Origin of the sequence: Phyllobacterium sophorae (assembly GCF_003010965.1) — a bacterium.
Taxonomy (GTDB): Bacteria; Pseudomonadota; Alphaproteobacteria; order Rhizobiales; family Rhizobiaceae; genus Phyllobacterium; species Phyllobacterium sophorae.
On record NZ_PGGM01000018.1, the window covers coordinates 57,672 to 112,217 of the forward strand.

60 protein-coding genes (2 of these 60 running past the window's edge) are annotated in these 54,546 nt (G+C 58.3%); 18 read left to right on the top strand and 42 right to left on the bottom strand.

What is annotated here, in order from left to right:
* Window positions 1–284, bottom strand: the beginning of a protein-coding gene (locus CU103_RS27635; protein WP_106667245.1) for a uracil-DNA glycosylase. 544 nt of this gene lie to the left of the window's left edge; the window shows 284 of its 828 coding nt (coding positions 1–284); its start codon is at window positions 282–284; the stop codon falls past the left edge of the window.
* A gap of 56 nt (window positions 285–340) precedes the next feature.
* Window positions 341–952, bottom strand: coding sequence for a hypothetical protein (locus CU103_RS27640; RefSeq protein ID WP_245449039.1), 612 nt, complete (start codon window positions 950–952; stop codon window positions 341–343).
* 281 nt (window positions 953–1,233) lie between these two features.
* Here CU103_RS27640 and CU103_RS27645 point away from each other — a divergent pair, with 281 nt between their 5' ends.
* Window positions 1,234–2,901 (top strand): electron transfer flavoprotein-ubiquinone oxidoreductase, encoded by a 1,668-nt coding sequence (locus CU103_RS27645; RefSeq protein WP_106667246.1) that lies wholly within the window; start codon window positions 1,234–1,236, stop codon window positions 2,899–2,901.
* A gap of 60 nt (window positions 2,902–2,961) precedes the next feature.
* A complete protein-coding gene (locus CU103_RS27650) occupies window positions 2,962–3,267 on the top strand; it encodes an NIPSNAP family protein (protein WP_106667247.1) in 306 nt (101 codons plus the stop codon).
* Here CU103_RS27650 and CU103_RS27655 read toward each other — a convergent pair.
* On the bottom strand, window positions 3,227–4,294 hold the full coding sequence (locus tag CU103_RS27655) for an endonuclease/exonuclease/phosphatase family protein (RefSeq protein WP_106667248.1): 1,068 nt from the start codon (window positions 4,292–4,294) through the stop codon (window positions 3,227–3,229). The genes CU103_RS27650 and CU103_RS27655 overlap by 41 nt on opposite strands.
* 37 nt (window positions 4,295–4,331) lie before the next feature.
* Between CU103_RS27655 and CU103_RS27660 the strand changes: the two genes are divergently transcribed.
* The gene (locus tag CU103_RS27660) at window positions 4,332–4,568 is read left to right on the top strand and encodes a hypothetical protein (RefSeq protein WP_106667249.1); all 237 of its coding nucleotides are present in this window, start codon (window positions 4,332–4,334) and stop codon (window positions 4,566–4,568) included.
* A gap of 186 nt (window positions 4,569–4,754) precedes the next feature.
* On the opposite strand, the gene CU103_RS27665 is transcribed toward CU103_RS27660, so the two are convergent.
* Entirely contained in the window at window positions 4,755–5,201 is a 447-nt protein-coding gene (locus CU103_RS27665; RefSeq protein ID WP_106667250.1) for a MarR family winged helix-turn-helix transcriptional regulator, read from the bottom strand.
* A 90-nt stretch (window positions 5,202–5,291) separates the two neighbouring features.
* On the opposite strand from CU103_RS27665, the gene CU103_RS27670 reads away from it, so the two are divergent.
* Window positions 5,292–6,059 (top strand): VOC family protein, encoded by a 768-nt coding sequence (locus CU103_RS27670; RefSeq protein ID WP_106667251.1) that lies wholly within the window; start codon window positions 5,292–5,294, stop codon window positions 6,057–6,059.
* 48 nt (window positions 6,060–6,107) lie between these two features.
* Here CU103_RS27670 and CU103_RS27675 read toward each other — a convergent pair whose 3' ends face one another.
* Complete coding sequence (locus CU103_RS27675; protein WP_106667252.1) at window positions 6,108–7,616, bottom strand: AMP nucleosidase; 1,509 nt, start codon at window positions 7,614–7,616, stop codon at window positions 6,108–6,110.
* A gap of 47 nt (window positions 7,617–7,663) precedes the next feature.
* The gene (locus CU103_RS31625) at window positions 7,664–7,828 is read right to left on the bottom strand and encodes a hypothetical protein (RefSeq protein WP_162707201.1); all 165 of its coding nucleotides are present in this window, start codon (window positions 7,826–7,828) and stop codon (window positions 7,664–7,666) included.
* 197 nt (window positions 7,829–8,025) lie between these two features.
* Here CU103_RS31625 and CU103_RS27680 point away from each other — a divergent pair, with 197 nt between their 5' ends.
* The gene (locus CU103_RS27680; protein WP_106667316.1) at window positions 8,026–8,727 is read left to right on the top strand and encodes a glutathione S-transferase N-terminal domain-containing protein; all 702 of its coding nucleotides are present in this window, start codon (window positions 8,026–8,028) and stop codon (window positions 8,725–8,727) included.
* A 49-nt stretch (window positions 8,728–8,776) separates the two neighbouring features.
* Here CU103_RS27680 and chrA read toward each other — a convergent pair whose 3' ends face one another.
* From chrA to CU103_RS27700, 4 genes are all read right to left on the bottom strand, one after another.
* A complete protein-coding gene (gene chrA, locus CU103_RS27685) occupies window positions 8,777–10,237 on the bottom strand; it encodes a chromate efflux transporter (protein WP_106667253.1) in 1,461 nt (486 codons plus the stop codon).
* Window positions 10,188–11,006, bottom strand: a complete 819-nt coding sequence (locus tag CU103_RS27690) for a chromate resistance protein ChrB domain-containing protein (protein WP_106667254.1) — start codon at window positions 11,004–11,006, stop codon at window positions 10,188–10,190. Before CU103_RS27690 ends, chrA begins: the two co-directional genes overlap by 50 nt.
* 386 nt (window positions 11,007–11,392) lie before the next feature.
* Complete coding sequence (locus CU103_RS27695; protein WP_146147879.1) at window positions 11,393–11,776, bottom strand: hypothetical protein; 384 nt, start codon at window positions 11,774–11,776, stop codon at window positions 11,393–11,395.
* Between the two features lie 253 nt (window positions 11,777–12,029).
* Window positions 12,030–12,431 (bottom strand): GFA family protein, encoded by a 402-nt coding sequence (locus tag CU103_RS27700; protein WP_106667256.1) that lies wholly within the window; start codon window positions 12,429–12,431, stop codon window positions 12,030–12,032.
* Between the two features lie 189 nt (window positions 12,432–12,620).
* Here CU103_RS27700 and bla point away from each other — a divergent pair, with 189 nt between their 5' ends.
* Window positions 12,621–13,511 carry a class A beta-lactamase gene (gene bla, locus CU103_RS27705; protein WP_106667257.1) on the top strand — a complete coding sequence of 297 codons (891 nt, stop codon included), beginning with the start codon at window positions 12,621–12,623 and terminating at the stop codon, window positions 13,509–13,511.
* Between the two features lie 258 nt (window positions 13,512–13,769).
* Here the strand turns inward: bla and CU103_RS27710 are convergent, their stop codons facing one another.
* Both CU103_RS27710 and CU103_RS31630 read right to left on the bottom strand, forming a co-directional pair.
* Window positions 13,770–14,117, bottom strand: a complete 348-nt coding sequence (locus CU103_RS27710) for a DUF2147 domain-containing protein (RefSeq protein ID WP_106667258.1) — start codon at window positions 14,115–14,117, stop codon at window positions 13,770–13,772.
* Window positions 14,050–14,370 carry a hypothetical protein gene (locus CU103_RS31630; RefSeq protein WP_162707202.1) on the bottom strand — a complete coding sequence of 107 codons (321 nt, stop codon included), beginning with the start codon at window positions 14,368–14,370 and terminating at the stop codon, window positions 14,050–14,052. Before CU103_RS31630 ends, CU103_RS27710 begins: the two co-directional genes overlap by 68 nt.
* Before the next feature lie 206 nt (window positions 14,371–14,576).
* Here CU103_RS31630 and CU103_RS27715 point away from each other — a divergent pair, with 206 nt between their 5' ends.
* Window positions 14,577–14,843 (top strand): SEL1-like repeat protein, encoded by a 267-nt coding sequence (locus CU103_RS27715; RefSeq protein WP_106667259.1) that lies wholly within the window; start codon window positions 14,577–14,579, stop codon window positions 14,841–14,843.
* 2 nt (window positions 14,844–14,845) lie between these two features.
* Here CU103_RS27715 and CU103_RS27720 read toward each other — a convergent pair whose 3' ends face one another.
* Window positions 14,846–15,718, bottom strand: a complete 873-nt coding sequence (locus CU103_RS27720; RefSeq protein ID WP_106667260.1) for a LysR family transcriptional regulator — start codon at window positions 15,716–15,718, stop codon at window positions 14,846–14,848.
* Window positions 15,719–15,825: 107 nt separating this feature from the next.
* On the opposite strand from CU103_RS27720, the gene CU103_RS27725 reads away from it, so the two are divergent.
* Complete coding sequence (locus CU103_RS27725; protein WP_106667261.1) at window positions 15,826–16,104, top strand: DUF1127 domain-containing protein; 279 nt, start codon at window positions 15,826–15,828, stop codon at window positions 16,102–16,104.
* Window positions 16,105–16,358: 254 nt separating this feature from the next.
* Window positions 16,359–16,595 carry a hypothetical protein gene (locus tag CU103_RS27730; RefSeq protein ID WP_106667262.1) on the top strand — a complete coding sequence of 79 codons (237 nt, stop codon included), beginning with the start codon at window positions 16,359–16,361 and terminating at the stop codon, window positions 16,593–16,595.
* 49 nt (window positions 16,596–16,644) lie between these two features.
* On the opposite strand, the gene CU103_RS27735 is transcribed toward CU103_RS27730, so the two are convergent.
* The 7 genes from CU103_RS27735 to CU103_RS27765 all read right to left on the bottom strand — a co-directional run bounded on the left by CU103_RS27735 (window position 16,645) and on the right by CU103_RS27765 (window position 23,596).
* Window positions 16,645–17,172 carry a Dps family protein gene (locus CU103_RS27735; RefSeq protein ID WP_106667263.1) on the bottom strand — a complete coding sequence of 176 codons (528 nt, stop codon included), beginning with the start codon at window positions 17,170–17,172 and terminating at the stop codon, window positions 16,645–16,647.
* A gap of 98 nt (window positions 17,173–17,270) precedes the next feature.
* Window positions 17,271–19,280: an acetyl/propionyl/methylcrotonyl-CoA carboxylase subunit alpha gene (locus CU103_RS27740; RefSeq protein WP_106667317.1), complete on the bottom strand. Its 2,010-nt coding sequence runs from the start codon at window positions 19,278–19,280 to the stop codon at window positions 17,271–17,273.
* A 21-nt stretch (window positions 19,281–19,301) separates the two neighbouring features.
* Window positions 19,302–20,909 carry a carboxyl transferase domain-containing protein gene (locus CU103_RS27745; protein WP_106667264.1) on the bottom strand — a complete coding sequence of 536 codons (1,608 nt, stop codon included), beginning with the start codon at window positions 20,907–20,909 and terminating at the stop codon, window positions 19,302–19,304.
* Window positions 20,910–20,917: 8 nt separating this feature from the next.
* Window positions 20,918–21,322 carry a type II toxin-antitoxin system VapC family toxin gene (locus CU103_RS27750; protein WP_245449041.1) on the bottom strand — a complete coding sequence of 135 codons (405 nt, stop codon included), beginning with the start codon at window positions 21,320–21,322 and terminating at the stop codon, window positions 20,918–20,920.
* A complete protein-coding gene (locus CU103_RS27755; protein ID WP_106667266.1) occupies window positions 21,300–21,713 on the bottom strand; it encodes an AbrB/MazE/SpoVT family DNA-binding domain-containing protein in 414 nt (137 codons plus the stop codon). The genes CU103_RS27750 and CU103_RS27755 overlap by 23 nt, the downstream gene beginning before the upstream one ends.
* A gap of 97 nt (window positions 21,714–21,810) precedes the next feature.
* Complete coding sequence (locus tag CU103_RS27760; protein ID WP_106667267.1) at window positions 21,811–22,974, bottom strand: isovaleryl-CoA dehydrogenase; 1,164 nt, start codon at window positions 22,972–22,974, stop codon at window positions 21,811–21,813.
* Window positions 22,940–23,596, bottom strand: coding sequence for a TetR/AcrR family transcriptional regulator (locus CU103_RS27765; RefSeq protein WP_106667268.1), 657 nt, complete (start codon window positions 23,594–23,596; stop codon window positions 22,940–22,942). The genes CU103_RS27760 and CU103_RS27765 overlap by 35 nt, the downstream gene beginning before the upstream one ends.
* Window positions 23,597–23,737: 141 nt before the next feature.
* On the opposite strand from CU103_RS27765, the gene CU103_RS27770 reads away from it, so the two are divergent.
* On the top strand, window positions 23,738–24,244 hold the full coding sequence (locus CU103_RS27770; protein WP_245449042.1) for a hypothetical protein: 507 nt from the start codon (window positions 23,738–23,740) through the stop codon (window positions 24,242–24,244).
* 14 nt (window positions 24,245–24,258) lie between these two features.
* Window positions 24,259–24,924 (top strand): coiled-coil domain-containing protein, encoded by a 666-nt coding sequence (locus tag CU103_RS27775; RefSeq protein ID WP_106667269.1) that lies wholly within the window; start codon window positions 24,259–24,261, stop codon window positions 24,922–24,924.
* A 6-nt stretch (window positions 24,925–24,930) separates the two neighbouring features.
* Here the strand turns inward: CU103_RS27775 and CU103_RS27780 are convergent, their stop codons facing one another.
* From CU103_RS27780 to CU103_RS27790, 3 genes are read right to left on the bottom strand one after another with little or no spacing between them, the layout of a single operon-like run.
* Entirely contained in the window at window positions 24,931–25,308 is a 378-nt protein-coding gene (locus CU103_RS27780; protein WP_106667270.1) for a DUF423 domain-containing protein, read from the bottom strand.
* A 9-nt stretch (window positions 25,309–25,317) separates the two neighbouring features.
* Window positions 25,318–26,418: a pyridoxal phosphate-dependent aminotransferase gene (locus tag CU103_RS27785; RefSeq protein ID WP_106667319.1), complete on the bottom strand. Its 1,101-nt coding sequence runs from the start codon at window positions 26,416–26,418 to the stop codon at window positions 25,318–25,320.
* 50 nt (window positions 26,419–26,468) lie between these two features.
* Complete coding sequence (locus CU103_RS27790; RefSeq protein WP_106667271.1) at window positions 26,469–27,323, bottom strand: protein-methionine-sulfoxide reductase heme-binding subunit MsrQ; 855 nt, start codon at window positions 27,321–27,323, stop codon at window positions 26,469–26,471.
* A 205-nt stretch (window positions 27,324–27,528) separates the two neighbouring features.
* Here CU103_RS27790 and CU103_RS27795 point away from each other — a divergent pair, with 205 nt between their 5' ends.
* Window positions 27,529–28,038, top strand: a complete 510-nt coding sequence (locus CU103_RS27795; RefSeq protein WP_245449043.1) for a DUF1236 domain-containing protein — start codon at window positions 27,529–27,531, stop codon at window positions 28,036–28,038.
* 50 nt (window positions 28,039–28,088) lie between these two features.
* Here the strand turns inward: CU103_RS27795 and CU103_RS27800 are convergent, their stop codons facing one another.
* The 7 genes from CU103_RS27800 to CU103_RS27830 are packed head-to-tail and all read right to left on the bottom strand — an operon-like array spanning window position 28,089 to window position 35,670.
* The gene (locus tag CU103_RS27800; protein WP_106667273.1) at window positions 28,089–28,484 is read right to left on the bottom strand and encodes a RidA family protein; all 396 of its coding nucleotides are present in this window, start codon (window positions 28,482–28,484) and stop codon (window positions 28,089–28,091) included.
* Window positions 28,485–28,509: 25 nt separating this feature from the next.
* Window positions 28,510–30,138, bottom strand: a complete 1,629-nt coding sequence (locus CU103_RS27805; RefSeq protein WP_106667274.1) for an AMP-binding protein — start codon at window positions 30,136–30,138, stop codon at window positions 28,510–28,512.
* Between the two features lie 2 nt (window positions 30,139–30,140).
* A complete protein-coding gene (locus CU103_RS27810) occupies window positions 30,141–31,298 on the bottom strand; it encodes an acyl-CoA dehydrogenase family protein (protein WP_106667275.1) in 1,158 nt (385 codons plus the stop codon).
* Window position 31,299: 1 nt separating this feature from the next.
* Complete coding sequence (locus tag CU103_RS27815; protein ID WP_106667276.1) at window positions 31,300–32,112, bottom strand: enoyl-CoA hydratase family protein; 813 nt, start codon at window positions 32,110–32,112, stop codon at window positions 31,300–31,302.
* Window positions 32,105–32,611: a MarR family winged helix-turn-helix transcriptional regulator gene (locus CU103_RS27820; RefSeq protein ID WP_106667277.1), complete on the bottom strand. Its 507-nt coding sequence runs from the start codon at window positions 32,609–32,611 to the stop codon at window positions 32,105–32,107. The genes CU103_RS27815 and CU103_RS27820 overlap by 8 nt, the downstream gene beginning before the upstream one ends.
* A complete protein-coding gene (locus CU103_RS27825) occupies window positions 32,608–33,372 on the bottom strand; it encodes an SDR family NAD(P)-dependent oxidoreductase (protein WP_106667278.1) in 765 nt (254 codons plus the stop codon). The genes CU103_RS27820 and CU103_RS27825 overlap by 4 nt, the downstream gene beginning before the upstream one ends.
* Complete coding sequence (locus CU103_RS27830; protein ID WP_106667279.1) at window positions 33,373–35,670, bottom strand: bifunctional salicylyl-CoA 5-hydroxylase/oxidoreductase; 2,298 nt, start codon at window positions 35,668–35,670, stop codon at window positions 33,373–33,375.
* A gap of 134 nt (window positions 35,671–35,804) precedes the next feature.
* On the opposite strand from CU103_RS27830, the gene CU103_RS27835 reads away from it, so the two are divergent.
* The 3 genes from CU103_RS27835 (at window position 35,805) to CU103_RS27845 (ending at window position 38,920) form a co-directional block, all read left to right on the top strand.
* Window positions 35,805–36,569, top strand: a complete 765-nt coding sequence (locus tag CU103_RS27835) for an enoyl-CoA hydratase/isomerase family protein (RefSeq protein WP_106667280.1) — start codon at window positions 35,805–35,807, stop codon at window positions 36,567–36,569.
* 1 nt (window position 36,570) lies between these two features.
* On the top strand, window positions 36,571–37,719 hold the full coding sequence (locus tag CU103_RS27840; protein ID WP_106667281.1) for a 3-hydroxyacyl-CoA dehydrogenase NAD-binding domain-containing protein: 1,149 nt from the start codon (window positions 36,571–36,573) through the stop codon (window positions 37,717–37,719).
* 145 nt (window positions 37,720–37,864) lie between these two features.
* Window positions 37,865–38,920, top strand: a complete 1,056-nt coding sequence (locus tag CU103_RS27845) for an aldo/keto reductase (RefSeq protein WP_106667282.1) — start codon at window positions 37,865–37,867, stop codon at window positions 38,918–38,920.
* Window positions 38,921–38,977: 57 nt separating this feature from the next.
* Here the strand turns inward: CU103_RS27845 and CU103_RS27850 are convergent, their stop codons facing one another.
* Together CU103_RS27850 and CU103_RS27855 are read right to left on the bottom strand one after the other, a co-directional pair.
* Window positions 38,978–40,267, bottom strand: coding sequence for an Hsp70 family protein (locus CU103_RS27850; protein ID WP_106667283.1), 1,290 nt, complete (start codon window positions 40,265–40,267; stop codon window positions 38,978–38,980).
* Between the two features lie 146 nt (window positions 40,268–40,413).
* A complete protein-coding gene (locus CU103_RS27855; protein WP_106667284.1) occupies window positions 40,414–41,325 on the bottom strand; it encodes a LysR substrate-binding domain-containing protein in 912 nt (303 codons plus the stop codon).
* 115 nt (window positions 41,326–41,440) lie between these two features.
* Between CU103_RS27855 and CU103_RS27860 the strand changes: the two genes are divergently transcribed.
* Entirely contained in the window at window positions 41,441–42,445 is a 1,005-nt protein-coding gene (locus CU103_RS27860) for an aldo/keto reductase (RefSeq protein WP_106667285.1), read from the top strand.
* Window positions 42,446–42,503: 58 nt separating this feature from the next.
* Here CU103_RS27860 and gnd read toward each other — a convergent pair whose 3' ends face one another.
* From gnd to CU103_RS27880, 7 genes are all read right to left on the bottom strand, one after another.
* Window positions 42,504–43,526 carry a phosphogluconate dehydrogenase (NAD(+)-dependent, decarboxylating) gene (gene gnd, locus CU103_RS27865; protein ID WP_106667286.1) on the bottom strand — a complete coding sequence of 341 codons (1,023 nt, stop codon included), beginning with the start codon at window positions 43,524–43,526 and terminating at the stop codon, window positions 42,504–42,506.
* Between the two features lie 181 nt (window positions 43,527–43,707).
* The gene (locus CU103_RS27870; protein WP_106667287.1) at window positions 43,708–43,962 is read right to left on the bottom strand and encodes a hypothetical protein; all 255 of its coding nucleotides are present in this window, start codon (window positions 43,960–43,962) and stop codon (window positions 43,708–43,710) included.
* 28 nt (window positions 43,963–43,990) lie between these two features.
* Window positions 43,991–44,149 (bottom strand): hypothetical protein, encoded by a 159-nt coding sequence (locus tag CU103_RS31635; RefSeq protein ID WP_162739682.1) that lies wholly within the window; start codon window positions 44,147–44,149, stop codon window positions 43,991–43,993.
* Window positions 44,146–44,406 carry a hypothetical protein gene (locus tag CU103_RS31225; RefSeq protein WP_146147880.1) on the bottom strand — a complete coding sequence of 87 codons (261 nt, stop codon included), beginning with the start codon at window positions 44,404–44,406 and terminating at the stop codon, window positions 44,146–44,148. The genes CU103_RS31635 and CU103_RS31225 overlap by 4 nt, the downstream gene beginning before the upstream one ends.
* A gap of 207 nt (window positions 44,407–44,613) precedes the next feature.
* Window positions 44,614–44,736: a hypothetical protein gene (locus CU103_RS32605; RefSeq protein WP_257791394.1), complete on the bottom strand. Its 123-nt coding sequence runs from the start codon at window positions 44,734–44,736 to the stop codon at window positions 44,614–44,616.
* 251 nt (window positions 44,737–44,987) lie between these two features.
* Complete coding sequence (locus CU103_RS27875; protein WP_106667288.1) at window positions 44,988–48,209, bottom strand: efflux RND transporter permease subunit; 3,222 nt, start codon at window positions 48,207–48,209, stop codon at window positions 44,988–44,990.
* Window positions 48,210–48,245: 36 nt separating this feature from the next.
* Window positions 48,246–49,466, bottom strand: coding sequence for an efflux RND transporter periplasmic adaptor subunit (locus tag CU103_RS27880; RefSeq protein ID WP_106667320.1), 1,221 nt, complete (start codon window positions 49,464–49,466; stop codon window positions 48,246–48,248).
* Window positions 49,467–49,635: 169 nt separating this feature from the next.
* Here CU103_RS27880 and CU103_RS27885 point away from each other — a divergent pair, with 169 nt between their 5' ends.
* Together CU103_RS27885 and CU103_RS27890 are read left to right on the top strand one after the other, a co-directional pair.
* Window positions 49,636–50,220, top strand: coding sequence for a TetR/AcrR family transcriptional regulator (locus CU103_RS27885; RefSeq protein WP_106667289.1), 585 nt, complete (start codon window positions 49,636–49,638; stop codon window positions 50,218–50,220).
* Between the two features lie 137 nt (window positions 50,221–50,357).
* Window positions 50,358–52,094, top strand: coding sequence for a SulP family inorganic anion transporter (locus tag CU103_RS27890; RefSeq protein WP_245449044.1), 1,737 nt, complete (start codon window positions 50,358–50,360; stop codon window positions 52,092–52,094).
* Window positions 52,095–52,181: 87 nt separating this feature from the next.
* Here CU103_RS27890 and CU103_RS27895 read toward each other — a convergent pair whose 3' ends face one another.
* The 3 genes in view from CU103_RS27895 to CU103_RS27905 are tightly spaced (at most 34 nt apart) and all read right to left on the bottom strand, a layout consistent with a single transcriptional unit that may run on beyond the window.
* Window positions 52,182–53,303 carry an ABC transporter permease gene (locus CU103_RS27895; RefSeq protein ID WP_106667290.1) on the bottom strand — a complete coding sequence of 374 codons (1,122 nt, stop codon included), beginning with the start codon at window positions 53,301–53,303 and terminating at the stop codon, window positions 52,182–52,184.
* A 34-nt stretch (window positions 53,304–53,337) separates the two neighbouring features.
* Window positions 53,338–54,486 carry an ABC transporter permease gene (locus CU103_RS27900; RefSeq protein WP_106667291.1) on the bottom strand — a complete coding sequence of 383 codons (1,149 nt, stop codon included), beginning with the start codon at window positions 54,484–54,486 and terminating at the stop codon, window positions 53,338–53,340.
* On the bottom strand, window positions 54,483–54,546 hold the final stretch of the coding sequence (locus CU103_RS27905; RefSeq protein WP_106667292.1) for an ATP-binding cassette domain-containing protein. The gene runs 1,697 nt beyond the window's last position; 64 of the gene's 1,761 nt are visible here — the last part of the coding sequence; the start codon falls outside the window, past its right edge — the gene reads right to left on this strand; it ends in the stop codon at window positions 54,483–54,485. The genes CU103_RS27900 and CU103_RS27905 overlap by 4 nt, the downstream gene beginning before the upstream one ends.

Below are 54,546 nucleotides of genomic sequence, written 5' to 3' on the forward strand. Positions count from 1 at the left end.
TGTTCGCGCAGCTCCTCCAGCGTCGCAGCGCTCGAGGCAAGCTGCCGGGCCATTGCGATCTTGGCATCATCCGGAACTGTAGCCCTGGTCAGGGTCGATGGCGCGGGTTGGCTCGGCTGCGGGCTTTCCGGCTGCTGCTGTGGGCCCGGGGCTCTTTGCACAGGGGCAGCGGGCGCAATGCGTTTCGCTTCAACCTGTGAAAAGCGGTCGACCGGCAAGTCTTCGAGCGGCGTATCAACGCCAGCCTCGGAATAGAAGTGCAGCAGTTCGCGCAGGTTCGGCACTGGATGATCCTTTGAGCTTTCAAATGACGTCGCAAATTGCTCGACCTAATGCAAGCTCAAGAGGATGGAATGCGCGGATCCTGCACCAGATAAAATACGCGCTTTGGGGTAAAATCGGCGATCGGGAACGTGAATGTCGCGTTGCCGCCAGGGTCGAGCTTGCCTCCCCGGAAAATCATCCGGTCATAGGGTTCAAAATCGTCCCTGTAGCTGGCGAAGCCTTCAGACCGGATCATGCCCTTCTTGTCCCCTGGCTGATAGAAAGACAGCCCATCACCGTAATCGCTTGGTACATTCGGTTGTTCTTGCAGCTCGAAGCCAAATTCGATCCAGGGGTGGCCGCTGCCGTTGATTGCCCGAACCTGCAAATAGAAAAGAATTCCGATGTCTTCGCTCGGGTTTGCCTGGGCTATTTTTTCCGTTCGAATGATGAGGATGGTCGGTGTCGCGGAAGGGAATTCTTCGGTCAGGATGACCGGATCCTCAAAAGTGCCCTTGCCGCTGATCGAGCGAATTGTGAAACCTCCGCGTTCATCGGAAAACGAGTAGGACCCCGCCGTCCACAGTTCGCGCTCCTCCGCCGCTGCCCCCTCTGAAGCGTAGTCAGTGAAAAGCATGCAGATGGCAAGGAAGCCAAAGAGCATCCAACTCACTCGGAGCAGTTTCATCCGGTCTCCAATCTGTTAGATGACGGACACTGAATTCAATAGCCGGAGTATGAACGAAAAGTGCAAAGGCGCAACTGCCGGATACGGATCAAGACGCAACGAAAATATTGACGTTTACGTTAAGGGAAATTATGAAATCGAGCGATCGTCGTAGGATGAGGGCAATTGGCCGCATCTGGAATGCGTGCTAGCCACTGTCATACGGCTATTGTTGCGCTACAAATCGGAAAAACACGGGCTCAATCGTGTTTACGGGGCATACAGGCATTCAGGAGGACATCATGAGCGAGGCAACCGAACTTCCAGATCGCGAGAGCATGGAGTTTGATGTCGTGATCGTTGGAGGAGGGCCATCGGGCCTGTCCGCGGCCATCAGGCTCAAGCAGATCAATCCTGAGCTTTCAGTCGTCGTTCTCGAAAAGGGCGGTGAAATCGGCGCGCATATCCTTTCCGGTGCGGTGGTCGATCCCATTGGGGTCGACAAGCTCCTGCCCGGCTGGCGCGACGAGGAGGGGCATCCCTTCAAGACACCGGTAACGGCGGATCATTTCCTCGTGCTGGGTCATTCGGGCTCTATACGCCTTCCCAATTTCGCCATGCCGCCGCTGATGAACAATCATGGCAATTTCATCGTTTCTCTCGGCAATGTCTGTCGCTGGCTGGGGAGCAAGGCTGAAGAACTTGGCGTTGAGATCTATCCAGGCTTTGCCGGCTCGGAAGTGCTTTACGACGGCAAGGGCGCAGTTGTCGGTGTAGCGACCGGCGACATGGGCATCGAGAAAGACGGATCGCACGGGCCAGCCTATACCCGTGGTATGGCGCTCCTCGGCAAATATGTCCTGATCGCGGAAGGCGCGCGCGGCTCGCTGGCCAAGCAGCTGATCAATAAATTCAAACTCGATGAAGGCAAGGAGCCGGCCAAATACGGTATCGGACTGAAGGAGCTCTGGCAGGTCGATCCGGCCAGGCACAAGCTTGGCCTCGTCCAGCACTCTTTCGGCTGGCCTCTTGATTTGAAGACCGGCGGCGGATCGTTCCTCTATCATCTCGAGGACAACACGGTGGCCGTGGGCTTCGTCATGCACCTCAACTACAAGAATCCCTATTTGTCGCCGTTCGAGGAATTCCAGCGTTTCAAGACCCATCCTGCCATTCGGGGTACTTTCGAAGGTGGCAAGCGGTTATCCTATGGTGCGCGCGCGATTACCGAAGGCGGCTGGCAATCGGTACCCAAACTGTCGTTCCCCGGAGGCGCGCTGCTCGGCTGCTCGGCCGGTTTTGTCAACGTGCCGCGCATCAAGGGTTCGCACAATGCCATGCTCTCCGGCATGCTGGCCGCAGAACATGTGGCGCAAGCCATCGCGGCCGGGCGCGCCAATGACGAGCTGATCGCTTATGAGAACGCCTGGCGCTCAAGTGAAATTGGCAAGGACCTGAAGCGCGTCCGCAATGTCAAGCCAATGTGGTCGAAGCTCGGCACGATCGGGGGCGTCGTTCTCGGTGGCCTGGATATGTGGCTTAACACGATTTTTGGCGGCTGGTCGCCCTTCGGCACATGGAAACATGGCAAGACCGATGCGGCCTCGCTTGAACCCGCAAGCAAATACGGCCCGATCGCCTATCCGAAGCCGGATGGTGTCCTGACTTTCGACCGCCTGTCGTCGGTGTTCCTGTCAAACACCAACCACGAGGAAAACGAGCCGGTTCACCTCATCGTCAAGGACCCTGCACTACAGAAGTCTTCCGAGCATGACGTCTATGCCGGGCCATCGGCACGCTATTGCCCGGCCGGCGTCTATGAGTGGGTCGAGGAGGCAACCGGGCCGAAATTCGTGATCAACGCGCAGAACTGCGTCCACTGCAAGACCTGTGACATCAAGGATCCCAACCAGAATATCAACTGGGTGCCGCCGCAGGGCGGCGAGGGGCCGGTTTATACGAACATGTGATCCAAAAGCCCGGCATTGTGTCGGGCTTTTTTAGCTCTGGAAGCATCACAGGAGTTTCCCATGATCACCTGCTATCTGAAATATGTCATCGATCCCTACAAAGTTGCTGAATTCGAGGAGTACGGCCGCCGGTGGATCGCTCTCGTCAACCGGCTGGGCGGCAACCATCACGGCTATTTTCTGCCGGGCGAAGGTGCCAGCAATATCGCTTACGCCATGTTCAGTTTTCCAAGCCTTGCCGCTTATGAGGATTATCGCCAGCGCATGGCGAAAGATCCGGAATGCCAGGAAGTGCTTGAGAGCGAAAAGCTTAATCGCAGCATCATCAGCTACGAGCGCAGTTTCCTGCGCCCGGTCTTCGAATAGGAAAGGCTGACCGGTCCGTGAGCATCACCGTCTGCTGATCGGGCCCGCTATCGTCCACGCCGCTGATCGAAAAGCGCAACAGCATCGGCAGATGATCCGAGCCCGCCGGCGCGAGCGTCTCTACCCGGGTTGGCGATATTCGTTGTGAAACCAGGATATGGTCGATGGGCAGGCCGATCCACCGCGCTGCATGCGCCAGCGTGCCGTTGACGAGCCAGCTCGGGCGCAGGCCTTCAACCGAGCGTGTCTGGCTCGCGACGGTGATGGTCTTGAGCGTTTGGCTCCAGGGCGTCGCGTTAAAATCACCGGCGATAATCGATGGTCCCTGCAATCTCTCGAAATAGGCTCTCAATTCCTCGACATTCTCTGTCTGCTCGTATGGCCATGGCCAGCCGAGATGCAGGGCGACAATGATGGCACTGCGGCCGCCAAAATCGATACGTGCCAGTCCTGCCAGACTGTTGCCAATGCATTGCGGTGTAGTTCCAAGCGCAAATGGCCGGCGTGAGAGGATCGCAACGCCACCGATGCGTTTGGTACTCGGGCAGTAGAGATTGTACGGGTACCGCGCCTCGATCGCCTTTAGCTGCGGCCGCCAATTGTCGGAGGCCTCCTGCACGGTGATGACATCCGGTGCTTCACGTGCAATCAGGCGGATGAAATCCGCTTGATTGCGGTTGTCATAACGCAGATTGAGCTGCAGCAGCTTGTACTCGGACCTGCCGACCGGTTCAGCCGATTGCACAGGTGTTTCAGCTTCGGCGGAAGGCGCTGGCGCAGGAACAAGGACCGTCGCGAGCGCGGTCAGGGCCAGGACAATCGCCATCAGACCTTCGCGCCACAGGCCGAGAAGCAGCGCTGGAATGGCGGATACCGCCATCAGCACGGCCAGGTGCATGCGGAAGTGCGCGAACGCATCGAATGCCGGATGGATTGCACCGAAGAATCCGAGGACAAGCGGTACCGAAAACAGGATCGGCAGCAGCACGGCAGCGAGTGTCAGCCAGGAGCGATTTTTGGTAGTCATGGCCTTGCATTAAACCTGCAATTACGCCGCAATCAAGATGGCGGATGTAACGTCCTTTGGCGCTGAGAAGACAACCGGCGAGGCCGCGCGCACGGGAATATGCAACCCAGCAATCGTTGTCGTCTTCAACAATTTAAGCCAGGTTTTGAGCGGGTTTCGTAGGCAGAAGCAGCAGGCACCGAGCGAACAGGTGCATCAGGGTGGTGGCCTCCCTGACCCGGCAAGGGCCTTGCTTATGAAACTGGAGGTGAACTATGCGGTATTTGCCGTTTAGCCTCACTCTGACAATGAAAAGAACCCGGACGAGTTGGTCGCTCAGCTTCCGGGTTCAATTCAACTAGTCAGAAACCGAGGGGCGGGCGGAAGCTCGCTCCTCACTCCAATAAGAAATATAACACTTTTCCCGCTGTTTCCAAGCCGTATCAAATTCGACTTTTGATGCATAAACGTGGACCCGATTTCACAAAACCTTCTTCAGGCTATTCAAGAGGCGGTCGTGCTCGCCGTCGTCGAGCAGATGTTCAAGCTCCCCGTGCGTGCTCCTCCATATCGGCGTGACTTCCGAGAGCACGCGCATGCCTTCCGGCGTCAGTGCCAGCAGCCGGCTGCGCTTGTCCGCGGGATCGGGTGTAACCATCACCAGGCCACGGCGCTCCAACGGCTTGAGTGCGGCGGTCAGTGTAGTGCGATCCATTGCCAATAAATGGGCTACGGAGCTAAGATTGGGAGGTTTCGGCCGGTTGAGCGACATGAGCAGTGAAAACTGGCCATTGGTCAGATCGAAGGGCCGCATTGCATCGTCGAATCGTCGCGCCAGCGCCCGAGCAGCCCGCTGGACTGCCAGGCACATACAGCTGTCGCGGACATGTATGGTCGTTTCGTAGGGTACTGAGATCGGCTTTGACATGGCCTATATATGTTGATATCAACATAATTGTCAACATTCAATCACGTGTGTTCGTTACAGTCCGGGTAATCATGAAAAGGAGGAGCCATCATGACCAATCGCGGCAATTTCATTTGGTATGAACTGATGAGCAGTGACGCGCAAGCGGCTGAAAGCTTTTATTCCAACGTGGTGGGTTGGGGCACGCAGGACTCCGGCGTTCCGAACATGAAATATACCTTGCTGACGGTTGATAGTAAGCCTGTCGCCGGGATGATGACCACACCCGAAGGCTGCAATACCGGCGTGGAGTCGATGTGGTCGGGCTATGTCATGGTCGATGATGTCGATCAGTACGCGAAACGCGTCAAAGATGCCGGGGGCAAAGTGTCCGTCGAACCGCAGGATATTCCCAATGTGGGCCGGTTTTCCGTCGTGGCCGATCCGCAAGGCGCGCCGTTCACCTTGTTCAAGCCCTCCATGGACGAACGCGGTGATTTCCCCACCCCTCCGACTGCCGGTACGATTGGCTGGCACGAATTGATGACCAGTGATTGGAAGAGCGCGTTCGAATTCTACTCTGGCCTGTTTGGCTGGACCAAAGGCGATGCGATGGACATGGGCCCGATGGGAACCTATCAGATTGTCGAGCGTGACGGCCAGATGTTCGGCGCGATGATGAACGATCCGGAGCCCGGGGCGTCACCAGTCTGGCGCTATTATATCTGTGTGGATGATATTACGTCCGCTGAAAGCCGGCTTAAAGCCAAGGGCGGGCAAGTGCTCTTTGGTCCAGAGGAAGTGCCGGGCGGACAGTGGATATTGCACGCCAAGGATCCGCAGGGTGTCTTTTTCGCCCTGGTTGGCAATCGCGCATGATCCGTATCTGCTAACGAGACAGTTACAGCCTCGGTATGAGGCTGTGACTCATTGGAACGCCATCTCGAAAAAGCTGCGCAATTTGCGCGAGTGCAGCTTTTCGGGTGGCATTTCAGCCAGTTTCTCCAGCGCCCGGATACCAATCTTCAGGTGCTGCGCTACCTGGCGCTTGTAGAATTCCGTCGCCATGCCCGGCAGCTTCAATTCCCCGTGCAGGGGCTTGTCGGAAACACAAAGCAGCGTTCCGTAAGGTACGCGAAAGCGGAACCCGTTGGCGGCAATGGTCGCCGACTCCATGTCGAGCGCGATGGCACGCGATTGCGAGAGCCGCTTTACTGGTCCGCGCTGATCGCGCAATTCCCAGTTGCGGTTGTCGATTGTCGCGACCGTGCCCGTGCGCATGATACGCTTCAGGTCATAGCCTTCGAGCCCGGTAATCTCCGCCACGGCCTGCTCGAGCGCCACCTGCACTTCGGCCAGCGCCGGTATCGGCACCCAGACTGGCAGGTCATCGTCAAGCACGTGATCCTCGCGCACATAGGCATGGGCGAGCACATAATCGCCAAGAGCCTGCGTATTGCGCAGCCCGGCGCAGTGCCCGAGCATCAGCCATGCATGCGGCCGCAGCACGGCAATATGGTCGGTGATCGTCTTGGCGTTGGAAGGACCCACGCCGATGTTGACCATGGTGATGCCGGAGCCATCGCTGCGTACAAGATGGTAGGCCGGCATTTGTGGCAGCCGGCCCAAGGGTACGCCTGAGGACGGCCCTTCACCGCCGGCTTCCGTCACCAGGTTGCCCGGTTCAATGAATCGCTCATAGCCGCCGCCGCCCGCGGCCATCAGTTTGCGGGCGAGGGCACAGAACTCGTCGATGTAGAACTGATAGTTGGTAAAGAGCACATAGTTCTGGAAATGCATCGGGCGTGTCGCCGTATAGTGCGAGAGCCGGTGCAGTGAATAATCGACGCGCTGTGCGGTAAAGGGCGACAACGGCATGATGCTGTCGATGTCGTCGGTCTCATATTCCCCATTGACGATCCGGTCGTCGGTGGCCGCGAGGTCCGGCACATCGAACAGATCGCGCAAGGGACGTGTAAATGCGTCCGCGACGGAGGATTCCACGTGGGTGCCTTCAAGGAAGGCGAAGTGGATAGGGATTGGCGTCGTCGATTCCTGAACCGTCACCGGATGGCCATGGTTGCGGATCAGCAGGCGTATCTGTTCTTCGAGATAATGGTCGAACAGGTCAGGCCGCGTGATCGTCGCTGAATATTGGCCGGGCGATGATACATGGCCAAACGCCAGGCGCGAATCGATTTGCGCATAGCTTGATGTGGAAAGCCGCACCTCTGGATAGAAGGCGCGAAAATGCATGGTGTCCCTGGCCTCGCCCTTGGCCACTTTGTCGAATGCATCGCGCAAGAACTGCGTATTGCGCTCATAAAGCGCACTCAATGCTTCGACAGCAGCTTTCGCGTCTGTAAATTCTTCGGGCTCAACATGGCGCGGCATGCTGATGGTGACAGGTTTCTTGGTTCCGATTCGCTTGTCCATCTTCCCAATATAGTGACATCACGTGACACTTGAAAAGGAGACAAAGCTCAAACTCTTTGCAGCGCGACGAGCAGAACGAGGCCGATGCCTCCGTTGGAGGGCGAGCGGCTCTCATAGCTTGCGGCAAATGCTACGACCGGACCTACGAGAATGGCCGAGAAAATAAGCGCCCGCAGGAATAGCAGGGATAGATTTGTTGCCGTTCGTACCATGACCCCCTCGCTTTCCTTGCCAGAGATTTGTTCTGTTCTGTTGCTGGGACACTAGATGCGGCGGGCTGAACGAAAGCTGAGGTACCCGTTCATCCAGCGTTCAACAAGAATTGGGAATTCCGAACCCGAACCTTGAGATCGGCATGCGGAGACCTATGTTCAGCCGTGATATCCCCCAAGATTTCATGGAGACGCTCATGACGACCCAGACAAAGCCGATCGAACTTCACTACTGGCCAACGCCCAATGGCTGGAAAATTTCCATCATGCTGGAGGAACTTGGCGTTCCCTATGAGTTGAAGCTGGTCAATATCGGCAGGGGCGAACAGTTTGAGCCATCATTCCTGAAGATCGCTCCCAATAATCGCATGCCCGCCATCGTCGATCCGGAAGGTCCGGATGGACAGCCGATTTCGGTATTCGAATCCGGTGCGATCCTGCAATATCTTGGCCGGAAGTTCGGCAAATTCTATCCGCAGGATGAGCGCACGCGCGTTCAGGTCGAGGAATGGCTGTTCTGGCAGGTCGGCGGCTTGGGGCCGATGGCCGGTCAGGCCCATCATTTCCGCCAATATGCGCCGGAGAAGATCGAATATGGCATCAACCGCTACACCAATGAGGTCAACCGTCTCTACGGTGTGATGAACCGCCGCCTCGAGAGTCTCGAATATCTGGCCGGTCGTTATTCCATCGCTGACATGGCTTCCTATGGCTGGGTGATTTCCCATGCCAATCAGGGGCAGGATCTGAGTGATTTCCCCAATCTGAAGCGCTGGTTTGAAGCCATTGGCGCACGCCCTGCCGTTCAGCGCGGCGTGGAGGTCGGCAAGGCGGAACGCATCAATCTCGCCAATGACGAAGAAGCCAAGAGGATCCTCTTCGGCCAGCGGGCGCGCTGAGATTCGGAATGCTTGAAACTCGTGCGCAAAGTTACTGCGCACGAGGCCTTTACGCCAATCCGATCCCCATGTGCCAGACAATGCCGGCGAGGGATGCAGCCAGCAACACCGGGATCATGCCGGCCTTGAACCAGAAGATGGCGACGACGGCGGCAAGCGTCAGCAGGAACGATGGCAGGTTGATCGAGGACAGGACCGGAATATCCAGCGTAATCCCATATGCTTGCCAACGGATGACCTCACCAAATATCACGTGGAGAGCGAACCATACCGCGAGGTTCATGATCACCCCGACGACTGCCGCGGTGATTGCCGACATTGCACCCGTCAGGGCCCGGTTGTTGCGAAGACCCTCGATGAAGGGCGCACCGAGGAATATCCAAAGGAAGCACGGCATGAAGGTAACCCAGGTCGTCAGGATGGAGGCAAGCGTCGCTGCCATCAATGGGGACAGCGTTCCAGGATCGCGAAATGCCCCCATGAAACCGACGAACTGCACCACCATGATCAAGGGGCCGGGTGTCGTCTCCGCCATGCCAAGCCCGTCGAGCATTTCACCAGGCTGCAGCCATCCGTAGTTCTGGACGGCTTGCTGTGCCACGTAGGAAAGCACGGCATAGGCGCCGCCGAACGTCACCATTGCCATCTTGCTGAAGAAGATGCCGATCTGGCTGAACACGCTGTCCGGTCCCATGGTGACGACGATTGCTGCGACAGGGGCCAGCCAAAGCAAGAGGAAGATCGCCGATACTTTCAGCGACCAGGTGAGGTTGGGCCGCGCATGGGCCGGCGCTGCTTCGCCGAGCGCCGAGTCCCGATCGGCGAGCCCGGCGCCCGCATTGCCATGGCCGCCGCCTACCTGGAACAGGGGTGAACCCGCTTTCCCGCCCGCATACCCAATGATGGCCGCCGTCAAGATGATTAGCGGAAACGGCATATGGAAAGCGAAGATGGCAAGGAAAGCCGACACGGCTATGAGCACCATGATTTTGTTCTTGAGTGCGCGCTTGCCGATTCTTGCGACCGCTTGCAGAACGACCGCTAGAACGGCAGCTTTCAGCCCGAAAAACAAACCCTCTACGACCCCGACATTTCCGAAAATGACATAGAGATAGCTGAGGGCAAGGATCGAAAGGAAGCCCGGAAGCACGAACAGGGCCCCCGCGACGAGGCCGCCCTTTGTCTTGTGCAGGAGCCATCCGATATAGATGGCCAGCTGCTGTGCCTCCGGCCCCGGGAGCAGCATGCAATAGTTCAGCGCATGCAGGAACCTGTTCTCGCCGATCCAGCGTTTCTCGTCGACAAGGATGCGGTGCATGACCGCGATCTGCCCGGCCGGGCCGCCGAAACTCAGCGAGGCGATGCGCACCCAGACGCCCACGGCCTCGCCAAAGGAAATCCCGTGACCATCGCGGACTACAGGCGCTTCTGCGACTTCGTTGCTCGCAATATCGGACACGTTACGCTCCGGGCTTTCGATTGGGCCAGTTGTGTGTCTCGTCCGTAGCATCGCGGCACCATCGGTAGAATGCGTCATACAGCGTCAGGCCGGCTTCGAGTTGTTCGAGATCGTCCGCGAACATGCGTGACAGGCCGAGAGACGCCGCAAGCAATCCGGGCGCTTCGGGGGCGAGGTCGGGCCGGGCGGTGTCCGCGCCGCGCACGATGGTGGCAAGCCTCGACAGCGGTTCGCTGGTCAGGCCGAATTCTTCGATCATCACGTCGAATGTACAGAGTTCGTCCCGATGGCTCCAGAATACATCCTCGATATCGAAGGGTGCGGCATTGAACCGGTCTGCCACTGCTTCCACCTCCGCAGGCGTCACGTACAGGAAGACCGCATCCGGATCGACGAAGCGGCGGATCAGCCAAGGACAGGCAATCCTGTCGATTTTCGGCCGTGCACGGGTCACCCAGACCGTTCGTCCCTTCTGATCCAGCGCAGGCAGGCGCGACACCGGGACCGCGGGAAGACCCGCCGTGATCCAGGTTTCATAACCTCCGCCGAGCGTTTCCGCAGGCACGCCATTGTAACGCAGCAGGGCCGCCGTTCCCTCGCTCAGTTTCTTGCCTTGCTGGCAGATGATGACTGCCCGCTTGCCCGCAAGCTCATGAACCCAGGATCCGGCGTCCCTGTGGGAGCGCCTGCGCGAGCCGGGAATCAAGCGCTGATCCAAGGCAAAATCCTCGTCGATGCGAACATCGATGAGTACGGGGCTGCTCGGGGTTCCGATCAACCGTGCCAATTTGTCGTGAGAAATAGTCGTGGTCGAAGACATTTCGCGTCCCTCCGTCAATTCGGTTTTTCTGGACGCGATACTTGGGCATGACGCCTCGTGGGGAGATCGCAATCCCCATGAGCATAAGATTGGCATGAAAAGGAATTATGTCAAGCAAACCGTCATCGTGGATTTTCCGGATTTTGATCCAATGCCGGTATTGCCATGCGGAAATCGACGGTACCCCGGTCAACTCGCCGTATGGAACCGCAACCACCGACTCCCGGCCGCAAGGCGTCCGGAGGTCAACTTGCAAACCCGTTGAGACGTCTGGAGCGGTTGCACTCAAATTCTGCCGGAAAGAACCCGGTGCAAGGTCAAGGGATTTGGCAAGGTCGATGCCCTTCCATCTTCCTGGCCGAAGCCGGATGGATTTGGCCCGAGTTTCACCCTGCCCACTGAATTGTCCGCAATTCTGCGAAATGCGGATATTTCGGCCAGCCAGCTTGTCGGTTGGCCAGGCAACCAACGGCAGGATTTCCGGCTGGCGGCCGACCACTTTGCCGGGCGGGTTTGGACGATGGAAAGGCATCGGCCTCGCCACCTTCCGCGTGCCTTGTCTCGCCATTCGGGAAACAGAACTGAATGAATAGGAGTGCAAACCACTCCAGTAAAAAGGGCAGCCATGGTGGGAATTCCATGACTGCCTGTTTTTTTGCCCATAACCAGCGAAGGATCTGTTCGGGCCATTTGGTCCTGCATTTGCCTGGCCAAGGCAATAGAGGTCTCGGCCAATTCTCAGGAAAGAAAAACAATTGGGCGTTTTCCATTCCTGACCCCCCGGGAACGACATGTCAGGCTTTGCATGCAGGGAGGGTACGCACACAAACGACTGGTTTACCTCAAGTACGCAACATCGGCAGGATAAAAGCTTTCAATATTTCGGCATTTCAAAAAATGAGTTCACGCTGAAAGCCAAAACATAGGGGAAAGTGCCAGTTCTCGCAATTAGACCTTAGTCTAATCGATTGAATTTACGTTTTCGCGATCCGTTTGCACGGTTGGGTAAATCCGCTTGAGCATCTATAAATGCCGAACTTCGGCCGGTCTGTTCTCCCAATGATCATGCCTCCCATCCTGATATTCGACCGGAGCCGCAAGCAACGCCTCGGGTGTCAGGTCATCCAGGCAGGCTAGATTGATCGCGTAGAATACGCCCGTATCCTCCATCTCCCCGCGGCCAAACGGCTTGACGCCGCATGTTTGGCAAAAGAAATGAGCGATGGTTCTTCCACCGAACCGGTATTCGATCAGTTGATCAATTCCAGCGGTCATTCGCAGTGCTTCGCCGCCAATGAAGGCTTTCCAAAAGCGGCCCTTTGTACACGATGAACAGTTGCACTTGCTTGTGCCTTGATCGAGGTCAATATCCGCCTCGAATTTGATAGCACCGCAATGACAACTGCCGTGATAGGTCTTGTTCACGCGCTCCTCCAACTTTGAATAACCAATCAGTTAAATAACTAATTAGTTAAATACGTGTTCCGCTCGACCACGTCAAGTTGTCGTGATGATCCTTTTCGGTCACAAATTTTCCTTGGAAATCGCCACTTCCGCTATCAGCCTGAGCCAGCGAGAATCCTCGCTGTTCGATCCTGGAGATGGAGATGAGAAATGGGTGGTCACATCACGCGCCGCGAAGCACTGATTGGATCGGTGCTCGCTATACCGGCGCTATCACTGCGGATCAAATCAACGCAGGCCGCACCACCGGGCAGGGTGGATCTCGCTGCCGCCTTCAAGACATTGGAGGAGAAAACCGGTGCGCGCCTTGGAGTCTCGGCACACGATACCGGCAGGGATAGCCGCATCGAGTATCGTGAGAATGAGCGCTTTGCCATGTGTAGCACGTTCAAGTTTCTCGCCTCAGCGGCGGTTTTGGCGCGCGTCGATCAGAGGCAGGAACAGTTGGATCGAATGATCCTGATCAAGAAGAGTGATCTCGTTGCCTATTCGCCGGTGACGGAAAAATACGTCGGCAAGCCAATGTCCATCGAGGCGATTTGCGAGGCCGCCGTCACCTTGAGCGATAACACAGCCGGCAATCTCATGCTTGATACGCTTGGCGGGCCAAAGGGGCTGACGAAATATGCACGCAGTCTCGGAGACGCAACGTTCCGCCTTGACAGGTGGGAAACCGAGCTCAATGAAGCAAAGCCCAGCGACGCGCGCGATACAATCACGCCGGCGGCAATCCTGAAGGATATGCAGAAGACGGTGCTTGGCGACGCGCTGTCCAAGTCATCGCGTGATCAACTCGTGGAATGGCTGCTTGGCAATAAGACCGGCGATAAGCGTTTGCGCGCAGGGCTGCCAAAGGATTGGAGCGTCGGCGACAGGACAGGTACCAGCGATAGCGGCATGGCCAACGATCTCGCCGTGATATGGCCTCCGGACCGCAAACCCATTCTCCTTGCAGTCTATCTCTACGACCCGAAGGGCACGGCCGACAGCCGCAATACCATTCATAAGAAGGTCGCGGCACTGGTGGCGGAGAACATCTGAACCGCGCTGGACGGGCCTCTCGCACTTTGTGCCCGGCTTTATTCAACGTTGCGTTAGTTGCAGCCCCTTCTCACCCTGGAATTGAAAAGAACCCGGACAGGCTGGCATGGCTTGTTCCGGGTTCTATTCATCTTCTAGGAAAGAGGGACGGGCGAAAGCCCGTTCCTCGCTCCAGAAATATAGCAGCTTTCGATCCATTTCCAAGTGCGATGTGCCTTAGCCTTTAGCCTGGGCAACCTCAGTCGAAGCTGAAATCCGCTATTGCCGCGTCAGGCTCTCGCTCTTGCAGATCAGTCCGCCCATCACGCAGCCGGACAATGATAGCGTGCTGCCGCTGACGCTTGCCTTGCCATTATAGGTCTTGCCCTCGTCGAGCTTGTTGACCTTGCCCTTGTAGGTCCCGTCCTTGCCCGACATGGAGCCGATGGATTTACCCTTGTATTCGCCGGTTAGCACGGTGCCGCAGTACATATCGCTGCCACACGATGAATATTGAATGATTGTGCCGTTTGGCCGCTTCCATGAACCGACGATCGGTTCATCCGCCAGGGCAGGGCCGGCCAAAAGGACAAAGCCAGCGCAGGCCAGCAGCAATTTGCGTTTCATACTTTTCCTCCCGAATGTGCGGCGATCTCTCCTCGATCATCGCCCAAGACTTACGCAAACGTAAACGTAAATCAAAAAATGCTGGATTGAAAGAGGGATTGCCGATGGAATCGGCGGCATGCACAGCACTGATCCAGCTGATATCCAAACTGCGATACCGGATACGAACCTGTTCTTTGGTTATCAAAGAATTGACATGCTGCCTGCGCATTTTACGCGAATTTGCGCCAAATGCCCGCAATTGCTGGAGCATTATATTTAATGAATTCCGAAGTTTACGAGTTGTTTTTGTTTTGTTTGGTTCCAGTTAATCATGCCCCTTAACAGCAATTTCAAGCCTCTGCGTCATTCTCGAAAGCATCGAAAGAGCACGCCAAAACAAACAATCCGGCGGTTCTCAGAAGTCTAACAGGGCTTTTCGTTGGTAACGGAATTTGGTTCAACAAGGGGTTTGGTACAATGGCACGCTTTGATCTTCAGCATATCGATTCCGGTCATGCCGGCGGCTCGGCACAGACGGACATTCTCTTCGAAATGGGCATCATGTACGCGACCGGCCGGGATTGTGCGGTCGATCTCGTGGCAGCGCACAAGTGGTTCAATATCGCTGCAATCAAGGGTAGCGACCGGGCGGCCGAGCTGCGGGCCGAGCTCGCACAATCCATGTCGAAGTCTGATCTTGCAACTGCCCTGCGCGAAGCGCGCGAGTGGATGACGTCGCACTGATTTCAGATCATATCCGCGCCAATGGGTTGAAATGCGTCGCGGATCACTTTGGCCATGCCGTCGATGGCGGCACTCTTCATGCGCGGATTGCGCCTCAGCACAACGTTTGATGAATCAATCAACGGAAATCCGTCGGCCTCGGTCAAGGCGCGGCAGCCAGGTGGAATATTGCTGCGGGCCAGTGGCGCAATTGCCAGGCCCGAAACCGCTGCGATCTTGAGCCCGCCGCTCGTATCGCAGCTATAGGCAACACGGTAATCGATCCTGCTGTTCTCCAGCGACCCGATTGCAAATTTTTTGCACCAGCTCGATCGCTCGTAGATCGCAATAGGAATGGGCGTGTTTTCATGCACGCAATGGATTTCCGATGTCACCCACACCGTGGGGTCGACAAACAGGACCTCACCGCTTGTTGGCTGTTCCCAATCAAAGATCACGGCGAGATCGAGCTCGTCAGCATCCAGCGCTGCAAGCTGTGCGGCCGAATAGCCGCATTTCACGGTTACTTCAACTTGCGGATGCTGGTTGGCAAAGGCTGCCAGCGCACGCGGCAGAACCGTATAGCCATATTCCTCCGGAATACCGATGCGAACCGGTCCGCCCAGTGGTTTGGCCCTGATCGCAGCCGCCGTTTCATCCAGCAGACCGACGATCCTGTTGGCATTGACAAGCAACACCTTGCCCTGCGCCGTAAGCGTAACGCCGCGAGATCCACGCTCGAACAGGCTCTCTCCCAAGGTTTCCTCAAGCCGCTTGATCTGGATACTGACGGCCGATTGCGTACGGCCGACCTTCTCAGCAGCGCGTGTCACATTGCCCGTGGCTGCCACGGCAAGAAAAGTTCGAAGCAGGTCACTGTCGAGCGGGATGTTCATGGCGGCATTCAATAAAAATTTCGAATGGCAGGCATAATTTCTATTTGTTTGATCTATGTCAACATTTGGCAAAGCATCGAGGGTGATCCCACTCTGGAGGCGCCATCATGTCTATCGTTCCTGTTCTGACGAAATTCCTGCAGGCCTGGCGGACCGCCGGACAAGAGCGGGAGGTGCTGCTGGCACTTTTGAACAAACACGACGATCATCTGCTGCGGGACGCGGGTATGACAAGGCAAGAGGTCATCAATATCGTTTGCGGGTATCACTTAAGATCGCTGCTACCCCGGCTGCATCCCATTGGTGGCCGGTTCGGCATTGTCGATACAACCAGCGGTAATGAAGTGACGAAGTTTGTTAAAAAGCCGGCGAGCTTGATGGATTGATCTGCTTCGCCCAACGTTACCGGGTGTCAATATGCCATTTGAGCGCTTGGCTGGCATACGATTGTAATTCAATTCAAATTTTAATGAATATGCCGAAGGAACTGAGCTTGTCCTCACGAAGGGTTTGGCCCGAACGTCAAACCCGTACACTACCGACGGAATAAAACCGTGGGTTGTAACATTGCTGTGCTTTATCCATTTTCTGGGTTTGCGGACAGGGGGATATCCGTTAAGTAACAAACTAATGAAATCGCATGATTCTTGATGAAAACGGGAAAACGATGCTGGACGATCTTGAAGAATTGTTGTCGAGATTAACGGACGCTCAAAAGCAGCTGGTACTATTGTCTGCGAAGACGAAAGCATTTCCGGACAATAATACATTGCAAAAAATTGCCACTCTGTCTCTCAACATTTCCGCTGTAGAAGCGGCGATCACAGACGCGCAAGGCCTCGCTCAGAAATCCAGAATGGCCAAGGACAACGACTGAACTCCAGCCGCCTGGAGTTCAGTTTGCGTCGACGGCAGGAGTTGACTGATCAGACGCCGGCCGGCCCTGTGCGGGTGGCTTCGAAGAGGAACCAGTGGCGGCGCTCTGACTCATCGATGTAGTTTTCGAGTATGCTGGCCGTCGCGCTGTCGCGATATTCATCGCACAGGTCGTGCACTTGGCGCAGATAGCCGATAAACCTCTTTGTGTCGTCGCGAAGCTCGGCAAGCATGTCTTCCGGCGTAACGAAATTTGCATCATTGTCCGGGATGCGCTGCTGTGCCGAGATTTGGCCAATTGACTTCAATGTCGTACCGCCAATCTTGCGGACCCGTTCGGCCAGTACGTCGGTCATGGCAAAGATCTGCGCAGCCTGCTCGTCGAGCAGCAAGTGGAAATCGCGGAAATGCGGTCCGCTCATATGCCAGTGGAAATTCTTCGTCTTCATGTAAAGCGCGAAAGTGTCGGCAAGCAGCGCATTGGCTGCTGCCGCTATATCGCGTGTTGCTTTTTCCCCGAGGTCGGTAGGTGTGGCAGTCGGTGCACGCTTGATGGTCTGCAGGGATTTTGAGGCCATGGGTCGATCTCCTCGATTTTGAACGGGAACTCTTCGACTTCGGCGCTCGGGAGGACGAGCGCAGTTAAACCTAGCACGACCTTACTGGCATTTCCGCTTCAATTCTTTGTTGAGTCGACCGCCGCCGCTTCCTCGAAGCGCACCAGCGAGGATTTCTCCTTCACCTGCGAGCCTTCCGATGCGATTTCGGCGATCTTGCCGTCATGCGGAGCGGAGATGCTATGTTCCATTTTCATGGCCTCCAGCACCAGCAATATCTGGCCTTTCTTGACAACATCGCCCGCCGCGACACGCACTGACTTCACCAGGCCCGGCATCGGTGCGGTGAGCCGGTCGCCCGCATTCCCTGCTGCTTCGGCGAGGAGGAATGGGTCGGCTACTGCGAATGTTGTGGCAGCCCCCTTGGACAGCACGGCAATGCCATTCGGTATCGCCACAGTTTTGGCTCTGAGATTGATGCCCTTCGCGGTGAGATGCCAGCACGCCGGCTCATGCCGCACGCGCAACTCGATGCTCGTCTCCGGGCCGGTGATGGCATAGCGTTCGTCACCGAGAACAGAAACGCCATAGCGAACCGTGTGGCCGGCTTCTTCCAGAACAACCGGATAGGCGAGGGTGCTATTGTGACTGTACCCGCGCAAGGTGGTCCATGGATCGCCCAGAACTGCTCTTTTCAGCAGGCCGCTGGCATAGAGGATGGCCAGCTCCTTGGCGCCTGCTTCTACCGCGACAGGAACGGTGAGCCTGACAAGATCCCTGTCTATCAGCCCCGTATCGACGTCGCCTGCTGCAAAGCCTTCGTGGCGGATCAATGCCGCAAGGAAGGGCGCGTTCGTGGTGGTTCCCGCAATTTCCGTCTCGGTGAGGGCATTTTCCATTGCTGTCAGTGCAGCTGTGCGATCGGCGCCATGCACCACCAGCTTGGCGATCATCGGATCGTAGTAGGGAGAGATCGTATCGCCAGCCCGGACACCGGTCTCCGTACGGACCGACCCGTCCCTTACCGACGCTGGAAACGCCAGATGATGCAGCGTGCCGATGGCCGGCAGGAAGCTTTTCGCCGGGTCTTCCGCGTAAAGCCGCGCCTCGATCGCATGGCCGTTCAACGGGATCTGCTTCTGGGTCAGGGGCAGTTTCTCGCCCGCCGCAACGCGCAATTGCCACTCAACGAGATCGAGGCCGGTGATCATCTCGGTGACAGGATGTTCGACCTGCAGCCGCGTGTTCATCTCCATGAACCAGAACCGGTCCGGCTTCAGCCCCTCTGTGGCATCGACGATGAATTCGATCGTCCCGGCGCCGGAATAGTTGATGGCATGCGCCGCCTTCACGGCCGCACCCGTCATTGCCGCCCGCACTTCCGCGGTAATGCCAGGGGCAGGGGCCTCCTCGATGACCTTCTGGTGACGGCGCTGCAACGAGCAATCACGCTCGTAGAGGTGCACTACATTGCCATGATTATCGCCAAACACCTGGACTTCGATATGCCGTGGCTTGGCGATGTATTTTTCCACCAGCACGCGGTCATCGCCAAAGGCACTCTTCGCCTCGCGCCTCGCGCTGCCCAATGCTTCAGCGAACTCGTGCGGATCATCGACCTTACGCATGCCTTTGCCGCCGCCGCCCGCCCGCGCCTTGATGAGGACCGGATAACCGATCTCGCGCGCCTTCGAGGCAAGCACCACCAGTTCTTGCGCCTCGCCATGATAACCGGGGACGACCGGCACACCGGCCTTTTCCATAAGCCGTTTCGCCGCGTCCTTCAGGCCCATCGCCCGGATCGAATCCGCGCTAGGTCCGATGAAGACCAAACCCGCTTTTACCACAGCGTCGACAAAACCCGGATTTTCCGAAAGGAAGCCGTAGCCCGGGTGAATGGCTTCGGCCCCGGTCTTGAGCGCCGCCGCGATGATATGGTCGGCACGCAGATAGCTGTCGGTGACGGGCGCTGGGCCGATATTGACCGCTTCATCGGCCATGGCGACGTGCAGGGCGTGTGCGTCAGCGTCGGAATAGACGGCGACCGTTCCGATGCCCATTTTCTGCGCCGTGCGAATGACCCGGCAGGCGATTTCACCACGATTGGCAACAAGGATTCTGGAGAACATTTTTGTCATGACTTTCGCCCCTTACATCCTGAACGTGCCAAAGCGTGTTTCCTCTGCCGGTGCGTTCAGCGCCGCGGAAAGGGAAAGCGCCAGCACCTCGCGGGTTTTGGCAGGGTCGATAATGCCATCGTCCCAAAGTCGCGCCGAGGAATAGAGCGGGTGACCCTCCCGTTCATATTTTTCGAGGATCGGTGCACGGAAGGCCGCTTCCTCTGCAGCGGACCACTCACCACCCTTGCGCTCGATGCCTTCACGCTTGACCAGCGCCAGAACGGTTGCCGCCTGCTCGCCGCCCATGACGGAGATACGCGCATTCGGCCACATCCACAGGAAGCGTGGCGAAAATGCTCTGCCGCACATGCCATAATTGCCCGCGCCGAATGAGCCGCCGACGATCATCGTCACTTTCGGCACCCGCGCCGTGGCAACGGCGGTAACGAGCTTTGCGCCATCCTTGGCAATGCCGCGCGCCTCATAGGAGCGTCCGACCATGAACCCGGTGATGTTCTGGAGGAAGACCAGCGGAATGCCGCGCTGAGTGCACAGTTCAATGAAATGTGTGCCCTTCAGTGCGCTCTCGGAAAACAGTACGCCATTGTTGGCGATGATGCCGACCGGCATGCCGTAGAGATGGGCGAAGCCCGTCACCAGTGTCGTGCCGTAGTTCTGCTTGAACTCGTCGAACTCCGAACCGTCGGCGATACGGGCGATCAGTTCGCGCACGTCGTAAGGCTGGCGCAAATCGGTCGGCACGATGCCGTAAAGCTCATGTGGATCGTAAAGCGGCGGAATCACTTTGCGAAGATCGAGCCCTATCTCTTTCTTTCGATTCAGGTTTGCGACGATGCGCCGGGCGATGGCCAGCGCATGGGCATCGTCGATCGCATAGTGATCGGCAACGCCTGATTCGCGCGTGTGCACTTCCGCGCCGCCCAGATCCTCCGCCGTTACCTCTTCGCCGGTCGCCGCTTTTACCAGCGGAGGACCGGCGAGAAAGATCGTCGCCTGACCCTTCACCATGATCGTTTCTTCCGACATGGCAGGCACATAGGCGCCGCCTGCCGTGCAGGATCCCATGACGACGGCGATCTGCGGAATGCCCGCTGCCGACATGTTCGCCTGATTGTAGAAGATGCGGCCGAAGTGCTCGCGATCGGGAAACACCTCGTCCTGGTTGGGCAGGTTCGCTCCGCCGGAATCCACCAGATAGAGGCAGGGCAGGTTGTTCTGCAGCGCAATCTCCTGAGCGCGCAGATGCTTCTTCACAGTGAGCGGATAATAGGTGCCGCCTTTCACCGTTGCATCGTTGATCACGACCATCACTTCCTTGCCGGAAACCCGGCCGATCCCGGCTATCAACCCGGCGGAGGAAATATTGTCGTCATACATGCCCCAGGCGGCGAACTGCCCGATTTCCAGGAAAGGCGAGCCAGCGTCGAGCAATTGCGCCAGCCGGTCACGGGGAAGGAGCTTGCCGCGCGACGTATGGCGCTCCCGTGCCTCGTCTGTGCCGCCCTTGATCACCAGCGCCGCCTTGGCCTCGATATCGCTGACAAGCGCCCGCATCCGCTCCGTGTTGGCGGTGAAGGTGTCGGACGTGGTGCTGATCTGGGACGTGAGGATGGTCATGCGGTCTCCTAGCGGATCACTTCAATTTTGCAGCCGACATCGAGATCGGCCCAGGCGCGGTCGGTCGTGATAACGGTGGCATTTTCACGTATGGCGAGGGCAAGACAGGCGCGATCTCCAAGCGAGAGGCCTTTGTGCCGCGTTGCAGACCGCAATCCTGCGGCAATGCGCGCGAGATCCTCATCATGATCGGCAAACGCAATGCTGTATGCTTTTATGACATCGTCTGCAAATTCAGGTGAAAGCCTTCTATCCACACATCGGGTCATGATTTCTGTCAAATTGACCATCGAACAGAGACCATTGCCGATCAATTCCATCGCGCGTGTTGCACCGGGTTCCTTGAAAAGGATTGCAAGAATGGCTGAGGAGTCCACCACCGGGCTCAACTCAATTTCGTGGCTCTTTGCCACGCTCCTTTTCTTTGGCTATCTCGCGAGCTTCTCGTTCCAGCCTGTCGAAACGAGCATCCACGGCACGTTGTTCGGCCAGTCTGTCAGCAATGAATTCATCGACAACATTCTCACCGGGTTTTTTAAGCTTCGTTGCTATGGCCTGGACACGTTTAACGGCCATCGTTGCCGAAACCACATGTAATACGCCATCAACGACACGCAGTGCCACACCCTCACCGGGCGAAAGCTCCATAAGTTTGCGCAGTTCCGCTGGAATGACGAGGCGTCCGCCTTCGCCGACAGTAGCGCTCAACGTCCTGGATGATGAGGAGGAGCGAGCGCTAAGGGTCGAATAATCAAACGGCTGCGCTTCCTCTTCAAAACCTTTCGCTTCTTTATCCGAATTCATTTGAAGACCTCATTTCGAATGACGAAAGCATATTTTGCCAATTTATATGACTAATGGCAATTATGCCAAAGTATGGCATAAATTCACATTTGTGCCATCAAGCACTCTCCGCAAACATCTCCCGTCCGATCAGCATGCGCCGTATTTCGCTCGTCCCCGCGCCGATTTCGTAGAGCTTGGCGTCACGTAAGAGCCGCCCGGTCGGGTAGTCATTGATATAACCATTTCCGCCCAGCGCCTGAATCGCTTCAAGCGCGCACCATGTCGCCTTTTCGGCAGCATAGAGGATGCAGCCGGCGGCATCCTTTCGGGTGGTTTCACCGCGATCACAGGCCGAAGCCACCGCGTAGACATAGGCACGCGATGCGTTCATGGTGGTGTACATGTCGGCAAGCTTGCCCTGCATCAGCTGGAATTCGCCAATAGACTGGCCGAATTGCTTGCGCTCATGCACATAGGGAACGACCACGTCGAGGCAGGCGGCCATGATGCCGATTGGTCCGGCGGCAAGCACGACGCGCTCGTAATCCAGCCCCGACATCAGGATCTTGACGCCCTTGCCCTCTTCACCAAGGACGTTTTCGAACGGCACCTCGCAGTCCTCGAACACCAGTTCGCAGGTGTTGGATCCGCGCATGCCGAGCTTGTCGAGCTTTTGCGCCGTCGAGAAACCCTTGAATTCCTTCTCGATCAAAAATGCCGTCATGCCGCGCGAGCCGAGCGCGGGGTCGGTCTTGGCATAAACGACCAGCGTGCTGGCGTCCGGACCATTGGTGATCCACATCTTGTTGCCGTTGAGAATAAAGCGGTCGTTCTTCTTGTCGGCACGCAGCTTCATCGACACGACGTCGGAGCCTGCGCCCGGCTCGGACATCGCGAGCGCGCCGACGTGTTCGCCCGCGCACAGCTTCGGCAGATATCGTGCCTTCTGCTCATCCGTGCCCCAGCGGTTGATCTGGTTGACGCAGAGATTGGAGTGCGCGCCGTATGAGAGGCCGATTGATGCCGATGCGCGGGAGATTTCCTCCATCGCCACCGCATGGGCAAGGTAGCCAAGTCCCGAGCCGCCGAAATCCGGGTCTGCGGTCATGCCGAGAAGGCCGAGCGCACCCATCTCCTGCCACAAATGCATGGGGAATTGGTTATTCTGATCGGTTTGCGCGGCAAGCGGTGCAATCCGATCCTGCGCGAACCGTTGCACGGTATCGCGGAGCGCTTCGATCTCTTCAGAAAGTCCGAATTTTAGGCCCGACTGATACATTCCGTCCTCCCGTTCTAGTTGTCGCGATGTTCTTGGCGCCAACAAGGCGCAGTCCCATCTGCACGTATTTTTCTGCAATTTCTGCGACAGTAAGCCTGTCGTCCGCGCGGAACCAGAGATTTACGCCAGTGGTCATTGCGATGATGGCACGCGTTGTCAGCGCTATGTCATCGATGACGAATTCCCGTGCATCAAGACCATCGTCCAGGATCTCACGCAGCCCGTTCTCGTAGCGCGAGCGCAGTTCGACGATAAAGGCCCGGTTTTCCGGGCTAAGGCTGCGCAGCTCCATATTGCCGATATGCACGTCATCGCGTCGTTCCACATGGTATCGGATGTGAAACCTGATGAAAGCGGACAGCCGTTCCAGCGGCGTATGGGCTTTGCGGCTCTCATATTCCCATGCACCAAGCAGGCGATCCATGTGATCGTGCATTAGGGAAAACAGCAGTTCCTGCTTGTTGGGATAGTAACGGTAAAAGGCGGCGGACTGCACGCCTACCTCATCGGCAAGCTGGCGCATCGTCATTGCTTCATAGCCGATTTTTGCAATCAGGCGCTTTGCCGCCGCGTCGATTGCGCTGCGTGTTTTTTCACCATCTGATCCTGTCGTGCGTGCCATGCCCGGGTTAATAAAACGAACGTTCAATTAATTCAAGGGGGGCCTTCGCTCATAGACGAAGGTAGGCATGGAAGAGGGGTTTGAATGGATGTAGGATCAAGGAATTACAGCCGTTTCATCATTCATTTCAGAGTTGATTTCATGAGCGAAAGACGAATTTTCCGCCAGACGATTGCTATATTCGCAGCCGCCTTGCTGCCACTGATGCTGGTTGGTCCAGCCACCGCACTGAGCATGAAAGAGTGCAGTGTGAAGTACAAAGCGGCGCAGGATGCCGGGCAGGCGGAAGGCGTCTCGTGGAGCGATTTCCGCAAGACGCAATGCACCGTTGCTGCCCAAGCCCCCACTAGACCCGAGGCCACGGAAAAGCCCGAGGCCACGGAAAAGCCCCAAGCCTCGGAAAAGCAGCCGGAAAAAACAGCAAAGAAGGCCGAACCTGCGACAACACCTGTGTCCGGAAAGACGACTTTTCCATCGTCGATCGCCGCAAAATTCTCGGCCGAGAAACCTGCCAAAGCCCGCATGCACACCTGTCTTGAGCAATATCGCACCAACAAGGTCGGCGGTACGCTTGGCGGTATGCGCTGGATCGAGAAGGGCGGCGGTTACTACAAGCTTTGCAATGACAAATTGAAGGGTGACGGCTGAGGAGCCCTCTGGCTATGGCTCAAAAGCTCACGCGGGTACAAAGCTTGAAATCGGGTGATGGTGATGGCACATTCGATGCCATGGAACACAGGGTCGCATTCCTGGAAAAATCGTTTGAGAAGATGGATGGCAAGCTTGACATCCTCGTCCGGGAATTTTCGCGCTTTAGAGAGGATGTTTCGAAAGAATTTTCCCAGTCGCGCCTGGAGTTTGCCCAGTTGAGGGCCGACGTTTCCAGCGAGTTTTCGCAAGTAAGAATGGAAACATCCAAGCTGGGAACTGACGTTGCCAACGACATCTCGAAGCTGAGAGCTGACGTCTCCAATGACATCTCGAAACTGAGAATGGATGTTTCCAATAACATTTCGAAGCTGAGAACGGACGTTTCCGACGATATCTCGAAGCTGAGAATGGACGTGTCCGAGAATACTACAAAATTGAGAGAGGACGTTTCATTTTTGAAGGGCCAGATCGAGCGAACAGCAACAGCGGAAGCGTTGGGTCGCCTTGCAGGTCAAGTTAGCACGCTTCCCTCGGGCGAATCTTTTGGCGAACTCAAAGGCCGCGTGCAGAGCCTGCCGACGACAGCAAAGCTTGCCAGCCTTCTGGCTATCGCCGTCGGGGTGATTGCGATCATCAACAAATGGCCTGGTGTCGTCGGAGTGATCTTCGGCTGGTAACGCCGATCATGCCTGTTTCCTGAAATCCAGCGCTCGAAACGCTGTCGCAGCCACGACGACCCATCCGAGAATGAGCAGTGATCCGCCGAGCGGTGCGGCGAAAGCGAACAGCCGGTCGCCGGCATAATCGCGCGACGCCAGATCGCCGATGAAGAACAGCAAGCCGAGCACGAGAACAAGCCCGCCAAAATGCGCGGCCCGGTTGATCCTGGCCAGGATCGACAGCGCCAGAAAAGCCGGGGCGTGGATGAAGAGGATCGGCGCGATCGTGGCCATATGACCATCCGGGCTGTGGGCAGCTGCCGCATAGGCTGCGATGCCGGCCGCCCCGAACAGACCGCCGAAGCCGGCGAAAACGCGATTAATCTCCAAATTGATCTCCATAGGATGTGCCTACTTCACGGCGGCGAGCGCTTGCGGAAGCTGCTGTTCGAAATAATCGAGTTCATCATCCAGACCGACGCTGACCCGGATACAGCGATCCAGCACCGGCGCCATCGGCTTGCGCACGAAGACATCCCGGTCAATCAGGGCATTGAGCACGGCCAGGGCGTATGGCCCGTCGCGCCCGCAATCGATCGTGACAAAGTTGGTGGCGGATGGGATAGCCTGGAGACCGTTGCCGGCGGCGATCTGCGCGATACGCTCGCGACCGGCGATAATCCGGGCAATAACATGCTTCAGGTAAGCCTGATCCTTGAGCGCTGCCAGCGCTGCAATTTGCGTCAGCTTGTTCATGCCGAAATGATTGCGGATCTTGTCGAAGGCGCCGATCTGCTTTTCTGCGCCGATGGCATAGCCGCAGCGCATTCCGGCGAGCCCGTAGGCTTTGGAAAAAGTGCGCATGCGCAAAACGTTGGACCGTGAAATATCCACCGGCGGCAGGGCCGACCCTGGCGCGGTTTCGCCATAGGCCTCGTCGAGAATGAGCATGGTGCTCGCGGGCAGCGCATCGATAAAGCGCTCGATCTCCGCCGCCTCCCACCATGTCCCCATCGGATTGTCCGGATTGGAGAAGTAGACAAGCGGCGCCTGTTCGCGTTTCACCGCCGCGAGCAGGCCTTCGAGGTCTTCGCGGTCGTCGCGGTAGGGCACCGTCACCAGCCGCCCGCCAAACCCTGCAACGTGAAAATTGAAGGTGGGATAAGCGCCGAGAGAGGTGACGACCGGCGTGCCCTCTTGCACATATTGGCGCACGGCGAGCCCGAGCAGTGTGTCGACACCTTCGCCAACAATGACATTGGTAGGCGCAATGCCGAGATGCGCGGCCAGTGCCCGCTTCAGATCGAAGTTCTCCGGATCGGCATATTTCCAGGCTTCGGCAGCGCTTTCCTGTATGGCGGCGATAACCGAGGGTGCCGGGCCGAAGCCGTTTTCATTGGCGCCAAGTCTTGCGCGGAAGGGCCGGTTTCGCTTGCGCTCCAGCGCTTCGGGTCCGACAAAGGGTACGGTCGAGGGCAGGGAGTCGATCAGGGGAGTCAATTGCGGTTCCATCTGCCCAGCGATATCAGTTTTTGCGCCTATGAAAAGCAAAACTTCGGTCTCTATTTTGCCGATGCCGGATTGAGTTTCCCGCTTTCCCGCTTTGTCATGGATTTTATGCCAATCCACAATGCCGGAGCCAAAGCCACGCCCAGGACCCACCACATTGGCCGTAACGAATAGCTGAACGAGAGATTGGCGAAAAGCACGCGCGCCGGCGGGATTTTGGTTGCCAGCGCAAACCACGCATATTCGATGAGCGCCGTGCCCAGCGCCGCAAGGATGGCAATGCCGATCAGCGCCCAAACCGATGTGAGCTTGAAATCGCGCGCATGCGCCGAACGGTAGAGCAGCAGCGTTACAAGGAACCCTGCCATCAGCGTCGCCTCGGTCACGTCCGCCTTGGACTGCATGAAGAAGTGCAGGACGCCGAGCGCAGCCAGCGGATAGGCGAGCCTGTGCAGTCTGTTCCAGTTCTTGCCCATGCGGCGGATCATGGCGTCGGTCGATGTCGCGCCGAGCGCCGCCAGACCCAGCAGTGTGATGAAGCCGATCAGCAGATAGACGCGCAGCCATATCTCGCTGACGACACGCCACAGGTTGAAATTCTGGTCAACGATATAGAGCGAGAAATGCAGCGCGGCATAGGCAAGCGCTGTCAGGCCGAGAATACGCCGGATCAGGACAAGCTTTGACCAGCGTGTAATGTTGCGAAGCGGGGTCACGGCCAGTGAAATCAGGAAGAAACGAATCGCCCAGTCACCGGTTTCATGGATTGCCTGTGTGATCGGTCGCGGTCCAAGAATATTGGACTTGTAGCCCGCGACGATCATCAACAGCGGTATGAATGCTGCGATGAGAGCCGCAACCTTCATGGCTGACAATTTGCCGGCGCGGTCGTTCCACGGATACTTCATCACATCACTCGTTTGTCCTGCTCATACAGCACCTTACGGACACAGCTGGCCGCTGCTTTCAACACAACAAGCTGTGAAATCGCGTGTTTTCGTGTGTCAGCCCGCCGTATAATGTGCGTTTTGCCTGCTCTTTTGCCCGGAACCAATCGTCTGCCACCGGGTTTCGCTTCCATTGGGGACGCAATAGAAGCAACAGAGAGGCAAGATGATGAATAAGGTTCTCACACTGACCGCGGCAGCGTTTATCGCCACTTCCGGGCTGGCGTTCGCGCAGGATAGCGTCGTTATCGAAGTACCTCAAAGTGCCAGGGATTATGTTATCGCGCACCCCGCTGATCCGGTCGTGATTGAAGACGAACTATCGCAGGGCTATGTCGTTCCGCAGAACATAGTGGTTCGGCCGATTCCAGAAAGCCCGGGCTATGGCTATATCTACGTGGATGGCCGTCCCGTGATCGTGTCCATGCAGAATCGCCGGGTCGTTTATCTTACGGATACTTACGGAGATGTACCGGGCGAGGTGATTACTTACGTGGAACGGAATCCCGTCGATACGATCATAATCGATGGTCCTGTTGCTACCGGAACAGTGATCCCCGAGAACGTGCCTCTGGTCGCTGTTCCCGATCAGCCCCGTTATTCCTATGTCTATGTCGACGATGGCCGGCCTGCGCTGGTCGACAATGGAACACGCCGGGTTGTCTGGGTCCGTTAGGTATCCATGAGTGGAAATTGACCGCCCAAGGGCGGTCGATTTCGCCGCGTTCAGCTTCGGACAACAGCCGTTGCCTCGATTTCGACCAGTGCACGATCTTCCAGCAGAGCCACGACCTGCACCAGCGTCATTGCCGGATAGTGGCGGCCAAATACACGGCGGTAGGCTTCACCCAGCCGCCTTTGCTCGGCGACATAAGTCTTCTTGTCAGTGATATACCAGGTCAAGCGCACGATATCGGCCGGCTCGGCGCCGGCACTCGCCAGCACATCGGTGATATTGCGCATGGCTTGTTCGGCCTGTTCGACAAAATCATCCGTTTCGAATTGCTGATCCTTGGTCCAGCCGATCTGGCCGCCGACGAACAGCGTCTTGCCTTCGCCGATCACGCCGTTCGAGTAACCCTTCGCCGCTGGCCATCCCTGCGGCTGCACAATCTCTACCATGCTGTTTTTCCTGCCTTCGTAGTCTCTAATGCTGGTTGGCGCGTCGCAATTGGAAACGCTGTATCTTTCCTGTTGCCGTCTTCGGCAGAGCGTCGACGAATTTGATCGAGCGCGGATATTTGTACGGCGCGATCACCTGTTTGACGTGATCTTGCAACCGCTTGACCGTTGCCTCGTCGGCCGCAATACCGGCGCAGAGCACGATATGCGCCTGAACGATCTGGCCGCGGGCGTCGTCGGGCGCGCCGATCACCGCACATTCGCTTACCTCCGGATGCGCCAGCAAAGCTGCTTCGACCTCGGGGCCGGCAATGTTGTACCCCGACGAAATGATCATGTCGTCGGAACGCGCGGCGAAATGGAAATAGCCAGCCTCATCCTGGACAAACGTGTCCCCGGTCAGGTTCCATCCGTCGCGAACATATTTCTTCTGGCGCTCATCCGCCATGTAGCGGCAACCGGTCGGCCCACGCACGGCAAGCTTGCCGATCTCGCCGCGCGGCACTTCGCGCATGTCGTCATCGACGACAATCGCTTCATAACCGGTAACCGGTTTGCCGGTTCGTCCGGGGCCGGAATCGTCAAGCCGGTTGCTGATGAAGATGTGCAGCATTTCCGTCGAACCAATGCCGTCGAGCAGCGGTTTCCCGGTCTTCGCCATCCAGGCTTCATAGATGGGGGCTGGCAGCGTCTCCCCCGCCGAGACGGCAACGCGCAGAGATGAAAGATCCGCGCCCTCATTCATCGCTTGCAGCATGACACGATAGGCTGTCGGTGCGGTAAAGCTGACCGTTGCCTTATAAGTCTCGATGATTTCGATCATCTTCGGCGGCGTCGCCTGTTCGAGCAGAGTGGCCGCTGCCCCGAACCGCAGCGGAAAGATCGCGAGACCGCCGAGCCCGAAGGTGAAGGCGAGGGGCGGCGAGCCAACGAAAATATCGTCCGGCTGCACGTTCAATACCTCCTTGGCATAGGCGTCGGCAATCATCAGCAGATCGCGATGGAAATGCATGGTGGCCTTGGGTTCGCCTGTGGTGCCGGAGGTAAATCCGAGCAGCGCAACATCATCGCGGCCGGTTTTGACCGCCTCGAAACGCACGGGTTTGTCGAGCGCGATCCGGTCGAGTTCCGCATCGTGGTTGGCTGTGCCGTCGAAGCCGACGACGCGTTTCAGGAACCGGCTTTCCTTGGCGCACGCCACCATGTCTTCCATGATCCGCGTATCGCAGAGCGCGAGACTGACTTCGGCTTTGTCGACGATCTGGGCAAGTTCGCCGGCGCGCAACATTGGCATGGTATTGACCACCACGGCGCCAACCTTCGTCGCCGCCAGCCAGCAGGCAACCATCGCAGGATTGTTGGCGGATCGGATCAGGATGCGGTTGCCGGGTTCGACGCCGTAGTGCTCGATCAACGCGTGGGCGATACGGTTGGTCCAGTCCGTCAGCTCCTTGTAGGTGCGGCGGCGGCCGTTGCCGATCAGTGCCGTGTTATCACCGAAACCCTTGTTGACCATGCCATCGGTCAACTCCACGGCAGCGTTCAACCATTCCGGGTACTGGAAATTATCCATCAGAAATTCGGGCCAGTCTTCGGCCGGCGGAAGATTATCCCTGGTGAAGTGATCCGTATGCGCTGTCGGTCCCAATGTCATGTCTATCCCCTTGCAAGTTCATGCCTTGCGATGATTATTTTTTGTACGTCCGATGCGCCCTCGTAGATGCGCAATGCCCTGATTTCCCGGTAAAGCCGTTCGACGATATTGCCCTTGCGCACGCCGTCCCCGCCATGAATCTGCACGGCCTTGTCGATGACATTCTGAGCGTGATCGGTCGCATGGAGTTTGGCCATGGCTGCCTCGCGGCTCACCCGTTCGGCGCCGCTGTCTTTCAGCCATGCGGCGCGATAGACGAGGAGGGCGGCTGCATCGATATCGAGCGCCATATCGGCAATATGGCCCTGCACCATCTGCAGATCGGCCATGGGTGCACCGAAGAGATGGCGGCCATTGGCGCGGGCAATGGACTCATCGAGCGCGCGGCGGGCAAAGCCGAGCGCCGCAGCCGCGACGGTGGACCGGAAGACGTCGAGGACCGACATGGCGATGCGAAAGCCCTGACCCGGCGCGCCGATGAGGGCCGAAGCGGGAACGCGGCAATTCTCAAAGACAAGTCGCGCCAGCGGGTGCGGGGCGATCGTCTCCAGCCGCTCGGCGATTACCAGGCCTTTTGCACCGGCGGGAACGACGAAGGCGGAAATGCCCTTGGCGCCAGCGCCTTCGCCGGTGCGGGCGAACACCGTATAGACGTCGGCAATGCCTCCGTTCGAAATCCAGGTCTTCTCGCCATTAAGCACATAGCCGTCGGCATCCAGGATGGCCGAGAGTTCGATATTGGCTACGTCGGACCCGGATTGCGGTTCGCTCAGGGCAAAAGCGGAAATCGCTTCGCCGGCGCGGGTCCTGTGCAGCCAGGTCTGCTTGTGCGCTTCCGATCCGAATAGCGACAGCGCGCCGGTACCGAGCCCCTGCATGGCAAAAGCAAAATCGGCGAGTCCGTCATGCCGCGCCAGCGTTTCGCGGATAACGCAGAGGCTGCGGACGTCGAGCCTGCTGGCGGCATTTTCAGGATCAATCGCGGTATGATGCAGAAATTTGGCAGCGCCAAGCTCCTTCACCAATGCGCGGCAGGCCTCATCGACGTTCTCGTGATCGATGCCGTTGAGATTGTCTCCGGCCCATTTTTCAATGCTGTCGGCCAGTTCGCGGTGGCGGTCGTCAAAAAACGGCCAGGACAGAAAAGTCCGGTCACCCATCTCAATTGCCCTCGAAAACCGGCGTCTGATGCGCAACGAAGGCTTTGTAGGCGCGCTCGAAATCCTGCGTCTGCATGCAGATCGCCTGTGCCTGCGCTTCTGCCTCTATGGCCTGATCGATGGACATGCACCATTCCTGGTTGAGCATGGTCTTGGTCATCATGTGGCCGAACGTGGGCCCTTCGGCCAGGCGCTTCGCCAGCTTCAGCGCTTCGGCATCGAGTTCCTCCGCCACGACAATGCGATTGTAGAACCCCCACCGCTCGCCTTCTTCAGCCGACATCGAGCGTCCGGTATAGAGAAGTTCGGCGGCGCGGCCCTGACCGATGATCCTCGGCAATATGGCACAGGCGCCCATGTCGCAGCCCGCGAGGCCCACCCGGGTGAACAGGAAAGCCGTTTTTGCATTGGTGGCCGCCAAACGCAGGTCCGATGCCATGGCGATGATAGCACCAGCACCAACGCACACGCCATCGACCGCCGCAATGACAGGCTTGCCGCAATGGATGATCGCCTTGACGAGATCCCCGGTCATGCGGGTGAATTCGAGCAGGCTCTTCATATCCATCTTCACCAGCGGCCCGATAATATCGTGCACATCGCCGCCGGAACAGAAATTGCCCCCATTGGAACCGAAGACCACCGCCTTGATGTCGTCGGCATAGGCGAGGGCGCGGAAACAATCGCGAAGTTCGGCATAACTGTCGAACGTCAGCGGGTTCTTGCGTTCCGGGCGATCGAGCGAGATGACCGCAATGCCGTCCTCGCAGTGCCATTTGAAATGGGTGGCCTGGTAGTTCGCCATCTCACGCATCTTGGTCCTCCCCGGGGCTGAGGCCCTGCGAATGTTCAATCGTATCGAGCATGGAGATCAGCCGTGCGGTGGTATCCGGCGACAGACTTCCGAAAATCTCATTGATCCAGAGTTGATGCGCCGCGGCCATCTTGGCGAATTCCTCACGGCCCTTGTGCGTCAGACGTACCAGCATGGCGCGCTTGTCACCGGCAACCGGCACGCGCAGCACGGCACCGTCCGCAACAAGCCGCTCGATGATGCCCGTTACATTGCCGTTGGAAACGCGCAATGCCGAAGACAGCTCGCTCATCTTGAGACCCTCCTCAAAACGATAGAGCGCGGCCATGACGTCAAATCGCGGCAGCGTCGTATCGAACTCGATACGCAGCTTTTCCCGCACCGTCGCCTCGACATGCTTGGTGGCCTTCAACATCTTCAGCCAGACACGCAAGCTTTGCTTGACCAGCGCAGGGGATGGACTGGTCGCAGCGGACGAACGCTGGTCAGGATCGCTCATACTTCGCCTCCCGATATGGAAATAGCCTGGCCTGTGAAGGACCCCGAGTGCGGGCCGCAGAGCCACAGCACGATCTGCGCAATCTCGTCCGGCTGGATCAGCCGCTTCTGAGGATTGGTTGCGGCAAGCGCCGCAACCGCTTCGTCGCGGCTTTTCCCGGTCTTCTCCATGATGGTTTCAAGGGAACGCTCAAGCAGCGGCGTGTCGGTGAAGCCGGGACAGATCGCGTTGACGGTGATCCGGGTCTTGGCAAGCTCCAACGCCAGCGAACGCGTCAACCCGACGACACCGTGCTTGGCTGCAGTATACGCCGATACGTAGGGGTAGCCCTTTAGACCTGCAGTCGAGGCAATAGCTATAAGACGGCCGTTGTTGCGCTTCATCATGCCGGGAAGGGCGTGATGATAGGTCATGAAGACCCCGGTGAGATTGAGATCGATCTGGCTTTTCCAGGCCTGCAGGTCAATCCGGTGAAATGGGGCGCTTTCCGCGGCACCCGCATTGGCAACGGCAATATCGAGTTCGCCGACGTCCGCGCTGATTTGCTCAAACAAGCTTCGCGATGAGGCCTCGTCTGTCACATCGGCAACGATCGGCACGATCCGCTCCGATTTTGCAGCGGTCTCCTCCAGCACATTCTGGCGCCGTCCTGAAATGACCACGCGGGCGCCTTGTTCTGCCAGTTTGAGAGCGATCGCTGCACCGACGCCAGAGCCGCCGCCAGTGACCAAAGCAATTTTTCCGTCAAGAGAAACCGTCATTTATGCACCCTCGATTGGAGTGACAATCTCGGCGCGCTCGGCGAGCCGGAACATCTGGTCGCGGCCCTGGTGATACGGCTTCGGCCAGGCTTCGACCTTGTCGCCAAGCGCTACAGCCGCGTGCAGGGTCCAGTAGGGATCAGCCAGGTGCGGCCGGGCTAGACAGACGAGATCGGCCCGCCCCGCCAGCAGGATGGAATTGACGTGGTCGGGTTCGTAGATATTGCCGACCGCCATCGTTGCCATCCCCGTCTCATTGCGGATGCGGTCCGAGAATGGCGTCTGAAACATGCGGCCATAAACAGGGCTTGCCTGTATCGACGTCTGACCGGCCGACACATCGCAAATATCGGCACCGGCCTCCTGCAACATGCGGGCGACCTCCACGGCATCTTGCGGCGTGATACCTTGCTTGCCAACCCAGTCATTGGCGGAAATACGCACCGAGATCGGCTTTTCGCTCGGCCAAGCCAGGCGGACTGCCCGGAAGACCTCGAGCGGATAACGCATGCGATTGCGCAGCGAACCGCCATATTCGTCGGTGCGATTGTTCATCATCGGCGTGATGAACGACGACAGGAGATACCCATGCGCGGCGTGCAGCTCCAGCATGTCGAAGCCGGCACGGTTTGCCATTTCCGCCGCCGTGACGAATTGATCGCGCACCTGGTTCATGTCGGCGCGCGTCATGGCGCGGGGGATCTGATTATCCCTGGACCACGGCACGTTTGAGACCGAAAGAACCGGCCAGTTGCCGTCGGGCAAGGGAACGTCCGTGCCCTCCCAGCCGACGCGCGTCGAACCTTTCGCGCCGGAATGCCCGAGCTGGCAGCAGATCTTCGCATCGGTCTCGGCATGGACGAAATCGGCGATCCGCTTCCATGCCGCTTCATGCTCGGGAGCATACATGCCGGTGCAGCCGGGCGAGATACGTCCTTCCGGACTGACGCAGGTCATCTCGATGGTGACCATGCCCGCGCCACCCTTGGCGCGTTCGCCGTAATGCACGAGATGCCAGTCATTCGGCGTGCCGTCCACCGCCTTGTACTGGGCCATTGGTGAAACGACGACACGGTTCTTCAATTCCATCCCGCGCAGGCGGAAGGGCGCGAACATTGGCGCACGGCGGGTTCCTTGACGCGCACCGGCCTTTTCCTGGAACCAGCCCTCGGCGCTCGCCAGCCAGTTGCGGTCGCGCAAGCGAAGGTTTTCATGGCTGATGCGCTGCGAGCGCGTCAGGAGCGAATAGTTGAACTGGACCGGGTCCAGGCCGAAATAGCGTTCGACATCTTCGAACCATTCGAGCGAATTGCGCGCTGCCGATTGCAGGCGCAGCACCTGCAGGCGTCGCTCTTCTTCATATTTGCTGAAGGCCGCCGGAATTGACTTTTCCGTATGAAGATACTCGGCCAGAGCGATGGCGCTTTCCAGCGCCAGCTTGGTGCCCGATCCGATCGAGAAATGCGCCGTTGCCGCTGCGTCGCCGAGCAGGACGACGTTCTTGTAAGACCATTTCTCGCACAGCACGCGCGGAAAACTGATCCAGGCGGACCCGCGAATGTGATTGGCATTCGTCATCAGGGCATGGCCGCCAAGATATTTCGCAAAGATCCGCTCGCAGACCGCGATGGATTCCTCCTGGCTCATGTCACCGAAGCCGAACTTGTCCCAGGTGGCTTGACTGCATTCAACGATGAATGTCGCCGTGTCGCCGTCAAATTGGTAGGCGTGGGCCCACACCCAGCCATGCTCGGTTTGTTCGAAGATGAAGGTGAAGGCATCGTCGAATTTCTGGTGCGTGCCAAGCCAGACGAACTTGCATTTGCGTATGTCGATTTCCGGCTTGAAGTGCTCGGCGAATGTCGTGCGCGTGCGTGAATTCAGCCCATCCGCCGCGATGACCAGATCATATTCGCTCGCCAGCGCTGCCACATCGTCCACAGGCGTCTCGAAGCGCAGGTGCACGCCGAGCTCGCGGGCGCGGTCCTGCAACAGCAGCAGCAATTTCTTGCGGCCAATCCCGCAGAAGCCGTGGCCTGTCGAGACGGTTTCGGTATTCTTGAAATGGACCGCAATGTCGTCCCAATAGGCAAATTGCGCACGGATGGCTTCCGCGCTGACGGGATCATTGGCTGCGAGATTGCTGAGTGTTTCATTGGAGAGGACAACGCCCCAGCCGAATGTGTCGTCGGCCTTGTTGCGCTCGATAACAGTAATGTCACGTTCTGGATCGCGCAGTTTCATGCTGATCGCGAAATAGAGACCAGCGGGTCCTCCTCCAAGACAAGCGATCTTCATCAGACATGCACTCCGGTTTGACCTTCGTCGTGGCTTATCGTGTCACTGTGCGAAAATAATTTCAAGTATGAAATTTCATGCTTGAATAATTGCCGGATTGTGCGGATAGTCGGGCAGAAATTGGGAGGCGCGATATGGAAAACTATATCCGGATCGAACGACAGGATAGCTTTGCAGTCTTGACGCTGCAGCGCCCCGGCGTGCGCAACGCTCTCAACACCGGCATGCTCGAACAATTGGCGGAAGCCCTTTCGCAATTTGATCGCGATCCCGCGATACGGACCGTCATTTTGACCGGCGCAGAGGGTAATTTCGCCTCCGGTGCCGATATCGCCGAGATTGCCGGCAAGACTGCCGTGGATGGGGTCCAGGATATTCGCGCGCAATATTGGGAGACGGTTGCGAGGTTCAGAAAGCCGCTCATCGCGGCGGTTGAAGGCTTTTGTCTCGGGGGTGGTTTCGAGCTTGCGCAACGCTGTGATTTGATCGTAGCCGCGAACAACGCTGTGTTTGGCCAACCTGAAATACGGCTTGGCCTGATCCCCGGCGCCGGCGGCATTCAGCGCCTTGCAACGAGCATCGGCAAAGCCCGCGCCATGCGGCTGGTTCTCACCGGCGAGACGATTACGGGAGGTGAGGCGCTCGACTGGGGTCTCGTGTCGCACATAGCCGCGCCCGGCGAAGCGCTGCAGTTCGCTGTGGAACTCGCTGGCAAACTGGCAAAGGGCGCGCCACTGGCACAGCAATTCGCCAAGCAGGCCGTGCTGGTCGCATTGGACAAGCCGGAAGGCTTCGATCTGGAGCGCCGCTCGTTCGAGCTGCTGCTTTCGACGGAGGACAAGGCGGAAGGAATCGCCGCCTTCCGCGCCAGGCGCAAGCCGGAATTCAAGGGGCGCTGAAGTGACTGACGCGATTCATACGATTGCGATCGTTGGTGCCGGTGTCATGGGACGGGGGATTGCCCATCTCATGGCGCGAGGCGGAAAGCGGACAATCCTCTACGATGCTGCTGCCGGCATGGCGGCAAAGGCCAAGGCGACCATCCTCGCCGATATCGAGCAGCGCATTGCACGCGGCAAGGCGGCGGACGCGGAACTGGCCGCCTGCAGCGGCAATATCATTATCGCCGGCGAGTTAGCCGATCTTGCCCCTGCTGGCCTTGTTATCGAGGCGATCATCGAGACGCTTGAAGCAAAGACCACGCTCTTCCGTTCACTCGAAACTGTGTGCGGGGATAGCTGCATCCTCGCCACCAATACGTCCTCTCTATCGGTCACCGACACCGCCCATGTCCTGCAAAAGCCGCATCGCTTTGCCGGACTGCACTTCTTCAACCCGGCCACTGTAATGAAACTGGTCGAAGTCGTTGCCGGGCCGTCGACGGACCGTGCAACCACGAGGCATCTCGTAGAACTTGTCACTGGCCTTGGCAAAACGCCGGTCGAGGTACGGGACAGCCCGGGCTTCCTCGTCAATCGCTGCGCGCGACCCTTTTATGGCGAAGCGCTCAAATTGCTGGAAGAAGGCGTTGCCGATGCTGCAACCATTGACGCCTGCCTCAAATCGGCGGGCGGCTTTCCGCTTGGACCGTTCGAACTGATTGATCTCGTCGGCGTCGATATCAACCTCAATGCCACGCGCGCTGTCTGGAATGCTTTCGGCCAGTCGCCACGTTTCAAGCCGTCAGCGCTTCTCGAAAATATGGTGCGGCAGGGCCGGCTGGGGCGAAAGACCGGTGCCGGGTTCTATGATTATCCGCGCGAGGCAAATGCGCCCGCAGGTCACGAACCCTGCGATCCGGACATTTTTCTACGCGTGGCCTCCATGCTGGCCAATGAAGCTGCGTTCGCTTATCAGGAGGGGCTTGCCTCACCCGGCGCGATCAATACCGCCTTGAAGCTCGGACTCAATTTCAACCATGGTCCGGGCGATCTGGCGAAGATGATCGGCGTTGCCGCAATCATCGACACGCTGAACCGATGCGCGCAAGACGACGCGTCCGGACGCTACGGCGTTTGCACTGCGCTTGCGGAGTTCGCAGAACAATAGCGCCCCCCGGAACCCGCGCACATCGTCGTTATTATGCATCCATGGGGGCGACATTTGCCCATGGGGCAAGTATATCTGGTTTTGGCCAAATCGAGGCCCTCAACCATTATTCTCAGCCTTATCATATCCGTCAGGAGTTCGAACCATGGAGTATCGTCAACTTGGCCGCTCCGGTCTTAAAGTATCCGCGCTCAGCCTGGGCACGATGACATTTGGCGGCGGAGGCAAGTTTGCCAAGACCGGTGATACCGACCTGCAAGGCGCCAAGCGTCAGATCGGCATGGCGCTGGATGCCGGGATCAACCTTTTTGATACGGCCGATGTCTATTCGGCGGGTGCGTCCGAAGAAATCCTCGGCCAGGCCCTCAAAGGCAAGCGCGACAGCGTTCTCGTCGCCACCAAGGCCCGATTCAGCATGGGCGAGGAGACCAATGATGCCGGTCTTTCGCGCTACCACCTGATCCGTGCCGCCGAAGCCAGCCTCAAGCGCCTTGGCACTGACCACATCGATCTGTACCAGTTGCATCAGTGGGACGGCCTGACGCCACTCGATGAGACGCTGGAAGCGCTGGATACACTCGTACGTTCCGGCAAGGTGCGCTATGCCGGCGTATCGAATTTTTCGGGCTGGCATCTGATGAAGGCGGTGGGCACCGCGGCGCTGAAAAACTTCATCGCTCCTGTCAGCCAGCAGATCCATTACAGTCTTGAGGCGCGCGAAGCCGAGTATGAGCTGATCCCGGCAACGCTCGACCAGCAGCTCGGTGTCCTTGTGTGGAGTCCATTGGCCGGCGGGCTTCTTTCCGGCAAGTATCGCCGCGACAGGGCAACTCCGGAAGGCACGCGCCAGCTTGCCAATTGGGGAGAGCCGCCGATCCGCGATCAGGAGCGCCTCTACGATGTCATCGAGGTTCTCGTCGCCATCGCCGAAGCGCGCAATGTCTCGGCGGCGCAAATCGCGCTTGCCTGGCTCCTTGGGCGCAAGGGCATAACGTCTGTTATCGTCGGAGCGCGCACGGATGCGCAGCTGGCGGACAATCTCAAGGCGGCCGATGTGACCCTGTCTGCCGACGAACGGGCGAAACTCGACAAGGTTAGCCAGCTTCCGCTCATCTATCCATATTGGCATCAGGCGTGGACCGCTTCAGACCGCCTTTCGGCTGCCGATCTTTCGCTGATCGAACCGCACCTGAACAAATAAGAGGCTCATGCCGGCCATTGCGGCCTGAGGCTCATGCCGGCCATTGCGGCCTGAGGCTCATGCCGACCATTGAGGAATGTCGTCGCGCTCGCCAATGAGCGCGAGGCCGTGGGCGATCGATAGCAGTTCGCCGCCGCTTTCGATGCGTCCGTGATCGAAACGTTCGGTGAAGATGCGCCGCACGGCAGGAACGAAAGACGTGCCGCCAGTGAGGAATATCCTGTCGATCTGCCCGGGCAGGGTGCCGGTCTTTTCCAGCACGTCGTCAAGGGCCCCTTCGATCCGCGCCAGATCGCCCTCGATCCAGCTTTCGAACTCGGCCCGGCGGATGGTCTTGTGCCCGCCGCGCCCCAGCGGTGCAAAGTTGAATTCTGCCTCATCGGCCGATGAAAGCGCGATCTTCGTTGCCGATACCGCCTGATACAGCGGATAGCCTTCATCGTGATCGACCAGATCGACGAATATCTCCAGCTTTTCAGGCTCCAGGCTGTCACGCACGAGTTTCTTCAACGCTGCAAATTCTTTCGAGGTCTTGAAGATCGAAAGCTGGTTCCAGCGGCCGAAATTGGCGTACCAGGACGCCGGAACTTCAAGTGTCTTGTCGAAACTCTTGAAGAAACTGCCTTTTCCGATTTGCGGTGCCACAATCTGATCGATCATGCGGTAATCGAAATGATCGCCGGCAACACCAACGCCTGAATGGCCGATGGGCGTCGCGCTGAGCTTGCCACCCGAGGTTTCGAAGCGGATGATCGAATAGTCCGTCGTGCCGCCACCGAAGTCGGCCACCAGCACGGTGGCATCGGATTTGAGGTTCTGGGCAAAATAGAACGCAGCGGCGACCGGCTCGTAGACGAAATGGATTTCGGGAAAGCCGAACCGGGTCAGGGCCTCGTTATAGCGTTGGCTGGCCAGCGCCGGGTCCGGATTTGCACCGGCAAAGTGCACCGGGCGGCCGGTGACAATGCGGCTGACGTCTGCAGGCCAGCTGTCTCCGGCATACGTCCGAAGGCGGCGCAGAAATATTTCCATGAGATCTTCGAACGTCTGGCGCTTGGCGAAAATCAGCGTTCCCTGAAACAGGGCACTGGCAGCAAAAGTCTTGATCGACTGCAGAAAGCGGCACTCGCCTGGATGATCGATGAACTGGCGGATTGCGGCATGGCCGGCCTCCACTTTCAGCGCCGACGCTCCGGCGAGCGGGTCTTTCATGAATGAAAGAGCGGTGCGCATGCTGTCGGCAGTACCCGCTGTGCTGGTAAAGGCCATGGAACGCGTCGCCGCTCCATCGGCCAAGGCCATGACTGTATTGGTCGTGCCAAAGTCGAAACCCAGCGCCTGAGCCATCGCAGCGCTCCTTTTGTCCAATGAATTTCAGAGATCGAAATGTTTGCCTGCGAAGGCGGCCCAATGCGCCCTCGGCAAGGGAGGCGGGTCATGCCACAGCCGGGCGACAGATGCAAGGGAGGAGCGCGGGATCTGGCGCCCTTGTTCTAGGGCGTCAGCGCCCGTTCTCCGGGGCTCTTGATAAAATCAACGAAAGCCCGCAGCGGCGCCGGCATGTGCGTGCGGCTCGGATAATAGAGGCGGGGGCCCGTAAAGCTCTGCCACCATTGGCTGAGAACCGGGACCAGATCGCCCCTGCCCAACGCCTCGCTCAAATACTCCTCGAACGTGTGGATCAGCCCCAGGCCCGCAATTGCCGCGCCGACCCCCAGCTCCGCGGTTGAAGCAATTAACGGCCCTTTAGGAGCTATCTTTATCACCTCGCCATTTCGTTCGAATTCCCACGAGAGAATGACGCCGCTGGCGAAGCGATGGCGAATGCAGGCATGATTGACCAGATCGCGCGGATGCTGCGGCGTTCCGCGCGCCGCAAGATAGGATGGCGCCGCGGCAGCCATGAACCGCTGGGTGCGCGGTCCGATCGGGATGGCGATCATGTCGCGCTCGATGCTTTCATCATAGCGAATGCCTGCATCGAAACCCGCCGCAAGCACATCGATGAAACTGTCAGTGGCGGAAATCTCCAGCGTGATTCCGGGATGCGCCGCGAGAAACCGGTTAATGATAGGCGAAAGAATCCTCTGTGCCGCGATCGTCGGCACATTGAGCTTGAGTGTTCCTGTTGGGCTATCGCGAAAATTGTTCAGCGCATCCAGCGCCCCGGCGATCTCACCGAGCGCCGGTGTCAGTCGCGCCAATAACTGGTTCCCCGCCTCGGTTGGCGTAACACTGCGCGTCGTCCGGTTGAGAAGGCGCACGCCCACATGTGCCTCCAGCCGGCGAATGGCCTCGCTCAAGGAGGACGCAGAAACGCCGCGAAGCGCAGCGGCGGCGCGAAAGCTGCGCGTTTCCGCTACGGCCACCAGCGCGCCGAGGTCAGGAAGGACTGAATCGATCATTGTGCATTTTTCCGAACAGCCCGTACAGAATGCAACAGATTATCGCACAAAGAAAGACCTCATATATTGCTCGTTGAACAGTTCTTCCGATGGACAAAACCAAGGAGCGTTGAGAATGCAATATCGTCAATTAGGTGCAACCGGACCGCGCGTTTCTGAGCTGGGCCTCGGCTGCATGGGCATGTCGGCGATCTATGGTCCCTCCGACCGGACGGAAAGCATCGCCACGATTCATGCGGCGCTCGAAGCCGGCATCACGCTGCTCGATACCGGCGATTTCTATGATTCCGGGCATAATGAGCTGTTGATCGCCGAAGCGCTAAAAGGCAGGAAGCGCGAGAATTCCATCATCAGCGTCAAATTCGGTGGGCTCCGCGATCCGGCCGGCGGCTGGAGCGGCTTTGACGCGCGGCCTGAAGCCACAAGGAATTTCCTTGCCTACTCGCTGAAGCGGCTCGGTGTCGATCATATCGACATATATCGCCCAGCGCGGCTCGACCCCAATGTTCCGATCGAAGAAACCATTGGCGCAATAGGCGACATGATCAAGGCTGGCTATGTCAAGCATATCGGCCTTTCGGAAGTCGGCCCGGAAACGATCAGACGCGCCGCCGCCGTTCATCCGATCGTGGACCTTCAGATAGAATATTCGCTGATCTCCCGCGGCATCGAGGATGGCATTCTCGAAACCTGCCGCGAACTTGGCATCGGCATTACGGCCTATGGCGTACTTTCACGCGGCCTGATCAGCGGACACTGGACGAAGGATCGCGCCAAGCCCGGAGATTACCGTGCCCACAGCCCGCGCTTCCAGGACGAAAATGTCGACAAGAACCTGGCCCTGGTCGATGCCTTGCAGAAAATCGCCGAAGCCAAGGGCGTCACTGTCGCGCAAATCGCCATCGCGTGGGTTGCGGCACAGGGCAAGGATATCATTCCGCTGGTCGGTGCCCGGCGCCGTGACCGGCTGGCGGAAGCGCTCGGCGCTCTCGAGGTAACGCTGACGCCAGTGGATATGGCCGCGATCGAAAAAGCGGTTCCAAAAGGCGCCGCTTCGGGCACCCGTTATGCTGAAGCGCAGATGGCGCACCTCGACAGCGAATCCCGGCATCAGCATTGATCGTCGCCCATGAAACCCCGGAGGCAGAACTGTCTCCGGGAAATGGCCCGGGATGTCGTTATCCCCGCGGCTTCTTTTCCGCATGCCCGCCAAACTCGCTTCGCATGGCGGAGAGGATCTTGTTGGCAAATTCGGCATTGCCACGCGAACTGAAGCGCTCCTGCAATGCAGCGCTGAGCACAGGGGTCGGGACGGCCTCGTCGATCGCTGCCATGACAGTCCAGCGGCCTTCGCCGGAGTCCGAGACATGCCCTTCGTAGCTCGCGAGCGCGGGATCCTCGTAAAGGGCATCGGCGGTCAGGTCGAGCAGCCATGAACTGATCACGCTGCCGCGCCGCCATACCTCGGCGATTTCCGGCAGGTCGAAATTGTACTGGTAGTGTTCAGGATGCTGCAGCGGTGTCGTTTCCGCGTCGGCTTCATGCGGACGCAGGCCGATATCGGCATTGCGCAGGATGTTCAGGCCCTCGGAATAGGCGGCCATCAGTCCGTATTCGATGCCGTTATGAACCATCTTGACGAAGTGCCCGGCGCCATGCGGGCCACAATGCAGATAACCCTGATCGGCAGTACTGCCGGTCTTTTCCGGCCGGCTTGCGGTGACCGGGACATTTCCTTTGCCCGGTGCAAGCCCGGCAAAAACGGGCGACAGATGCTCGACGACGGCTTTTTCTCCGCCGATCATCAGGCAATAGCCGCGCTCGAGACCAAAAATACCGCCGCTTGTCCCGACATCGACATAATGGATACCGTGTGATTTCAGCTCGCCGCCGCGCCTGATATCGTCGTGATAGTAGGAGTTGCCGCCGTCGATGACGATATCGTCCGTGTCGAGCAGCGGGACGAGTTTGGCAAGGACCTGATCGACAACGGCGGCGGGCAGCATCAGCCAGACCGCGCGTGGCCGCGCCAGCATGGAAACAAACTCCTCCAGCGAGGTTGTCCCCTTGGCTCCCTGCCTTTCAAGTTCGGTCATGCTCTCGGCGCGGGTGTCGTGCACGACACATTCGTGGCCATGCTTCATCAGGCGCTGCGCCATATTGTTGCCCATGCGTCCCAATCCAATCATACCAAGCTGCATCTCGAGTCTCCTCGGTAAGGGGTGAAATCTGTATTGGAGGCTGCACGTTATCCGGGACCGGGACAATAACCAAGGTATCCCGCGCCTGTTTGAAGGCACGAACTTTGGCACGATATGGTGAGATCACGGGTGCCATGATCGATGCGCCGCGAGATCGTGGTCCGCTCTCGGCGATCGCCACTCACCACCGGCGGTAACGGCGATCGTAGATGATCAGCGGCGTATTGAATTGCATCTGTTCGAATTGCGCGCGGCTCGCAGCGCGGCGGTCAAGCTCCAGATTAAGCAGGCAGGAGGCGAATCCATCGGTTCCGCGCCTGAAGCCGTAGGATGCGCAGGTCTGGCCATCGATCGCCCGCCGTTCTTCGGGTGTCATTGTCGTGCATCCGGCGATAAGCAGGATCAGCAGGAGCGCCGAAAGGGTCACTCGTCTCATCGGTTTCTCCCGCCAGTTACCCGGGGTATCATTGGGCTGGTTTGAACTGCTTTCGCTTGCGCTCTTTGCGTTCACGCTCATGGCGTTCCACTGTGGCGATAAGATTTTGGGAAGCAAAATAGGCGTAGCCGACAACGAGAGTACCCAGGACTACAGATGTAATCAGATATGCCAATTCGTTCGTCATCTGAATCCTCGAGCCAAAGTGGCATTGCCAGTTATATGTAGCCCATATGATGTCACGAGCCAATAGATGCTCGATACAACAACAAAAATCCAGCGGCGAGAATCGTAGGATAGCGTTACCTCCGGATTGCTCATCAATACCGCTGCAGGGCCTATAAAGCCGACTACAACCGTTGCCGTTGATAGACGATCAAGCGATGCAGAAAAATACTTTACTATCTCATTGTCACGAGCCTGAGTATCAATATCGGCGTTCATTTAAGCGCTTCCTGTGCAGAAAACAGGACCGCACTATCCCAATTCCTCAGGATATTTGACAGCCAGACTTTGGTTGAACGGACTGATCAGGAAAGGAGGGTCAATGACCATCAGGTCACATCAGGAATGGGCCGACAATCATGAATAGAATAATAGCGCCTGCCAGAAACGGCAGGATTGAAAACCCCGAGGAGGTGGGTTGGGGTCTCAATACCAATTTGGCAATGTCAGCAGCACTGTTGCTGCGATTTCGGTAAATATGACGAAGACGACGAACGGAATGAACCCGTCGCTGATCTTCCGGTTGTCATTGGCTGCTGCAAAGCTCATTAAAGGCTGCTCCCGATTTAACGGCCCTCGCAGTACGCAAACGGGCCATGATCGTCAGTGCCGAAACTCGGCTTGGTCACGCAACTGTAACAGCTTGAAACCTTTTGTCACCAAAAAAGTTCTCATCCCTGCTCAATCTCGGCGTGAACTGCTCTTTCCGGCGCCGGCGCATGCTTTCGAAACAATGTAATATCAAAGGTTTGTTTCCAGCGGCGCATGTGCAGGAAACAGACGCGCCGCCGGGATTTTTTTCACTCTGCTGGCGTTGCCACCGGGGCAATAACGCCGGAATTGTGGCCTGATTCGCCTTCAAAATGGCTGCCATGACTGGAATGCCTGAGCGGACGATTGCCCGAGAGCGCGCGCACCAGCACGTAGAACACCGGCGTCATGAACAGGCCGAACAATGTCACGCCGATCATGCCGGCAAACACCGCGATGCCCATGGCGCTGCGCATTTCCGCACCGGCGCCGGTCGAGGTGACGAGCGGCACCACGCCCATGATGAATGCCAGCGACGTCATCAGGATCGGCCGCAACCGCAGCCGGCTTGCCTCGATCACCGCCTTGAAGGGCGTTGCTCCCGCAAACTCGAGCTCGCGCGCAAACTCGACGATCAGGATGGCGTTCTTGGCAGAGAGACCGACAAGCACGATCAGCCCGATCTGCGTGAAGACATTGTTGTCTCCAGCCGTCAGCCAGACACCGGTGAGGGCGGCCAGCAGCCCGAGCGGCACGATCATGATAATCGACAGCGGCAGGGCCAGGCTTTCATATTGCGCAGACAGCACCAGGAACACCAGCAGGATCGACAGCGGGAAGATCAGGTAGGCAGAGTTGCCCGCTATGATCTCCTGATAGGTCAGTTCCGTCCACTCGAACCCGATCCCGGCCGGAAGCGTTTCGGCAGCGATCTTCTCCACCGCCGCACGCGCCTGACCGGAAGAGTAACCCGGTGCCGCATTGCCGTTCACATCGGCTGAAAGGAAGCCGTTATAGCGCATGACGCGATCCGGTCCGGCACTCGACGAGACCTTGAGCAGTGCCGACAGCGGGATCATTTCTCCCGAGCCGGAACGAACCTTCAGATCGCCAATGTCTTCGGCCTTGGCACGGAAATCCGATTCCGCCTGCATGCGGACGGAATAGGTACGGCCGAACTTGTTGAAGTCGTTGACGTAGACCGAACCCAGATAGATCTGCAGCGTGTTGAAAATCTCCGGCAGCGATACGTTGAGCTGACGCGCTTTGGCACGGTCCACATCGGCATAAAGCTGCGGGACATTGATCTGGTAGCTGGAGAACAGGCCCGTCAGCTCGGGCGCCGTTGCCGCCTTGCCGAGGAACGCCTTGGTCGCCTCGTCGAGGGCCTGATAGCCAAGTCCGTTGCGGTCCTCGATCTGCAGCTTGAAACCGCCGATTGCGCCAAGACCCTGGACGGGGGGAGGCGGGAACACGGCGCTGAACGATTCCTGGATGCCGAACAATTGCTGGTTGAGCTGCATCGCGATCGCACCGGCACTGAGTTCCGGTGTCTTGCGTTCCTCGAATGGCTTGAGCGACACGAAGACAATCCCGGCATTGGCACTGTTGGTGAAACCATTGATCGAAAGGCCCGGGAAAGCGATGGTGCTTTGGACACCCGGTATCTTGAGCGCCATGTCACCGATGCGGCGGACAACGGCTTCAGTCCGGTCGAGTGTTGCACCATCCGGCAGCTGGGTAAAGCCGACCAGATACTGCTTGTCCTGCGGCGGCACGAAACCGCCCGGCACGCTCTTGAACATGAAGGCCGTCGCGCCGATGAGCAGGAGATAGATGCCCATCATCACGGTCTTGCGCGAGATCACGCCGCGCACGCCCTTGCTGTAGCCATTGGCGCCGCGCGTAAACACAGCGTTGAAGCCACGGAACAGCCAGCCCAGCGTCTTGTCCATGAATCGTGTCAAGGCATCTTTCGGTTCGTCATGCCCCTTCAGGAGAAGAGCGGCGAGGGCAGGTGACAGGGTCAGCGAGTTGAAGGCCGAAATGACCGTCGAGATCGCAATCGTCAGCGCGAACTGGCGGTAGAACTGTCCCGTCAACCCGGTGATGAAGGCGAGCGGCACGAATACTGCCACCAGCACCAGTGCAATGGCGATGATAGGTCCGGAAACCTCGCGCATGGCCTGTATCGTGGCCTGTCGTGGCGCAAGTCCGTTCTCGATATTGCGCTCGACGTTTTCCACCACGACGATGGCGTCATCCACCACGATCCCGATGGCGAGCACCAGACCGAAAAGACTGAGCGCGTTGACGGAAAACCCGAAGAGATGCATCACCGCGAACGTACCGATGATCGAGATAGGCACCGCGATCAGCGGAATGATCGAGGCGCGCCATGTCTGCAGGAACAGGATCACCACCAGCACAACCAGCACGACCGCTTCGAGCAGCGTGTGCACCACGGCCTCGATCGAGGCACGGACAAACTGTGTCGTGTCATAAACGATTTCGTAGTCCACACCTTCCGGCATGGTCAGCTTCATCTCGTCCATCACGGCACGGACCTGATCGGCGATCTGGATCGCGTTCGAACCCGGCGCCTGGAATACGGGGATAGCGACGGCAGGTTTGTTGTCGAGCAGCGAGCGCAGCGAATACTGGGCGGCGCCAAGTTCGATCCGCGCAATATCGCGCAAATGGGTAATCGCCCCATTTGGAGCGGTCTTGACGATGATCTGGCCGAACTCTTCCTCGGTCTGCAACCGTCCTTGTGCGTTCACCGACAATTGCAGGTTGACGTCATTCGGGCTCGGCGAAGCGCCGATGACACCCGCGGCAGCCTGCACGTTCTGCGCGCGGATTTCGCTGAGAACATCCGTTGCCGAAAGGCCAAGCTCCGCCGTCTTCTGCGGGTCGAGCCACACACGCATGGAATAATCGCCCGAACCGAACAGCTGCACATCGCCGACACCATCGATACGGGCCAGCCGGTCCTTGATGTTGATCAGGGCGTAATTGCGCAGATAGGTGATGTCGTAGCGATTGTTCGGTGAGATCAGGTTGACCACGAGCATCAGATCCGGCGAACTCTTCACCGTGGTGATGCCGAGGCTGCGTACTTCTTCCGGCAGGCGGGGTTCGGCCTGCGAGACGCGGTTCTGCACAAGCTGCTGTGCCTTGTCTGGGTCCGTACCGAGGGCAAAGGTGACGGTCAGCGTCATCTGGCCGTCGGCGGTTGCCTGGCTGCCCATGTAGAGCATGTCTTCGACGCCGTTGATCGATTCCTCGATGGGCGTCGCCACGGTTTCGGCGATCACCTTCGGATTGGCACCCGGATATTGGGCCCGCACCACGATGGATGGCGGCACAACATCCGGATATTCCGAAACCGGCATGGCCGTCAGGGCAATAAGGCCGCCCAGGAAAATCACGAAAGAAAGAACGCCCGCGAAAATCGGGCGATCAATGAAGAAATTGGAGATATTCATTTCAGGTTCCAAACCTGCCCCTCGCGGGGCTCTCAATTATTGCTTTGCCTTGGCCTGGTCGGCCAGCGCCTGCTGGTTGGGCGCCTGGCCACCCATCGCCACCGTTTCAGGCGCGACGAGTGAGCCAGGCCGGACGCGCTGCAGACCATTGACCACGATCCTCTCGTCCGCCTGGAGGCCGGCCGTGACGATGCGCAGCCCGTCGGCTCGGGCGCCAAGGGTAATCTCGCGATACTCGACGATATTCTGGGGATTGACGACCATGACGAACTTCTTGCTCTGGTCGGTTCCCACAGCCTTTTCGTCGACCAGCAGTTCCTGCCGTTCGTTGGCCTGGCCCATGCGTACCTTGGCGAATTGGCCCGGCATGAGCTTGCCGTTCGCATTGTCGAACACCGCGCGAACCTTGACGGTACCGCTGGCCACATCGACGCTGTTGTTGATCAGCTGTAGTTTGCCTGCAACGCCGCTCGAGCCCTGCACGTCCATCTGCACCGGGATGCGATCGACGAAATCGCGGCTGTTCAGGCCCTCGGGAAGTCCGGCAAGCGCATTGGCAACGACGTTTTCGTCTGCTTCGAAGCTCGCATAGATCGGGCTGATCGAAACGAGCGACGTGAGAAGCGGCGCGCTCGGACCCGCGGCGATCAGATTGCCCGGGGTGATTTCGATACGCCCGACGCGGCCGGTGATCGGCGCGCGAATATCGGTATAGTCAAGGTTGAGCATTGCCGTCTGGAGCACCGCCTGCGCGGCCTGAAGGTCAGCCGCAGCGCTTGTCTGGACATTGAGACGCTGATCATAGTCGCTCTGCGAAGCAAAGCGCGAATTCACGAGCTGCTTGCCGCGTTGAAGCTCATTCTTTGCAAAGTCGAGTTTCGACTGGGCCGAACTGACCTGGGCGCGGGCCCGCGCAACTTCTGCCTCATAGGGGGCGGGATCGATTTTGACCAGCAGGTCACCCTGCTTGACGATCGCGCCTTCCTTGAAAGCAATCGATTGGACAGCGCCGGCAACGCGCGAGCGCACCTCGACCGCATCGATGGCCTCGAGGCGGCCGGAGAATTCGTTCCACTGGGTCACTAGCTTCGGCTGGACGACGGCCACGGAGACGGGCATGGCCTGGGCTGCGGCTGGCTGCTTTTCGCCTTCCGCATGGCTTTTCGGGAGTTCGAAGAACTGCGTGCCACCGACCGCCGCAAGCGTCAGAACAATACCGCTGACATAGAGACTTTTCTTGAAAGTGCTGATTGACATCGTGGTCATCCTGCTTTGAAGGTGTGTGCCATTGGGAGGATGGCAAATCGGGAATTCATGATTGACGTTCCATACCGGTCGGTATAGAACGGCTGATATAAGGCTGCGGCACAGCAGCTGTCAACCGATTTTATACCGACCGGTATAATTCTTCTAGGGAGTCTTGTCCATGGGACGGCCGAGGGAATTTGATGCGGACGATGCCTTGCAGACGGCTTTGGAGCTGTTCTGGCGAAAGGGCTATGAAGGCACGTCCATCACAGACCTGACCGACGGCATGGGCATCACCAAGCCCAGTCTTTACGGCACTTTCGGCAACAAGGAAGAACTCTTCCGCATGGCACTTCAGCGTTACGAGGAGAACTACATGGCGTTCTTCTGGAGCGCCCTCGAACAGCCGGATGCGCGCACCGTCGCTTTCGATATTTTGCGCGGTTTCGTCAATGCCCAGACTGAGGAGTGCAATCCCGGCGGGTGTCTCGTCGTTAACGCGGCCAGGGCCTGCAGTGATGCCGCACTGGAGATCCACAAGACCATTGTCGAACGAATCCAGGTCGGGCAGAAGGCGCTTGCCAGGCGCTTCGATCGCGCCAAACGGGAAGGCGATCTTCCTGCGGACAGCAATCCCGAGGATCTTGCCCGTTTCATCATGACGGTGGCGCAAGGCACGGCCGTCCAGGCGTCGAGTGGCGCAGGCCGCGACGAGGTCTACCGGCTCGTGGATATCGCCATGAAGTCGTTTCCGCGCTCATAAAACGACTTTCAGCAACTGTTGATTAAGGCAGCAGGCTGTATACTTGCGGCCGGACGATCATCGTTTCCGTCCATGTCGCGACGGCGACCGCCGACGCTGGATGCCGACGATCCCGCCGCCCTTGTTTGAGGGGCATTGTGAAATTGGACTCAGTCAACCCGTCGCAGCAGCAGGCAACACCGAGCTTCGTCGAACTTTTCACCCCCAAGCTTGTTACGGTCCTGCGCGAAGGCTACGACCGCGCGAAATTTCGGGCGGATCTCATTGCCGGGCTGACGGTTGCGATTGTTGCGCTGCCGCTGTCGATGGCGATTGCCATTGCGTCTGGCGTCACACCGGACAAAGGGCTCTTTACCGCCATCATTGGCGGGTTCATCGTATCGGCGCTTGGCGGAAGCCGTTTCCAGATCGGCGGTCCGGCGGGGGCCTTTATCGTGCTAGTCGCATCGACCGTGGACCGCCACGGCGTCGATGGCTTGATCCTGGCGACACTGATGTCCGGGACCTTCCTGATTATTACCGGCTATCTGAGACTGGGGACCTACATCAAATTCATCCCCTATCCGGTTACCGTGGGCTTCACTGCCGGCATTGCGGTGATCATCTTTGCCAGCCAGCTGAAAGAACTGTTCGGCCTCAATCTCGCAGGTAAGGAGCCGGGTGACCTGTGGCCCAAACTTGTCGCGCTGGGCGAGGCTGCAGGTACGATCAATCTCGCCGCCGTTGCGATCTCGCTTCTGACCATTGGCGCGATTATCGCGCTGAAGCTCTGGCGGCCATCGTCGCCGGGCATGCTGATCGCGGTGTGCCTTGCCGCGTTGGCAGCGGCCCTGTTCGGCCTTCCAGTTGAAACGCTCGGCACGCGTTTTGGCGGTATACCCCGCACCTTGCCTGTTCCCGCCCTGCCGGCGTTTACACCGGAACTTGCATTGGCGGTGCTTCCCGATGCCTTCAGTTTCGCGCTGCTCGGAGCAATTGAGTCGCTCTTGTCGGCGGTTGTGGCGGATGGGATGACTGGAAGGCGGCATCGTTCGAATTGTGAACTGGTTGCGCAGGGCTTTGCCAACATGGGATCGGCGCTCTTCGGCGGCATTTGCGTCACCGGCACCATCGCCCGGACTGCGACCAATGTTCGTGCCGGCGCCTATAGCCCGATCTCGGGGATGCTGCATTCGGCGTTCCTGCTGGTTTTCATGCTCGTGGCGGCGCCGCTCGCCAGCTTTATCCCGCTCGCCGCACTCGCTGGCGTTCTTGCGGTCGTTTCCTGGAATATGGTTGAGAAGGAAGCGTTCCGCGCGCTCATCCGTTCGTCGCGCGGTGATGCGGTCGTGCTTCTCGTCACCTTCGCACTGGTCGTCTTCCGCGACCTTACCGAGGGTATCGTGGTTGGCTTTGCACTTGGTGCTATCCTGTTCATCGATCGCATGGCCAAGAGCGTCGCGCTGGAGGCGCATGAACCCTTTGCCGTCGATGACGTGGCCGATGCGACCAATGGAGACCACACCGACTACAACAACCGGACCGGGACAGATCCGGACACGGTTGTCTACCGGTTGACCGGTGCTTTCTTTTTCGGTGCGGCCTCCACTGTCGGCACCATCCTTGATCGCATTGCCGATCAGCGCCGAAATTTCATTCTCGACTGCTCGGCGGTGCCTTTGCTCGATTCCACGGCCGCCAACGTTATTGAAGCTTCGGCGCGCAAGGCCGAACGGGCCGGCGTCCGGTTCCTTATCACTGGCGCTTCTCCAACTGTCAGGCGCATGCTGCGTGCCCATGGCGTGCGCCCGCCCCACGTTGCCTATGCCGCGACAATCGAGGACGCAAAGGCACTGCTTCGCTCTCCGGCCAGCGGGAAATCCCGACTGAAATAACCAAACCACCAATTCAGCCCCGTGGCGGCAGCTGGTTTGATTTTTGAGGGCCGGAACGCAGTGAACGTTCGGGACCATCAGGCCGAGTTAAGTCAACCTGTTGCGGAACAGCCAGGCCGAGAAGGGCAGGGTGATGGCGGCAATTGCGACCAGCGCCAGCATTTCCGGCAGAAGCTGGCTTATCCCGGCATCCTCCAGATAGACCTGATGCGTGATGCTGATGGCGTAGCGCAGCGGATTGATCAGCGTGAAATACTGCAGGATATCCGGCATGTTGCCGATTGGCGCTGTCAGGCCCGACAAAAGCATGAACGGCATCAGCAACACGAATGAATAGATCATTGCCTGCTGCATATTGGCCGCCAGCGACGAGATGAACAGGCCGATGCCGACCGCCGCCGACAGGAACAGCACGAGCCCGAGATAGAGGATGAAATAGGAGCCGGTAAAGGGGATCTGGAACCACAGCTGCGCCACCAGCAGGATTGTCGTCGACTGGCTGAGCCCGACCAGCATGGAGGGCAAGGCTTTTCCGACCATGATCTCCGAAGGCCGGAACGGCGTCACCAGCAGCTGGTCGAATGTCCCTGCCTCCCGTTCGCGTGCAACCGACATGGCGGTCAGCATCAATGTCATCATCATGGTGATCGTGCCGATCAGCGAGGGGATCATGTACCAGCGCGTCTCGAGGCTTGGATTATACCAGGCGCGCGTCGTCACCTTGACGCCGCTATTCGCCTCCAGGCCGTTCTCGGCACGCCACCTTGTGGTGAAGTCGGCGGCGATGGTGTTGACATAGCTCTGCGCGGTGCCGGCCGTATTGGAATTGCGGCCGTCGGCGATGATCTGCAACTTGGCGGGCATTCCGGCCATCAGCCGCTTCTCGAAATCCTGGTCTATGACCACCACAAGCAAGACCCGCGCTTCATTTATGAACTGTGCGATGTCCGATGTCCGCTGCAGCGTCGCTACCCGGCTGAACGTGCCAGAACCGTCGAGCTTGGCGGCAAGCTCAATCGAGGCCGCGCTGTGGTCATGGTCGAGGACCGCATAGGGGACGTTGTTAAGGTCATAGCTTGCCGCATAGCCAAAGATCAGGCATTGCAGGATTGGCGGCAGGACCAGCACGACGCGGCTCTTCGGGTCCTTGAACATCGCCAGCAATTCCTTGCGTATCAGCGCGATTATCCGGAAAAAGGATTCTTTCATGGCTGCCTCCGGCACAAAGATTCCGTTGGCGCGCTCATTGATCCAACTTCTTGCGCGTTGCAAAAACCGAGGCTGTCATCAACACCGTTGCCATGACGGCAAGCACGGCCGCGTTAGGCAGGATCACCGGCCAGATATCGCCGGCAAGGAACAGCGTCTGCAGGACGCTGACGAAATAGCGTGCCGGAAATATATGGGTGATAATCTGGATCGCCAGCGGCATGCTTCTGATATCGAACATGAAGCCCGACAGCATCATTGCGGGCAGGAAGGTGACGACGAGCGTGATCTGGCTGGCAACGAACTGGCTCTTGGTCACCGAGGAAATCAGCAGGCCTATCCCCAGCGCCACCAGCAGATAGAGCATCGATACGACCACCAGTATCCACAGCGAACCGCGCAGCGGCACGCCGAACAGCACCTGACTGCCGATGACCGACAATGCCAGTCCCAGCATGCCGAGGACAAAATAGGGCACGGTCTTGCCAAGCAGGATTTCGCCGGGCCGCGCAGGGGTGACGAACAGCGCCTCGAAAGTGCCCCGCTCCCATTCGCGTGCCATCACCAGCGCTGTCAGCAGCGCGCCGATCAGCGTCATGACGAGGACGATCAGCCCCGGCACCAGAAAATACGTGCTGTCATTGGCTTCGTTGAACCACAGCCTCATCTGCAAATCGATCGATGCCCCGGCGTTCAGTATCTCGCCCTGGGCCGCCTGCCGCGCCACCCAGGTCCCCACCGCACCTTGTGCATAGCCGAGGGCGATGCGCGCGGTGTTGGCATCGCTGCCATTGACGACAACCTGGATTTCCGCGGTGCCGGCCTGCACGTCGCGGGCAAATTGCGAAGGGATGCGCACAATGCCGTTGACGGTCTTGTCCATGAGCAGCCGTTCCGCTTCCGCCATCGTCTTGACCTGATGCGTCTCGAAATAATCGGAGAGTTCGAAGCCGGAAACCGCGCCGCGTGCCTCGGCCGATGATTCTTCCATCACCAGGGCCACGGGGAGATTTTTCAGGTCGAACGAGAGGCCATAGCCGAACAGCACCAGCAGGATCATTGGCATGACGATGCCGACGGCAATGCTGCTCGGGTCGCGCACCACCTGCCATGATTCCTTGCGCACCAGCGCCATGATGCGGCGAAAACTGCCCTGACCGAGCCGGGAGGATGAAGCTGTCATGCCGCCTTCCTCGTCTCCTTGCGCGATTCCTCGACGATGGCGATGAAGGCATCTTCCATG

What these genes read in the sequence shown, in the direction of transcription:
- CU103_RS27745 (WP_106667264.1), bottom strand. Translation starts at nt 20,909, where the DNA reads ATGACCATCCTCACGTCCCAGATCAGCACCACGTCCGACACCTTCACC.
- CU103_RS27720 (WP_106667260.1), bottom strand. Translation starts at nt 15,718, where the DNA reads ATGAACATCCCGCTCGACAGTGACCTGCTTCGAACTTTTCTTGCCGTG.
- CU103_RS27655 (WP_106667248.1), bottom strand. Translation starts at nt 4,294, where the DNA reads ATGACTACCAAAAATCGCTCCTGGCTGACACTCGCTGCCGTGCTGCTG.
- CU103_RS27740 (WP_106667317.1), bottom strand. Translation starts at nt 19,280, where the DNA reads ATGTTCTCCAGAATCCTTGTTGCCAATCGTGGTGAAATCGCCTGCCGG.
- CU103_RS27755 (WP_106667266.1), bottom strand. Translation starts at nt 21,713, where the DNA reads ATGAATTCGGATAAAGAAGCGAAAGGTTTTGAAGAGGAAGCGCAGCCG.
- CU103_RS31630 (WP_162707202.1), bottom strand. Translation starts at nt 14,370, where the DNA reads ATGCTCCAGCAATTGCGGGCATTTGGCGCAAATTCGCGTAAAATGCGC.
- CU103_RS27760 (WP_106667267.1), bottom strand. Translation starts at nt 22,974, where the DNA reads ATGTATCAGTCGGGCCTAAAATTCGGACTTTCTGAAGAGATCGAAGCG.
- CU103_RS27850 (WP_106667283.1), bottom strand. Translation starts at nt 40,267, where the DNA reads ATGGCTCAGGCGCTGGGTTTCGACTTTGGCACGACCAATACAGTCATG.
- CU103_RS27810 (WP_106667275.1), bottom strand. Translation starts at nt 31,298, where the DNA reads ATGGGTGACCGGACTTTTCTGTCCTGGCCGTTTTTTGACGACCGCCAC.
- CU103_RS27825 (WP_106667278.1), bottom strand. Translation starts at nt 33,372, where the DNA reads ATGACGGTTTCTCTTGACGGAAAAATTGCTTTGGTCACTGGCGGCGGC.
- CU103_RS27665 (WP_106667250.1), bottom strand. Translation starts at nt 5,201, where the DNA reads ATGTCAAAGCCGATCTCAGTACCCTACGAAACGACCATACATGTCCGC.
- CU103_RS27885 (WP_106667289.1), top strand. Translation starts at nt 49,636, where the DNA reads ATGGGACGGCCGAGGGAATTTGATGCGGACGATGCCTTGCAGACGGCT.
- CU103_RS27785 (WP_106667319.1), bottom strand. Translation starts at nt 26,418, where the DNA reads ATGGAACCGCAATTGACTCCCCTGATCGACTCCCTGCCCTCGACCGTA.
- CU103_RS32605 (WP_257791394.1), bottom strand. Translation starts at nt 44,736, where the DNA reads ATGAGCTTTGCAGCAGCCAATGACAACCGGAAGATCAGCGACGGGTTC.
- CU103_RS27900 (WP_106667291.1), bottom strand. Translation starts at nt 54,486, where the DNA reads ATGACAGCTTCATCCTCCCGGCTCGGTCAGGGCAGTTTTCGCCGCATC.
- CU103_RS27855 (WP_106667284.1), bottom strand. Translation starts at nt 41,325, where the DNA reads ATGATCGATTCAGTCCTTCCTGACCTCGGCGCGCTGGTGGCCGTAGCG.
- CU103_RS27880 (WP_106667320.1), bottom strand. Translation starts at nt 49,466, where the DNA reads ATGTCAATCAGCACTTTCAAGAAAAGTCTCTATGTCAGCGGTATTGTT.
- CU103_RS27800 (WP_106667273.1), bottom strand. Translation starts at nt 28,484, where the DNA reads ATGGTAGAGATTGTGCAGCCGCAGGGATGGCCAGCGGCGAAGGGTTAC.
- CU103_RS27790 (WP_106667271.1), bottom strand. Translation starts at nt 27,323, where the DNA reads ATGAAGTATCCGTGGAACGACCGCGCCGGCAAATTGTCAGCCATGAAG.
- CU103_RS27640 (WP_245449039.1), bottom strand. Translation starts at nt 952, where the DNA reads ATGAAACTGCTCCGAGTGAGTTGGATGCTCTTTGGCTTCCTTGCCATC.
- CU103_RS27860 (WP_106667285.1), top strand. Translation starts at nt 41,441, where the DNA reads ATGCAATATCGTCAATTAGGTGCAACCGGACCGCGCGTTTCTGAGCTG.
- CU103_RS27765 (WP_106667268.1), bottom strand. Translation starts at nt 23,596, where the DNA reads ATGGCACGCACGACAGGATCAGATGGTGAAAAAACACGCAGCGCAATC.
- CU103_RS31625 (WP_162707201.1), bottom strand. Translation starts at nt 7,828, where the DNA reads ATGGTACGAACGGCAACAAATCTATCCCTGCTATTCCTGCGGGCGCTT.
- CU103_RS27675 (WP_106667252.1), bottom strand. Translation starts at nt 7,616, where the DNA reads ATGGACAAGCGAATCGGAACCAAGAAACCTGTCACCATCAGCATGCCG.
- CU103_RS27730 (WP_106667262.1), top strand. Translation starts at nt 16,359, where the DNA reads ATGATTCTTGATGAAAACGGGAAAACGATGCTGGACGATCTTGAAGAA.
- CU103_RS27795 (WP_245449043.1), top strand. Translation starts at nt 27,529, where the DNA reads ATGATGAATAAGGTTCTCACACTGACCGCGGCAGCGTTTATCGCCACT.
- CU103_RS27780 (WP_106667270.1), bottom strand. Translation starts at nt 25,308, where the DNA reads ATGGAGATCAATTTGGAGATTAATCGCGTTTTCGCCGGCTTCGGCGGT.
- CU103_RS27645 (WP_106667246.1), top strand. Translation starts at nt 1,234, where the DNA reads ATGAGCGAGGCAACCGAACTTCCAGATCGCGAGAGCATGGAGTTTGAT.
- CU103_RS27805 (WP_106667274.1), bottom strand. Translation starts at nt 30,138, where the DNA reads ATGACATTGGGACCGACAGCGCATACGGATCACTTCACCAGGGATAAT.
- CU103_RS27715 (WP_106667259.1), top strand. Translation starts at nt 14,577, where the DNA reads ATGGCACGCTTTGATCTTCAGCATATCGATTCCGGTCATGCCGGCGGC.
- CU103_RS27830 (WP_106667279.1), bottom strand. Translation starts at nt 35,670, where the DNA reads ATGAAGATCGCTTGTCTTGGAGGAGGACCCGCTGGTCTCTATTTCGCG.
- CU103_RS27845 (WP_106667282.1), top strand. Translation starts at nt 37,865, where the DNA reads ATGGAGTATCGTCAACTTGGCCGCTCCGGTCTTAAAGTATCCGCGCTC.
- bla (WP_106667257.1), top strand. Translation starts at nt 12,621, where the DNA reads ATGGGTGGTCACATCACGCGCCGCGAAGCACTGATTGGATCGGTGCTC.
- CU103_RS31225 (WP_146147880.1), bottom strand. Translation starts at nt 44,406, where the DNA reads ATGAACGCCGATATTGATACTCAGGCTCGTGACAATGAGATAGTAAAG.
- CU103_RS27670 (WP_106667251.1), top strand. Translation starts at nt 5,292, where the DNA reads ATGACCAATCGCGGCAATTTCATTTGGTATGAACTGATGAGCAGTGAC.
- CU103_RS27870 (WP_106667287.1), bottom strand. Translation starts at nt 43,962, where the DNA reads ATGAGACGAGTGACCCTTTCGGCGCTCCTGCTGATCCTGCTTATCGCC.
- CU103_RS27820 (WP_106667277.1), bottom strand. Translation starts at nt 32,611, where the DNA reads ATGAGCGATCCTGACCAGCGTTCGTCCGCTGCGACCAGTCCATCCCCT.
- CU103_RS27710 (WP_106667258.1), bottom strand. Translation starts at nt 14,117, where the DNA reads ATGAAACGCAAATTGCTGCTGGCCTGCGCTGGCTTTGTCCTTTTGGCC.
- CU103_RS31635 (WP_162739682.1), bottom strand. Translation starts at nt 44,149, where the DNA reads ATGACGAACGAATTGGCATATCTGATTACATCTGTAGTCCTGGGTACT.
- CU103_RS27895 (WP_106667290.1), bottom strand. Translation starts at nt 53,303, where the DNA reads ATGAAAGAATCCTTTTTCCGGATAATCGCGCTGATACGCAAGGAATTG.
- CU103_RS27725 (WP_106667261.1), top strand. Translation starts at nt 15,826, where the DNA reads ATGTCTATCGTTCCTGTTCTGACGAAATTCCTGCAGGCCTGGCGGACC.
- CU103_RS27835 (WP_106667280.1), top strand. Translation starts at nt 35,805, where the DNA reads ATGGAAAACTATATCCGGATCGAACGACAGGATAGCTTTGCAGTCTTG.
- CU103_RS27660 (WP_106667249.1), top strand. Translation starts at nt 4,332, where the DNA reads ATGGCGGATGTAACGTCCTTTGGCGCTGAGAAGACAACCGGCGAGGCC.
- CU103_RS27775 (WP_106667269.1), top strand. Translation starts at nt 24,259, where the DNA reads ATGGCTCAAAAGCTCACGCGGGTACAAAGCTTGAAATCGGGTGATGGT.
- CU103_RS27695 (WP_146147879.1), bottom strand. Translation starts at nt 11,776, where the DNA reads ATGGAAAACGCCCAATTGTTTTTCTTTCCTGAGAATTGGCCGAGACCT.
- CU103_RS27650 (WP_106667247.1), top strand. Translation starts at nt 2,962, where the DNA reads ATGATCACCTGCTATCTGAAATATGTCATCGATCCCTACAAAGTTGCT.
- CU103_RS27690 (WP_106667254.1), bottom strand. Translation starts at nt 11,006, where the DNA reads ATGTCTTCGACCACGACTATTTCTCACGACAAATTGGCACGGTTGATC.
- CU103_RS27680 (WP_106667316.1), top strand. Translation starts at nt 8,026, where the DNA reads ATGACGACCCAGACAAAGCCGATCGAACTTCACTACTGGCCAACGCCC.
- CU103_RS27875 (WP_106667288.1), bottom strand. Translation starts at nt 48,209, where the DNA reads ATGAATATCTCCAATTTCTTCATTGATCGCCCGATTTTCGCGGGCGTT.
- CU103_RS27770 (WP_245449042.1), top strand. Translation starts at nt 23,738, where the DNA reads ATGAGCGAAAGACGAATTTTCCGCCAGACGATTGCTATATTCGCAGCC.
- chrA (WP_106667253.1), bottom strand. Translation starts at nt 10,237, where the DNA reads ATGCTACGGACGAGACACACAACTGGCCCAATCGAAAGCCCGGAGCGT.
- gnd (WP_106667286.1), bottom strand. Translation starts at nt 43,526, where the DNA reads ATGCAGCTTGGTATGATTGGATTGGGACGCATGGGCAACAATATGGCG.
- CU103_RS27735 (WP_106667263.1), bottom strand. Translation starts at nt 17,172, where the DNA reads ATGGCCTCAAAATCCCTGCAGACCATCAAGCGTGCACCGACTGCCACA.
- CU103_RS27815 (WP_106667276.1), bottom strand. Translation starts at nt 32,112, where the DNA reads ATGCGTGAGATGGCGAACTACCAGGCCACCCATTTCAAATGGCACTGC.